This window comes from Flavobacterium johnsoniae (assembly GCF_030388325.1).
Taxonomy (GTDB): domain Bacteria; phylum Bacteroidota; class Bacteroidia; order Flavobacteriales; family Flavobacteriaceae; genus Flavobacterium; species Flavobacterium johnsoniae_C.
Map to the genome: position 1 here is coordinate 4,037,008 of NZ_CP103794.1, position 57,671 is coordinate 4,094,678.

Here is a 57,671-nt window from a genome sequence, read left to right on the forward strand (position 1 = left end):
GTAAGAGCTGAGGCTGTCATCAAAATGTCATCAAATCATCAAAATTTGCTACTTTTTTTATCTGTCATCATTTTCTTGTCATCATTTTTATTTTTGATGATAAAATGATGACAGCTTTAAGTCTTATAAATAAAGGGCTGAACTTATACTGTCATCAAATCATCATTTTTTCGACCAAAAAATTTTTTAAAATAACATAATGTCTTCCTTTAGCTTGATTTTGATAAATATCCAGGTCATTTGTGACTGTGATTTTTTGATATTTATTAGAGTTTGGAGAAGGGGATAATTTCCAATTTTCTCGTATGATTTTTTTTATTTCAATAGCATCATATTTTACCTTAAACTTATTTAAAATATTAAGTAAATCGGAGATGCTAAATTCTAATATTTCAATATCGATACTTTCCATTACGTTCAATAAGGTACTGGCTATTTCATGCTCAATCTTACTTGATTTGTGAAGCACCAACTTTTCCAAAGCTTTAGTTTTAATTTGTTTTGGAGTAAACCACATTCGAGATTGATTTTCCGTTGATAAATTTCTATTGTTTAGAAAATGTAAAAATGCCGGAATTTCTTCAATTAGTTTTTTCAATAGATCAACATCTTCTTTTTTGTAACGATTTACTTTAATTATCCAAAATCGAATTTCATCAGCATCAATTTTGATGAATGAAGTTTCATTATTGGAACATAAGATGAATTTTCCAAAAAAAGGAGCTTCCTTTTTATCCTTTCCTTTGGCTTCAGTCTTATGTGTATTACTCGTAGAAAGGTATTTTATACGTTCTGTAAGTTCGTCTGTTTTAAATAAAACTTCATCAATAAGAATCAATAATTTTGAACTCCAGTCTGAATTAAAGTTTGATGTAAAATCACTATTAGTTAAGAAAGTTGCATTATATTCAAAAATCTCTTTTAACCATTTTGGAAAAGTTGATTTTCCTGTAGATCTTTCTTTACTCACTAAGCACAGAATCGGTAAAATTTGCGTCGGTTTTAAATAAATCAATTGTAGATAATCAATCCCTAACTCTAGCTGATCTCCAAAAATATGAGTTAAAAATAAAAGTGTATTTGAAATATCTCCTTCTTTTGGAGACTTGCTTATTTGATGATAGGTATTATAATAATCCTGAACTCTTTTTTTAAAGAATTCAGGTCGGTTTTCAGGAATACAAATAAATCCATCAAACCTCTCAATTTCTGAAAGTGCATTTTTGCCATGGTCTTGTCTAATCAATTCTGCTGACCAAACAACCAAAATCTCTATAAAATCTCCTGAAGGTAAAGGGTATAGAGATTTCTTAAAATAGGTAGTTCCTATTCTTAAATACATGTTTTTCATTATACAATATGGTTTTTATTGTATCTTTGTACGACACAATACTGTTAGAACTAAAATAAAAGGCGTTACAATTCGGCGGAATTGAACGCTTTTATTTTTTATTTGAATTAGTGTAGCTAGTAGCCTCTTTCTGAATCTGAGAAATAGATTTAGACTTATTTTGTAGTAACCATTCGTCGATCTCTGATTTAGTAAAAAAGAGCGTTCTATTGTTTGGTTTTGAATAAGGGAGGATATTCATATGCACTAATTTATATACATAACTTTTTGAAAATCCAGTATAGTTTACAACATCGTCAACTGTGAAGATTTGTTTTGTAGTCCCAATTATAAGTTTTTCTAATTGAGCTAACTTTTGAAAAATTGCGTTGCTTTCCATATTTATATTTTTTTAATATTATGGTAGCAAAAGTCAGTAAAGCAAAATGCAAAAGGTTAAGGAGGTTAAGGTCCTTAACCTTTTTTATAATTTTTCAAAAATTGATTTAATTAATTCTAAATCTTTTGTTTTTATAATACTCTTGGAAACAGATGTATATATTGAATTGGCTTTTATTCTTCCATTTTTATTTTGAATGTTTCCCGAAAGCTCAATAAATGTGAGAGGGATTTTAATACTTAAAAATTGATTAAGGCATTCAATGAAGTACTTAAACTGAAGGTTATCCATTTGAAGATATATAACAGAATTATGTTCTTTCCAACCCAATTTTAAAACATCAATAAATTCAGTTAATGAAGTTTTAGTTTGATCTATATACATGAATTTTTCCAAACCGAAATATAGTTTTCTTAAAATTTCATTATCTGTAGTTATGGTATAATTTTCATTATTGGAAATAGATCCAGATAAGCCAGAAATTTTACCCTGAATTTCATCATATAATTTTAAAAGATCTTTTTCGTAATCTTCTAAAGCTGTAATTATATCCGCAAAAAAAGAGACCGTTAAGTCATTATGATGATTTTCTTCTTTTTGAAGATGATTCAGAAAGTAATACTTTATTGTATCTACTTTTTGATATATGTGTTCAAGGATTTTATCTGATAGAACTAAAAGCTTAGTTATAAGAGTTTCTTTTGGATATTCTTTTGTCGTTAAGTAATATTCTACTAAATATTTTAGATCTTTTTTAGAATTAAAAACAACATAAAAACCAGTAATGGGAATGTGTACGAAATCTTTATCATAATCCTGAAATGGCAAATAATCATCTTCATTAATAATTGTTTCCTGACTTTTAAAAAATAAGCTGATCGTATCAATAGATAAATGCTTAATCGGATGATGATACATTAATTCACTAAGCAAATGAAAAAATTGAAATTCGTTTAGCTTTTTTATTTTCTTCCCAATTGATAAACTTTTTTCCTGAGAGTTTAAGTTATCTTTTATGAAATCTAAAGTTTTATGATGCTTGTTTTTGATTCTAAAATAAGAATATACCATAAACTAAATATTAATGTTAGGAATTAAGTTAGCAGCCTCTTTCATCTTAGAATCAATGATTTTAGCATAAATTTCTGTTGTTTTTAATTCCTTGTGACCTAAGCGTTTTGAAACGGTATAAATGTCAGCGCCATTTTCTAATAGCAAAACCGCATTTGTATGTCTGGCACTATGAAATGTAATGTGTTTTGTTATACCCGCTTTCATACACCACCTTAATATTTCAGCATTAAAATGAGCTCCATATTTTAATCCCTTAAAAACCCTTTCGGTTTGATTTTCTCTTTCTCCAAGCAGACTTCTTGCTTCTTTAGAGATATATAAATATTCAACACTTTCTGTTTTTTCTTGTCTAAAGTTAACTCTGCTGACTTCGCCCTCGTCTCTTACTTCACTCCAAACCAAAGTATTGATATCAGACCATCTCAAACCCACTAAACAAGAAAAAATAAATGCTCTTTTCAAAACATCATATTTACAATGAGCTTTGTTCATTGCTACTAACTCATCGTAGGTTAAATATTCTCGTTGGCTTTCTCCTTGTTCAAATCCCCTTACTTTTTTGACAGGGTTAATTGTAAGATAACCATCCTCAAATGCTGCACGTATGGCTGCTTTGAATTTATTATAATATGAATACTTAGAATTTTGGGACAAAGGAAGATCACTTTTAGTTCTTGCATCTTTATCCAGGTAGTTACGATAGGATTTTACAAAATCTTCATCTATCTCATTGAAAGTGACATTTGGATTACAGAATCGTTTTAAATGTAGAAATGAAGCCGTCCAGTTACCATAATTCTTAGCAGAATCAATTCGATCTTCAGCCTGATTGCTGTAGTATTCCAAAAATAGTGTTTTAGATTTGGAATTGTTTTTTATATCAAATTTCCCTTGAAAATATTCAGCTTTTCTGATCGATAGTATCTGCTCAGCTAATACCTCAATTTCTTTATTTTCTTTCTTTTCAGTAGCAGTCTTAGGTTCTTGATGAGGATATAATTTTAAATACTCGAAATCTCTTAAATGTACACGCTTTCCGTCTGCGTTAACAGTTGAACCTTTGTAATATTCAAGATATAAACTATACCTACCATTTTGTAGTTTTTTCTTCTTCAGACTAATTACCATAAGATGTACATTTTTACACCCTATTTTTACAAAGGTGTACATTGAGTGTAACAAATGTACAAACTAAAGATATTATAAGAAAGCAAAAAACACGCTAAATCAATGGCAGTCAAGTAAAAGAAAACATTAGAAACTTAAAGAAACAACAATTATTTCCCGATGCAAAAGTTGGCAAATATATTCCCCAGCAATTCGTCGTTAGAAACTTGACCAGTGATAAGCCCGAATTGATATAAAGCCTCACGAATATCAAGCGCCATTAAATCACTTGAAAGTCCAGATTCTAAGCCGAATTTTACTTTCTGAATTTCATCTAAAGCTTTTAATAAAGAATCATAATGTCTTGTATTCGTAACAATTGTTTCGTTATTACGAAGCGCTCCTGTATTTACAAAAGACAATAATTCATTTTTTAAATCCTCTACTCCAATTTTTTCTTTCGCAGAAATTAAAAGCAATTTTGCATTTAAATTTTCTAACCTACTCTTAATATTCTGAACTTCATCAGCCGATAAAATATCTTTTTTATTGACAACAATCAGTAAAGGTTTGAGAGGATATTTATTTTTTATTTGTTCGATTTCTGAAACAAAATCAGAACTAGAAGCTTGAAATTTCAATCCGTCAAATAAATAAATTACTACTTGCGCTTGTTCTATTTTTTCGAAAGTTTTTTTAATTCCAATGCTTTCTACAACATCTTTTGTATCACGAATTCCGGCGGTATCAATAAATCTGAATCCGATTCCGCCAATAACTAATTCATCTTCAATTGTATCACGAGTTGTTCCCGCAATATCAGAAACAATTGCACGCTCTTCGTTTAATAAAGCATTTAAAAGTGTCGATTTTCCAACATTTGGTTCACCGACAATCGCAACCGGAATTCCATTTTTGATGACATTTCCAACTGCAAATGAATCAATTAAACGTTTTAAAACAAATTCGATTCGGTTTAATAATTCATGAAATTGTGTTCGATCAGCAAATTCCACATCTTCCTCAGCAAAATCTAATTCTAATTCAATTAAAGAAGCAAAATTTAAAAGTTCTTCTCTAAGTTTTGCAATTTCATTACTAAATCCGCCTCGCATTTGCTGCATCGCAATTTGATGAGAAGCTTCATTATCAGACGAAATCAAATCGGCAACTGCTTCTGCCTGAGACAAATCTAATTTTCCGTTTAAGAAAGCGCGAAGCGTAAATTCTCCCGCATCTGCCATTCTACAGCCTTTCCTTAACAATAATTGAATAATTTGCTGTTGAATATAAGTTGATCCGTGGCATGAAATTTCAATCGTATTTTCTCCTGTATAGGAGTTTGGACCTTTAAAAACCGAAACTAAAACTTCATCAAGAGTTTTATTTCCGTCAAAAATATGTCCTAAGTGTAAAGTATGCGTTTTCTGTTTTGTTAAATCTTTATCTTTAATAGATTTAAAAACCGAATTACCAATTGTAATAGCTTCAGCTCCAGAAATTCGAATTATGGCGATAGCTCCAGCGCCCGAAGGTGTAGCCAAAGCAACTATAGAATCTTGATTTATCATGCGGCAAAGGTACAAAAAAAGCCCAAAATCATTTCAAAGAACAAAAATCAAAATTTCCACGAAAATGGACATATTAACAAATTATTAAGTGTTAAAATACTGATAATTATCAGGTTGTTTTCCTTCTAGAATGAGTAAATTTGAGAGACAAACCTTAATTCTAAATACGATGAAAAAGATATTATTCCCTACAGATTTCTCAGATGCAGCCACAAATGCATTTATCCACGCTTTAGAATTTGCTAAAGTTGTAAAAGCCGAATTGATCTTGCTTCATACATTTGAAATCCCGGTTTACGACAGCCAATTCTTTCCTGAGAACTACGCCTCAATATACAGTTCGATTGAACTTGCTAAATTTGAAATGTTTAAAGATGAAATTCCGAAACTTCGAACAATTGCCGCCGAACGCAAATTAGATGATATTGTAATTAAACACCGATTAATGGATGGTGATTTGATTTATAACCTAAAAAATGCGGTTGAAGAAGACAAAGCCGATTTTGTTATTATGGGAACAAATAGCGTTTCTGATTGGACAAAATTCTTTACAGGTTCAAATACAGAATCTGTAATCTCAGGTGTTGAAGTTCCTGTGTTGTGTGTTCCAATTGAGGCTAAATACAAAAAAGTAAAAACAATTGGTTTTACAACACGCTATCGTGAAAAAGATAAAAAAGAGCTTAGAAAAATCTTGAAAATCGCTAAAAAGACTGATGCCAAGGTTAAAAGTTTATATGTAAAAACTTCTAATTCTGATGTTACAGACGAAGCCAGAAAAGAATTTGAAAGAGAATTTGCAGCAGAAAATGTAGAATTTTTAGTTCTGCCAAGTGACGACGTAAAAGAGACTATTCTTGATTTTGTTCTTTTTAAAGATATTGATATTCTAACCACAATTACACACAAACGTTCTTTCTTTGAAAGCATTTTCGATTCAAGCTTCAGTAAAAAAATAACAAAAGAAGTACCAATTCCGATATTGGTTATGCACGAAGATTAACGAGAATATCTATTGATTTTGTGGCGTAAAAACTATATTTGTATTTCAAGCAAATTTTAGAATGAAAGCATATCAAGACAAAATCAATATCTATTCTGATTTATATCATAAAACCAACAAAAAATACAACAGCATTAGCCTTTTGAGGTTATTAAGTATTTTCCTTTTTTTGTTTTTTATGTTTAACTACATTAAAACAGACGAAATACTTTATGTAATATTAGCTGTTTTATCTTTTGCTGGTTTTATTGTTTTAATGAAAATTCATTCCAAATTATCATTTCAAAAACTACTAGCAGAAACACTTTTAAGGATCAACAAAAATGAAATTCTATTTTTAAAAAGAGAAAAAATACCTTTTGAAAATGGAGCTGAATTTATCGATTTTCATCATCCATACGCTTACGATTTGGATATTTTTGGAGAACATTCTTTATTTCAAAATTTAAACAGAACGGCTTCTTTTATCGGAAAAAAAACACTTGCAAATTTATTATTGCATACAATTCCTCAAGATTCAATTTTAGAAAATCAAGAAGCTGTAAACGAATTAAAAAACAAAATAGATTGGAGACAAGAATTTCAAGCTTTAGCAATTATTGGCGAAGATTCTAAACAATCTTATGAAGCCATAAAACATTGGATTTCTTTTAAAAACAATACTTTATCTAAAGTTTTAGTTGCACTTTCTATAATTTTTCCTGTACTCTTCTTTGGACTATTAACTTCCTACTTTATTACTTCGAAAACCATTTTGCTTTCTTATCTGACGTACGTTTTTATTGGCAATATGATTATTTTAGGATTCGCATCAAAAAGAATTCGATCTGAAATTGCAAAGGCAGATAACATCGATACAATTATCAAGCAATATGGTTTATTGATTGAAAAAATTGAGAATGAATCTTTTCAGTCCAAAAAACTAATTCGTTTACAAGAACAATTAAATTTCAAGAACGCAAAAGCAAGTCAGCATTTAAAACAGCTTTCAGAATTGTTCTCGAGAATGGATACTATAAGTAATTTATTTACAGCTACTTTATTTAACGGAACATTTTTATTTAATCTTCATGTTTTAAGAGCACTTTTAAAATGGAAAGAAAATTATGCTTCTGAAATTGATAATTGGATTTCTATTATTGGAGAAATTGAAACCTTAAACTGTCTTGCGAATTTAGCTTACAATAACGAAGATTTTGTTTTTCCAGAAATTAATTCAGAATATAAAATTGAATTTAAAAATCTTAGTCATCCGTTATTAAATCCAGCAACAAGAGTTGGAAATGACACTCAATTTCATCCACAATCTTTCGTGATTTTGACAGGTTCAAACATGTCTGGAAAAAGCACGTTTTTACGAAGCTTAGGCATCAATATGGTATTAAGCGGAATTGGTTCAGTAGTTTGTGCTTCAGAAGCTAAAGTTCATCCACTTCCAGTATTAGTTTCAATGAGATTATCTGATTCTCTCTCAGATTCTGAATCTTATTTTTTTGCTGAAATTAAACGTTTAAAACAGATCATGGATACTCTTGAAAATGAGCCTGCTTTTGTTTTATTAGATGAGATTTTAAGAGGTACAAATTCTGATGACAAAAGAAACGGAACAATTGAAGTTGTAAAGAAAATAATTTCTAAAAAAGCAATCGGTGCAATCGCCACACATGACATTGAAGTTTGTCTTACTACAAATGAATTTCCCAAAATTCTAACTAATCAATGTTTCGAAGTTGAGATTCTAAACAACGATTTACATTTCGATTACAAACTCCGAAACGGAATTTGTAAAAATAAAAGTGCTACTTTTTTAATGCAGAAAATGAACGTAATTTAATGGTAAATTGATAATTGTTAATTGTTAATTGTTAATTACAAACCTTCTTTCATTTTTCTAATTCCTTTTTCTATAAAGGCCGTTTTATTCTGTTTTGCTTTTTCGAGCACAATTTTTCTTTCTTCTGGGATTTCGTAATATTTCTCAGCCCACAAACTGATTTCGATTAATACAGGAAAAAGTTCAATTCCTTTTTCTGTTAATTGATACAATACTTTGGCTTTGCTATCTGGATGCTCTAGCTTAGTGATCAAGTTATTTTCTTCTAAAACCAAAAGTCTGCTGGCTAAAATATTAGTTGCAATCTTTTCTTCCGATTTTAAAAAGTCGCCGTACGTACATTGTTTTTTAAACATCAAATCTCTGATAATCAAAAGTGACCATTTATCTCCCCAGATTTCTAAAGACGTATTTATTGGGCAATTTGATCTTTTTTTGGATGCTTTCATAAAATAAATTGAAAAATTACTTGCATTTTGCAAGTAATTAATATCTTTGTACTTGCAAAACGCAAGCAAATTTATTTAATATTCTTAAACAAAGCAAATTATACACTTTAAAATCAAAGAAAATGGACTTAAAAGGTAAAACAATATTGATCACTGGCGGTGCGTCAGGAATAGGTTTAGAATCTGCAAAACAGTTTTTGGCAGAAGGTGCCAAAGTAATTATTACAGGTAGAAATAAAGAAAAATTAGATGCAGCTAAAAGACTTTATCCACAAATCATAGCCATTCAAAATGATGTTGCTGATGCAGATCAAGCGCAACAGCTTTATGAACAAATTGAAATTTTAGGCGGAATTGATATTCTATACAACAATGCAGGCGTTTCTAATCCAACAAATAATTTAGCCAAAACAAACGATCAGATTACAGAAATGGCGGCTTACGAAATGAATATAAACTATTTAGCAATTATAAGATTGAATAATTTATTTCTAAAAATGCTAAAAAGCCGTCCAGAAACTGCGATTATAAATACAACATCTGTGTTGAGTTATGTTCCGTCGAATTTGGCTCCAACTTATTCTGCAACAAAAGCCGCACTTCGTTTTTATACCGCTTCTCTTAGAAGTCATTTAGAAGTGGCTAAAACCAATGTAAAAGTTTTTGAATTATTGCCCCCATTAGTCGATACAGAAATGGCAAAAGGTATTGACGCCAAAAGTATAAGCCCAGAAATACTTGTAAAAGGTTTAGTAGATGGGATTCATAAAAACAATTACACCATTCGCGTAGGCGATACAAAAGTGATTTATTTCTTAAGTCGATTTTTTCCAAAAACAGCTTACAAACTAATTAATCCATTAAAAAACAGCATCAAATTATCTGCATAAATAATTTAAATATGGAAAATAAAAGATTACAATTTCTTCAAAGTTTTATTGGAAAACATTTTACGGGAAGTCCCTCACCTTTTGCACATTGGCTAAACGGAAAAGTAATTTCTGTTGAAGAAAAAGCAGTTAAATTTGAGTTTGAAATCAGGAAAGAAATGACCAATCCAGTTGGAATGCTCCACGGTGGTGTGACGGCAGGAATGATTGACGATTGTATCGGTGTCAATTTTATGGTTTTAGGACTTGAAAAATTCTATCCAACCATCAATTTATATATTGATTATTTTAATCCTGTGTTCGAAAATCAAACCGTTATTGTTACCACAAAACTAGAAAAACTTGGTAAAACGATTATTAATATCAAAGCAGAAGTTACCAATAAAAACACGTCTAAAATTGTTGCGCAAGCAAGTGCGAATTTAGCAATAAGTGATGTGAAAATTCCGAATTAAAATGTTTAAAAAGAAAAAAGCTTTGTCAAAGTTTAGAACTTTGACAAAGCTGAATAAAGTTGAGAATTCACAGTTAACAATTAATAATTCACAATTCACAATTAAATAAATTATTCCTCATACATCTCCATCCACAAACGAGTTTCTTCCAAATCCAATTCTTTTTCGATTTTACGGAAGATTTCTTCATTTACAGAACCAAACTTGTGCATTGATTCTAATTTCGCTCTTTCAACATTCAAAAGATCAATTTGAATTTTGGTGAATTCATTAAAAATCTGTCCGCCTAAAACTTTTCCATTCCCGAAAAAGTTAGAAGGAAGTTCTGTTTTTTGCAGTCGATTAAATTTTACTTCATATTTACTTTTAATATTATGGAGTAATTCATCGTCTAGCAAAGAAAAATTATCTTCAATATGCGCAATTGTTTCAGATACAATTACATTTCGAATATTATATTCTTCGGCAAGTATCGAATAACGTTCAATTTTAAGCTTTTTTATAAGCCAAGGAAGTGTCAGACCTTGAATGACTAAAGTTGAAAGTATAACACAGAAAACCAAGTATATAATTAAATTTCGAAGCGGAAATTCTTCCGTTTTATTCAACATTAACGGAAGTGCCAAAGCTGCTGCCATAGAAACCACACCACGCATTCCTGACCAGCCAAAAATGATCATATTTCGATAATCAAATTCTTCTTTTTCGCGAATTTTTCTACTGAGCATTCTTGGGATCATCGTTGCTGGAATAACCCATAAAAAACGAACCAAAATAACCACAACACTAATCACAGCTCCCCAAATAAGTAACGAATTTCCAGAGTAATTACTGATTCCGTCTATAATTTGCCTTAATTGGAGCCCGATTAAAATAAAGATTAATCCGTTCAAAATATTATTTAAGACATCCCAAATTGTATTGGTCATAATTCGGCTTTCATGAGAAAAAATAGTTCCAGATCTTGCTGCTAGAAAAAGTCCCGTTGCTACTACAGCCAAAACTCCTGAACCTTCAAAATGCTCAGCAATTAGATAAGATGCAAATGGTGTTAATAAAGTAAGCGTGACTTCGATAATATCATCACAAACAAATCTTTTATGAATGTAGTACATTATAACGCCAACAGCCAAGCCAATTGCTGTACCCAAAACCGACATTAAAACAAAATTTAAACCTGCCTGCCATAAAACAAAATTTCCAGCCGTAATTGCCATTAGAGCATATTTGTACGCTACAAGACCGCTCGCATCGTTTACTAAACTTTCTCCTTCAAGAATAGCAATTAATCTCGGATTAAGTCCTAAACCTTTTGTTATTGCTGTTGCAGAAACTGCATCTGGCGGAGAGACAATTGCGCCTAATAAAAAAGCTAACGGCCAAGAAATATCATCTATAAGCCAATGCGCTACGACAGCAACTAAACCCGTTGTAAAAAACACTAAACCAACTGCGGCTAAAGTTATTGGTCTAACAGACTGCTTAAAGTCAGACCAGCTTGTATGCCACGCCGCATGATACAATAATGGCGGCAGAAATATAACAAATACTACTTCTGGACTTAAAGCAATTACCGGAAGTCCTTCAAAAACACTAATAATAACACCGCACAAAACCAAAACAATCGGAATTGGAAAATTATATTTTTTACTAACAAGGCTAAGAAAAGCTACGCCGAAAAGCAGCATTATAATTACGGTAATATTCTCCATTTACTGGTGGTATTTATTGATTTTGGATTGTAAATTTTGGCACTAAATTACTATTTTATGGCAATTTAATTTTCATAGATTAAAAAAATAGTTGCGAAGATTTGCTCAAATCTTTTTAAATCTGCGTGAAACCTTTTTCTGCAAATAAAAAAGCCGAATCTAAATTAAGATTCGGCTTTTGATTTTTATGATTCGCAACTGCTGCACGAAACAAGACTTGTTACTAATTCTTTAGAAACACTCTGGCTTCTTTGATAGTATAAACTTTTAACTCCTTGCTGCCAAGCTTCTATCATTAAACGGTTTACATCTTTAATCGCCAATTCTGCTGGAATATTAAGATTTAAACTTTGTCCTTGATCTACAAATTTCTGACGAATTCCAGCTTGTTGCACAATTTCTAACTGACTGATTTCTTTAAATGTTTTAAAAACATCTTTTTCTTCTTGAGTCAATTGTTCCATGTGTTGAACACTTCCTCCGTTTAGCATAATTCCTCTCCACACTTCTTCATTATCAAGACCTTTTTCTTCTAACAGCTTTTTAAGGTATTTGTTTTTACGCATAAAATTACCTTTGCTCAATCCAGCTTTGTAATAGTTACTGCTGAAAGGTTCAATTCCTGGCGAAGTTTGTCCTAAAATAGCAGAAGATGAAGTTGTCGGAGCGATTGCCATTGTTGTAGTATTACGTCTTCCGTAACCTTTAAGCAATTCTGGTTCTCCGTAAATTCTAGCCAAATCCTGACTTGCTTTATCCGCTTTGTCGCTGATATGTTTGAAAATCTCCGTTGTTTTCATTTTAGCTTCCATTCCTTCAAACGGAATCATATTTTTTTGTAGATAAGAATGCCATCCTAAAACTCCTAAACCAAGTGCACGGTGTCTTTTAGCAAATTTATTAGCCGCAGAAAGATAATAGTTTCCTTCTGTTTTTTCGATGAATTCTTGTAAAACAGCATCTAAGAAAAAGATCGCCAATTTTACCGCTTCAGTATCTTTCCATTCGTCATATAATTCTAAATTCATAGAAGAAAGACAGCAGATAAATGATTCATCGTGAGTTGACGGAAGCATAATTTCGCTACACAAATTACTAGCGTTAATTCTAAGATTCTGATCTTTATAAACTTGCGGCTTGTTTTTATTTACGTTGTCACTAAAGAAAATATATGGAAGTCCTTTTTGCTGACGGCTTTCTAAAACTTTTGCCCAAACTTGTCTTTTTTCTGCATCACCATCAATCATTTCCTGCATCCAATAATCTGGTACACAGATTCCTGTAAACAAGTTCTGAATTGGGTTTCCGATACTTTTAATTTTCAAAAATTCTTCGATATCTGGGTGATCAATATCTAAATATGCCGCAAATGCACCACGACGAACTCCACCTTGAGAAATAGTGTCCATTGCCGTGTCAAAAAGTTTCATAAAGCTAACTGCTCCACTACTCTTTCCGTTATCTGTTACAGCACTTCCGCGTTCACGCAATTCTCCAAAATAACCAGAAGTTCCTCCTCCAATTTTGGTTTGCATGATAACTTCGCCCAATTTATGTGTAATTCCTTCAATTTTATCTGGAACGTGAACATTAAAACAAGAAATTGGCAATCCTCTTTCTGTTCCCATATTTGCCCAAACTGGCGAACTGATACTCATCCAGCCTCTTTCGATCATTTCCATAAAAGACTCTTTCAATTCTGGTTTGTAAAGTCTTTTTGAAGCAGCGGTACAAATTCTATCAATTGCACCTTCTACTGTTTCACCTTTCAAAAGATAACCGCGGTTTAAAATCTGCTCACTTTCAGAATTTTTCCACCACATTTTGGTATCTATTGCTTGTTCAAAATTATTTGCTGGGTTTGTGTCTATCGTATTCATATGTATGCTGGGCTTGTATTAAAAAAGATCGTTTGCTGTGATACTTTTATCGTGTTTTGTATATTCAACTGGACGTTTAGCAAAGAAATCGTCTAAACTGTTTGCAAAAACTTCTTCTTCGAACCAAGTCATTTTTGAATATTCGTCTGGAGAAACATTAAAAATAGTTTCGATGTTGATTTGTTTCAAACTTTCATCAATTCTAAATTTCATAAAGTTTACCAAGTCTTCTTTGTTGATTGTTTCTACTGGACCATTTTCAAAAATCCAATCTAAAATATCTGCTTCAACCGTAATAGATTCTTTAACCGTTTCTCTAATTAATTCTAAAGTATCGGCATCGAAATATTCTGGAAATTCATCACGGATTTTATTGATAATGTAAATTCCGCCATTTGCATGAATTTGTTCGTCAATTGAAGTCCACGCGATAATATTGCTCACATTTTTCATATATCCTTTGAATCTTGTGAATGACAATAAAATAGCAAACTGGCTGAACAACGAAACATTTTCAATCAAAATACTGAACAAAATCAGCGACACCATATATTTTCTGTTGTCCTGAGATTTAGTGTCTTTCAATACATTAGAAAGATAATCTACACGTCTGCGAACTACAGGAACGTCTAATAATCTTTCGAATTCATCATTATATCCTAAAACTTCCAATAAACGAGAATACGCTTCAGAATGTCTAAATTCACATTCTGCAAAGGTTGTTCCCAATCCGTTGAATTCTGGTTTTGGAAAATGCTCATATATATTGCCCCAAAAACTTTTTACAGCTACTTCAATTTGTGCAATTGCCAATAAACTATTTTTAATAGCCGTTTTTTCTGCCAAATCTAAATGAGCATGAAAATCTTGCGTATCTGCAGTAAAATCAACCTCTGTATGAACCCAGTAAGCTTTATTTATTGCTTCAGTAAATTGGAGAACCTCTGGATATTCAAAAGGTTTATAATTGATTCTTTTATCGAAAATTGACATATATATAGAATTTTAAGTGACATGATTTGAATTGAAAAACCGAGCACTGAATTGTAGGTGGTATTAGCGTGTTTTTCAATTAATACAAATTTAACCTACAGTTATTCTTTTGTCCAGTTTTAGATGTTAAAAATCCCACCAATTATCAACAGTTTAAAAACTTCAAAATTGAGCCTTTTTGTAAATTTTATCAACATGAAAATAATATGTTCTAATTCGCAATGAACTAGCATTTTCCCTAAAATTAATTTGAAGTTATCAACATAAAAAAAAGGTGTTTTCTGGAAGAGAATTGAAAACAGTTATCAACAGTGTCTTTTAAAAAATTGCGATTTCTGATACAATTTAAATTTTAAAAAACGTCTTTTATTAATAATAATTCTAAATAGTGTTTTGGTAATTTTTTAAAATTTATAAGTTTAACTTTTTTAAAAACAAAACATTACGTTTTGGATGATTTTGACTTTATTTATAAATTTTATTTAAAAACACTAAATCCAACTTTTTTAAATGCTAATTTTTAAGAAAATAAATTTAGTCTTATAAAACGTCTGAAAGAGGAAAATCAAATGTTATAATTGACAATTTTTAAAACTGAAAATAAGAGAATAATCATTGATTTTAGTATTAAAAAAAATCTTTAAAAATAGCGTAGAAATACCTAAAAAATTATTTTAGGAATAATTTAACTTGCGTTTATCTTAATTAGAATTTAGCATCTAAAAACATACTAAAAATGGCAGTAAAGACAAAAAAAAATATTTCGTTTCATGTAATTAAAAATCAATACTTTAAAGCAATTACCAATTCGTAAATATTATTTTTATTAAATTTACTATACAACTTCATCTGCCAAAACAAATTTAATGTCTGCCAAAAAAATATTATTCATTATTTTATTCTGTTATTCATTTGCTGCGAATGCACAAAAACTGCAAATTAGTACTTCAAAAAACGAACTCAAGAATATTGAGTCAATTCTGCTTCAAGAAAAGAATTTTGGCACAGATACAACGGCTTTAAAAGAATATCTTAGTCCATTAAATAAAATAACCAAATATCAGAGCATATATAAAGGTTTACTCGCAAATGGCTTTAGCAATTATTATACTTCTCGAAACAAAACTTCCGAAAACTATTATCTAAATTCCATTCAAAAAGCAAAGACTTCGCATAATATTTCTTTAGAAATTTGGGCAAAACTCAACTACATTAATTATTTATATTTCTACAGAGATTACATTAAACTCACGCCTTTTCTATTAGAAATAATGGAAAATCTCGAACCGCTCCGAGCTGAACAGATTATAAATGCCGATGAAACTTATAAAAGAATTGGATGGATTCTGCACACGTTTGGCGATTATAAAAAATCATTGCATTATTTAAAACTTGCCGAAAAACAAGCTGTTAAAAACACCTCTGAATATGCTTCTATCATTAATTCTATAGGACTAAACTATCTGTATATTCAAGATTATAAAATGGCTACTTATTATTTAAATGAAACTGCAAAAATTTCTTCGCAGATTCATGATGACGTTCGCTATGCCAAAGCTCTGGGAGATTTAGCTATGGTAAGCCAGCATAAAGGCGATTTTGAGAAAGCTATTACTTATTTGAAAAAAGACATTCAAATTTCTGAACAAAATAAAAGCGATCAGAATACTATGTATGCTTCGATTTTACTGGCAGAAGTTCTTCTAAAAAATAATCAGATAGAAGAAGCTTTTGATTTTTTGAATAAAGCCGAAAATATTGCGGTTACAAAATCTTATTTTAAAAAATCAGAATTGGAGATTATTAAATTGAAACTTCAGATTTTAAAGTTAAAGAATTCAACAGAAAACGAATTGAATCTGAGACGCCGAATGGTTGCTATTGAAGAATCTCTTGAAAATGAAGACGGTGATGAAGCTATTAATCAAGCCAACTGGATTATTGAAAAAAACAATTATCAAGAGAGTATTGATGAGGCAAAAAACAAGTATGAAAAAACGCTGAAAAAGTTCTATCTTATTATTGCTACAATGGTATTTAGCATTCTTTTACTTGTATTTGTTTATTTTTTAAAAAAGTACAAAGACAGACAGCTACAATATGAAGAAAAAGTAAAAGCTCTAGAATCTGAAAAAGTAAAAATAGAGCAAAAGGCTCATGAAGATCTAGAATCTCAAATAGAATATTTAAAGGAGAAAAATATTCAAATAAAAAATCTAAAAAAAGAGATTGAAAATATTGAGAAATCTTCTTTTTATTATTTAGAAAAAAGAAAAGGAAAACTAAGCAATTTGCTGCAATCTCATTTAATGACAGAATTGGAATGGAACGCTTTTGAAAGAGAATTCGAAAAAGAATGTTCAAAATTTTACATCTTGCTCAATCAAGATTTTCCAGAAATGAGCGAGCCTGATAAAAGATTATTACTGTTGCAAAAACTTGATTTTAGCAATAATGAAATTGCCGAACTTTTAGAAATTACAAATGAAAGCGTAAAAGAATCCAAAGAAAAACTCAAGGAAACGCTCGGAGATAAATTTAAACTCCTTTTTGGTCGTTTCTACTAACAAGATTTTTCAAAGAATTTGATCTTAGATAAGGTGTTGAATTAAAAAAAAATTAAAATCAGCTTAAGGTATTCTTAAATTTTATAAAATCTACACAATAATTCTCTTTTTACGACGAATTATTCTTGATTTAAAAAGATTAATTTCTACATTTGCTTTATTTTTATTTATTCTAAATAGATAAAAATAATTTCCTCAAAAATAAATTAATCTTGTACAATTCAATAACCATAAATTATCGAAATATGAAAAAGAATCTTTTCGTTTCTTTTGCATTTGCTGCTAGCTTATTTGTAAGCGCTCAGCAAAAAAACACATTGTTAGATGCTGAATTTTGGAAAACTTCTCCAACTGTTGAAACTGTTAAGGCAGAAATCGCTAAAGGAAATAATCCATCAGAGGCAAACGCAAACGCATTTGATGTTACCACTTTAGCTATTAATAATGATGCTCCTTTTGCTACAATCAAATTTTTAGTTGAACAGCCAGGAAATTCAATTACAAAATTGACTCACGATAATCGTATTTACTTACATTGGGCTGCTTACAGAGGCAATACAGAATTAGTGCAATATTTAATTGGTAAAGGTTCTGATGTAAATTTCGAAGATAGTCACGGAACTGCTCCTGCTGATTTTGCGGCTTCAAACGGACAATCAAATCCAGCCATGTATGATGCGTTTTTTAAAGCCGGCGTAAATCCGACAAAAAAATATGCAAACGGTGCTAATCTTTTGCTTTTAGCAATCGCTTCTGATAAAGATTTAAAAGCTGCCGAATATTTCTCTACAAAAGGAATGTCTTTAAAAGATGTTGATAATGACGGAAATACTGCTTTTTCATACGCTGCTAGATCTGGAAATATTGCTCTTTTGAAAAAACTTCTTGAAAAAGGAATCAAACCAACTGACAATGCACTTTTAATTGCTGCGCAAGGAAGCCGCAGAGAAACAAATACTTTAGAAACTTATAAATATTTGGTTGAAGAAGCAAAAGTGAAAGCGACAGCTCAAAACAAAGCTGGGCAAAATGTATTGCATATTTTGGCTGGAAAACCAAATCAGAAAGAAATTATTGAATATTTCTTAGCAAAAGGAGTTGATGTAAACAAAGTTGATAAAGAAGGAAATACACCGTTAATGGCGGCTGCATCGGGGAGAGAAACTGCTGCTTTAGAATTATTTCTTCCGAAAGTAAAAAATATTAATGCTCAAAATTTAAAAGGAGAATCTGCTTTAACAAGTGCCGTTAGATACGGATCTCCAGAAGCGGTAAGTTTACTTTTATCTAAAGGTGCAGATGTAAATGTAAAAGATAAAGACGGAAATAATTTAGGAGTATATTTGGTACAATCTTATCGCCCAGCTGGAAGAGAAAAAGTAACTACAGATCCTTTTGATGCAAAAGCGAAATTACTTCAAGACAAAGGATTAAACTTAGCAACTGCTCAAAAAGACGGAAACACTTTATATCATTTAGCAATTACAAAAAATGATGTTTCTCTTCTTAAAAAAATCACAGATTTAAAGGTAGATATTAATGCTAAAAACAAAGACGGTTTAACGGCTTTGCACAGAGCAGCAATGACTTCTAAAGATGATGCAATTTTAAAATATCTTGTTTCTGCTGGAGCAAAAAAAGAAATCAGCACTGAATTTGACGAAACGGCTTATGCTTTGGCTAAAGAAAATGAACTGCTAAGCAAAAACAACGTTTCTGTTGAATTTTTAAAATAAAAAAATAATAAATGAATATTTGAAATTCCAAATTCCAAACTTATTTTTGGTCTTTGGGATTTCATGTTAAAATCCACACAAACAAATAATTTTTATGAAATCAATATTAAAAATTGCTCTTACAAGCGCTTTTATCTTTTTACTTTCTTTTCAAACTCAAGCACAATCTAGCAAATACAAATGCATGCTTCAAATGAATAATTATATGGGAGAAGGTGCCTATATCGTTGTTTCTTTAGTGAATGCAAGCGGCGAGTATGAAAAAACGCTTTATGTAATGGGCGATGATAAGAAATGGTACAAATCATTAAAAGAATGGAATAAATTTCACACTGCTCAAAAATCTGATGATATCAGTGCAAAAACAGGTGCTTCTGTTACTGGCGGAGATCGTAGTGTAACAACTATCGAAATTGAAAATTCTAAAATTAATAAAGGATATAAATTACGTTTTGAATCGGCTGTAGAAGACCAAAAATATTATGTAAGCGATCTTGAAATTCCGCTTACAACTGAAGGGCTTGCTGATAAAACAGAAGGTAAAGGTTATATCAAATACGTAAGGCTAAACAAAATATAATATTTAGTATATTATTTATTAACTTTCATAGGCATGAATTCTTTTTATTTATGCTTAAAATTGAAATCTGAGCTTTGTCAAAGTTGTAGCTTTGACAAAGCTTTAAATATTTTAATACATTTCTAGAATAAATTAAATGACTCTTTCTTTTTGGCGTTATGCACACTTGGCTTTGGCCTTATTTTCTTCTATATTTTTACTTTTGGCTTCGGTAACCGGAATTATTCTCGCTGTAGATGCGGTTCAGGAAAAAACACTTCCTTATAAAGCAGAAAATTTCAGTAAAATAACTTTAGGAGAAACACTTCCTATTCTAAAGAAAGCGTATCCTGAAATTACCGAATTGAGTGTAGATTACAACCAATTTGTGACGCTACAAGCAATCGATGCAGACGGAAATGATGTAAATGCATACATTGATCCAAAAACGGGAAAAGCATTAGGAACTCCTATAAAAAAGTCAGAATTCATTAAATGGATTACTAGTTTTCACCGTTCGCTATTTCTTCATGAAGCTGGACGTTTTTTTGTGGGCGTAATTTCTTTTTGTTTGTTATTAATATCAATATCTGGTTTTGTTCTTGTTTTAAAAAGACAACGTGGAATTCGAAATTTCTTTTCTAAAATAATCAAAGAATATTTTGCTCAATATTATCACGTGCTTTTAGGAAGATTGGCTTTGATTCCGATTTTAATTATTGCACTTACAGGAACTTATTTATCGTTAGAAAGATTCAACTTTTTTATGGGTGAAGAAAAAGCAAAACCTGTAAAAACTGAACTTTCGGCGAAAGCCAAAACCGCTTCTATTTTTAAAACGACTTTATTATCTGATGTAAAGAAAATCGAGTTTCCATTTACAGATGATCCTGAAGAATATTATATCATTGAATTGAAAGATCGCGAAGTTGAAGTAAATCAGGTTACTGGAGCTATAATTTCTGAAAAACTTTCGCCAATGACAGCGCAATATGCAGCATTGAGTCTTGATCTGCATACTGGAAGAATAAGCGGTATTTGGGCTATAATTTTAGCTATTGCTTGTCTTAATATTTTGTTTTTCATTTATTCTGGATTCTCTATCACTCTGAAAAGAAGAGCGAGCCGAATTAAAAATAAATTTAAAGCTAGCGAAAGTACAATTATACTTTTGGTTGGTTCAGAAAATGGAAGTTCTTTTAGGTTTGCAAATGCAATTCAGAAGCAATTAATTAGTCACGGACATAAAGTTTTTATTAGCGAATTGAATAAATTTACAGCTTATCCAAAAGCAGAACATATTATTGTTTTTTCTTCTACGCATGGTTTAGGAGATGCGCCTTCGAACGGAACGCAATTTAAAACTTTATTAGAAAGGCAAAATCAGAAACAAAAAATCAACTTTTCTGTAGTTGGTTTTGGTTCTAAAGCATATCCAGATTTTTGCGGATTTGCTGTTGAAATCGATCAGCTTTTACAAAATCAAAATTGGACAGAACGTTATTTAGATTTACAAACCGTAAATGATAAATCGGCGGTAGAATTTGTAGAATGGGCAAAATTGTGGAGTGCTAAAAGCGGAATTCAATTGTCAACAACTCCATCATTATACAACCATGTTCCGAAAGGTTTACAAAAATTAATGGTTTTAGATAAAACACCAATTTCTGAAACTGAACATACTTTTATTCTGACTTTAAGAGCAAATTCTAGAGCAAAATTCAGTTCGGGTGATTTATTGGCGATTTATCCCGCAAACGATTCGAGAGAGCGCCTCTACTCTATTGGAAATCATTCTGGAAATATTCAATTGGTTGTTAAACTTCATCCTGACGGATTAGGTTCTGGATATTTGAATAATCTAGAGCCAGGAAATACAATTAAAGCAAGAATTATTAAAAATCCAGCTTTTCATCTTCCTAAAAAGGCTTCAAAAGTCGCTTTCATTTCGAACGGTACAGGAATCGCGCCTTTCCTTGGAATGATTGAACAGAATAAAATCAAACAAGAATTGCATTTATACAGCGGTTTTAGAATGGTAACTCCAACTTTAATGGCTTATAAAAAATTCGCCACTATTATGATTCAAAAAGAGCATTTGGATAATTTTCATGTCGCTTTATCTCGCGAAGCTGAACATATTTATGTGATGGATTTGATTAAAAGGGATGCGCTGTTTTTTGCTAATTTATTGAAGAGAGGCGGCGTTATTATGATTTGCGGTTCGTTAGCAATGCAAAATGATGTCGAAACTATTTTGGAAGAATTACTTTTAGAAAAAGGTTTGAAAACACTCGAAGATTATAAAGCAAATAAGCAATTTTTAACGGACTGTTATTAATGGTTAATTGATAATTATGAATTATCAATTATGAATTATCAATTATCAATTATCAATTATTAATTGTTTGAATCCCGGAGGGATGACATATTTATAGATTAAATTCAATTCACGTAGAAACAAAGCCCCAACGGGGTGGCATAAATGCTCTAAAATTATATCGCTCCGCTGGAGCTTTATGAATGGTGCTTATTTTATTGCTATAAATATATTGCTCCGCTGGAGCATCATTAAATACAATAAACTGATTTTTATGTATAAATCGATTTTATATAAAATTTTATTCTTTTTTGTGATGACTTGTTGTTTTACAATGAATTCGCAAGTTTTAAGAAAAAGAACAACGCTTTTAATGGGCGGACGATTTGACATTAGCATTGTAGATAAAGATTCTCTTTCTGCAGAAAAAAATATAAATGAAGTTATTGCCGAAATTACAAGAATTGAAAATTTAATCTCCGACTGGAAACCAACTTCTCAAGTTTCTGAAGTAAATCAAAATGCGGGAATAAAACCCGTAAAAGTAGATCGTGAAGTTTTTGAATTAGCACAAAGAGCCATAAAACTTTCTGAAATAACCAATGGTGCATTTGATGTTAGTTTCGCCGCTTTAGATCGCGTTTGGAAATTCGACGGTTCTATGACCGAAATGCCTTCGGCGGAAGCCATAAAAAAATCGGTTGAAAAAGTAGGTTACAAAAATATTATTCTGGATAGTATCAATTCGACCATTTTTCTAAAACTAAAAGGAATGAAAATTGGTTTTGGCGCTTTGGGCGAAGGTTATGCGACCGATAAATGCCGTAAAATGATGCTCGAAAAAGGCATTCAAGCCGGAATTATAAACGGTTCTGGCGATATGAGCACTTGGGGAAAACAGCCCAACGGAAACGATTGGAAAATCGGAATTACAAATCCGTTTCATCCTGAAAAATTAATTGGAACTGTTCCATTAAAAGAAGGCGCTGTCACAACTTCTGGTAATTATGAAAAATTTGTTGTTTTTAATGGAAAACGCTATTCGCATATTATAAATCCCGCAACTGGATATCCTGCAACTGGTTTATGCAGTGTAACCGTTTTTGGTCCAAATGCAGAAACTGCCAACGGATTAAGTACTTCTATGATGGTTTTAGGTCAGAAAGATGGTTTGCTTTTACTTCAAAAATTCCCTGAATATAGTTGTCTAATGATTACGGATAAAGGAAAAGTTATTAAATCGAAAAACTTTGCTTATAAATTGTAAATTATTAATTGTTAATTATTAATTGTTAATTATTAATTTTCAATTGTTAATTGTGAGTTGTCTTCCTGAGCGAAGTCGAAGGATACGCGCAAAGTGATTCTTTATTTTTACACTATAATAATTTTAATCTCGCAAAGACGCAGAGGCGCAAAGCTTAAATTTCGAATTGCCTCCAGCTAAAGCTGGAAGCAATTCATTTTATCAAACCAAATTATCAAAACAAACTTTGCGACTTGGCGTCTTTACGAGATTAAAAAACAAACTTTAAAATCCGTTGCGAAAATCCTTCGACTTCGCTCAGGAAGACAATTCAGAACTCAAAATTAACAATTAACAATTCACAATTGACAATTAAAAAACACATTAAAAAAACATTAAAATAGTTCCGCGTAATTCTAATAATCTTCTAATTGCTTTATTTAGATTAAATTTAAATTATGATATAAGTTTGCAGACCAATAATCAGTAAACTAACATATGAGAATTTTTTACTCTCTTTCTCTCCTTTTAATCATAACTCTTTCAGGTTGGTCTCAAACCGGAAAAATTACAGGAAAAGTAACCCTTGGTCATACCGAAAATGCTTTCGGAGCAGCAGTTCAAATTAAAGGAACAAAAATATATGTTGTCGTAGACTCAGACGGACAATATGAAATTAAAGGACTTGCTTACGGCAGTTACAAATTAGAAACTTCCTCAATGGAAGCAAAACCTAAAATGATTGATGTTGTTGTAAATAAACCGACGCAGCAAATTAACATTGATTTAGAAAAAATTACAGATGCAAAAGCGCTTAAAGAAGTTCGTATTGAAAGAAAAAGCGTCAAACGTGATATTATAGAAAAAGGCTTTGCTGTAAATGTTATCGAAACACAAGAAGCGGCAAAAAGAAATCTTCAAACCAACGATTTACTAGACCGTTCAGGTGGTGTGAGAATCAGACAAAATGGAGGTTTAGGTTCTGCTGTTACGTACAACATCAACGGAATGTCTGGAAACGCTATTAGAATTTTTATTGACGGAGTTCCGATTTCAACCTATGGTGCTTCATTTAGTTTAAATAGTATTCCGCCTGCTTTAATTGAAAGAATTGAAGTTTTTAAAGGAGTTGTTCCTGCATATTTAGCAGATGATTCTCTTGGTGGAGCTATCAATGTTGTATTGAAAAAAGGAGCAAAAAATAGTTTAAATGCTTCGGTTTCTTACGGTTCATTCAACACCGTACAATCTAACGTAAATGCAACTTTCAGAGACAAAAACGGATTTACCATTAAAGCCAATGCTTTTCAAAATTACTCAGACAATGATTACGAAGTTTGGGGAAGATTTGTTTACAATATCGCACCAAACGGACGTTACGAATATATTAGAGCGAAAAGATTCGAAAGTATGTACCGTTCTTTTGGAGGAAGATTGGAAGCTGGTTTTACCAATGTTGATTGGGCAGATAACTTTTCTATTAGTTATAATGGTTCTCAAGATTACAATCAGATTCAGCATGGTCAATATATGACTAAACCTTATAAAGGTCGTTTTAGTGAAGCTATGGCAAATGTGATTTCATTAAATTATAATAAGAAAGATTTCATTATTAAGAATCTTGACTTTTCTGCTGTAGCGGTTTACAGCCATAGAAATGATGTGATTAATGATACTGTAAAATGGAATTATAATTGGAATGGCGAAAAAGCACTTGGTTTATACGGAACACCAATTTTAAGCAATACTGGCGCACAACAAGGAGCTCCGACGATTAATCACATGAAATCGGACATTTTTAATACTCGTGCAGGTTTAACGTATAACATTACAGAAAATCAAAGAGTAATGGTAAATGTGATGACATATTTTTTAGATCGAAATGATCTGGATGAAATGTTGCCCGAAATTACTAGAAATTTCATTGTTACAAGAGATTTAGCCAAAACAGTTTCTTCTTTTTCTTACGAAATATCTGCTTTTAAATCTCGTTTGAGAGCCAATCCTTTTGTCAAAAATTATAGTATGAAAACTGAGCAAACTACTCCAACTGTTGTAACAGAGAACGGACAGAGTGTTGTTAAAGAAAATATTCTATCAAAAAGAATTAATTATACAGGTTACGGTTTCGCTGGTTCTTATGCGCTTTTTCGTGACGTAATGTTTATGTTTTCTGCTGAAAAAGCAATCAGATTGCCAAATGAAAATGAAATTTTCGGAAGTCCTGGCGAAAACATTATAAGCAATCCTAGTTTAGGTCCGGAACAAAGCAATAATTTCAATGCAGGTTTCAGATTTGGACCTTACGATCTTAACAATCATAAAATTACTGTTTCAGGAAATGGTTTTTGGAGAAATACAAAAGGTAAAATTGTACGTCAGATTAGTGACCGTTTAAATGAAGCTATACAGGCATCTCCTTTTGTCAATTTGGGTGAAGCGCAATCTGTTGGTTTTGAAACTTCTATTCAATACACATACAACAATCGCTTTTTTGCAGGTATGAATCTTTCAAAATTCAATTCATTATACAAAGACAAATACGATTCAAACGGAAACATATTGGTTCACTACAACAAACAATTGCCAAACGAGCCTTATTTCACCATCAACGGAAATCTTCAATATAATTTTAGAAATGTAATTCAAAGTAAATCAGAACTTAATCTGTATTACTACTGTGGTTATGTAGCGCCATTTTACACTTCTTGGCTAGAAGTGGATAGAACTACAGCGCAATTTCCTCAAGATTTAGGATTAAGCTATGTTTTTCCAAACAAGCAATTCACGGTAAGTTTTGATGCCCGAAATATTCTAGACGAACAGGTTTACGACAACTTTGCCGCGCAAAAACCGGGAAGAGCTTTTTACTTGAAAGTTAATTATAACCTTAATAAATTTTAAAATCAATAAATAACTAATTTTTAAATGAAATAAAAATGAAAAAGAACACATTTAAATTATTTACCTCAAGCTTATTATTTGGTGCATTAGCGCTAAGTACAGCTTGTAGCAGTGACGATAATAAAAGTGCAGACCCAGTAAATCCAGTAACAGACGGTCGTTGGATTACTGTAGCTGGAGCTTTAATGCAGACTGATCCAGGTGATGGAAATGGTGGAACAAGAGTTTATGCTATTAGTAAAGAAAACGCTATTGACCCAAACTTTTCTGTAGATGTTTATGCAAATGGTTCTCCTGTACAATCAAGCAGAACTGCTCGTTTGCAATCTTCTGTAGACGGAAGCACACTTTTCAATATCACTTATACAGGTGCTAACGGAGGTGAATTCATGACTTACAAAGTAAACGGAGGAAACAATTTTGCAGAATCTACAGCAAAGGTTAATATTTCTCAATACGCTGGAACTTCACCAAGATGGGTAAAACTTTTCGACGGAGATAAAACAGGTGTAGCGGTAAACGTTGCGACTCCAGTTGTAAGCACTAACGAAGATAAAACATACAAAAACACAAGAGGTATTGCGACTGTTCTTTCTTTAGATATGCAACAGACTTTAATCTCAGCTTACAAACAATATCAAATTCCTTTGACAGCTGAAGAAGAAGCACTTGGACACCACATTTTCCGTTTAGATGCTCCAACATTAAACAAAGCTGGAAACAAATTAATTATCGGAACTTGGATGCGTAAATCTAATCCAGCTAATCCTGCAACAAACGAAAGTTCATTTACTCGTTTAGGATCTAAATCTGTTGTTGTTGATTATCCTTCATTAGAAAATCCAAAAGTGATTACTTCGACTGTAGGATTTGGTGATACAAGCGGATACAGAAGTTTCAACAGTTTTGTGGCTACAGATGGAAACATTTATCAAGCAACTCAAAGAGATACTCAAAAAGGTTCTTATATCTTAAAAATTAATCAAAGCAACGAATATGACAACTCTTATGTATTCAGTTTAGATTCAGCTTTAGGAATTAAAGGTTCTTACATCGATGCTTGGAGATATGTTGGAAACGGAATTGCTTATGCTGTTTATACTCACGAAGGAACTGAGCAAGGTTTCTTAGCAAGATTAGATTTGAATGCAAGAACAGCTCAAAAAGTACAAGATATTGCTTACGATGCTGATTTAAATTTCGGTCAATATCAAGGTTTTGTTGTTGATGGAAACAACTTCTACATCGCTGTTACTCCAGTTGGAAAAGACGGTAACATTTATGTAATTGATATTCCAACAGGAAAAGTTACTAAAGGTGCCAAATTGGTTAACAAACCAGGAAACCACTATATTGGTGTATTCTAAAAATTATACAGTTATGATTACAAACTGTATGTAATTCATCACTTGAGTTTTTTTTTAATTGAACATTCCGCTTCTATTTATAGTAAGCGGAATGTTTTTTTTATGATTAGAATTTTGAAGCAAATTCTTTTGCAAAATCCTCTAATTTAATTTTTCCTTCAATATTTCCATCATTACTAAGAAAATCTGCCGCAATAGTTTCATTTTTTAAACCTGCTCCCATTTCGGTATATAAACCAGCCATTTCTTCTGGAACTCCAGCTTGTGTCATTCCTTCAAAATATTGTTCATCTGTAAATTCAACCCAAGGAAGTTCTGGTTTTGAAATAGCGTTTCCAAATGCTTTTACAATTTCTGAAGGAGTTTTAACATCACTAATTATGTAACGAACATTTTGCCCTTCTTGTGATTTTTGCAATTCTTCGGCTGCAGCCCAAGCAATATCTTCTGGATGCACTAACGGAATTCGGTTTGATACTGGAAAATTAGCTCCCATAATCCCTGCTCCTTTTATCATCGGAATATCGTTAAAGAAATTAAAGTAGAAATAACCCGCTCTTAAAAACGTAATAGAAGTGTCTAATTTCTCATAAATCTTCTCGATGTTATACAAACCCGCAATTGGTCCATTTCCTGTTGGTAAATCGGCGCCAATACTGCTTAACATAACTACTCTTTTAATTTTGGCAGCTTGAATCGCTTTCGCGAAAGCGTAGCCAGCATCTGTAGTATTTTGAATGATATTTACGCCACCCATATTTGGAGGCGTCATAGCAAAAATCGCATCTGCATTTTCGAAAGTTTTAGAAAGAAAATCAGCATCACTTACTGATCCAATTGCAGCTTTTGCGCCTAAGTTTTCGATTGCCTCTTTACGATCTGCATTGCTGCTAATAACCGTTACATCGTGTCCCGATTTAACTAATTGAGCCGTTAAAGGCTTTCCGATATTTCCTAATGAACCTGAAATTATAATTTTCATCTTTAAATGTTTTTTTATTTAACATTACAAAGGTATCTTTGTACTTACTTTTATACAAGTACTTACCCTAAAGTATGTATTATGACAGCAATTAAAGAATCGTCTACTATTCAGGAAAACAAGCAATATGCTTTAGAAAAATGTCCTGTAACTTTTGTTATGGAGAAAATTGGAGGTTATTGGAAACCTATTATTCTCTATCATTTATCGACTGGAGATAAACGTTATAGCGAATTAAAAAGAGCTATTCCGGCAGTTACAGAAAAAATGCTCATTCAGCATTTAAAACAATTAGAAGCAGATGGTTTGGTTATACGTGAAGCGAAACCTGTTGTGCCACCTTTTGTAACTTATAGATTAAGCAATGCGGGAACAGGACTTTTACCCGTAATTGATGCAATGGCTTCATGGGCTTTTAAAGTAAAAGACGGTATCTATAACATTTAATAGATACCGCCTTTTTCAAACAAAACTCAACTAACTTATTTTTGACTGAAAATCACTTTGTTTTTAATTTTGTTTAATGAAAAACAAAGCATCTTCGTAATTGGCAATTTGTGTGAGTGCATTATAAATATATTTTGACACTAATGCTCCTCCATCTGAATTAATCAGATTGATATCGTCATCGGGAGTATGATATTGCGTATGCCCGCCTGTGTGAAAACCAACCGCAGAAATGGATTCTTTATAAAAAGAAACATGATCTGAACCGCCAACATCACCAGCATGAATTACTGGATTTAATCCGCTGTTTTCTTTTAATTTTTGCATCAGTTCAACTCCGTTCGGGAAAGTTCCTGCACCGCCCATATAAAGCTCTTTTTTATCATTTAGTCTTCCGACCATATCCATATTCAACATTACTTTTACAGCTTCTTTTGGAACTGGCAAATGATTGATGAAATACTTCGATCCCAATAATCCTTCTTCTTCTCCACTAAACGAAATAAAAATAATACTGCGTTTAGTTTTTATTTTTTGCTTTGAAATTTCTTCTAAAATGCAAAGCAAAGCCGAAACTCCCGAAGCATTGTCATCGGCACCGTTATGAATCGCAAACGCATCTTTCTTTTTACTTCCTGAACCTTGTCCGCCCCAACCCCAATGATCGTAATGTGCTCCGATTACGATATATTCATTTTTCAGTTTTGGATCTAAACCTTCTACAAAACCTAAAACATTTTGAGTCGAAACGCTATCGGATTTCATCTTATTGATTCCTTCTTTTACAAAAATTTTGAAAGGCTGATAATAGGAATTGCTGAATTCTTTTAAACCATATTTTTTAAAGTACTTCTGAATATAAGCCGCCGCTTCATTATTTCCTTTTGTTCCAGGAAAACGACCTTCTAATTTATCTGAAGACAAATATTTATCGTGTTTGTAAAAGGTCTTCGCCTTTTGTGCATTCACGAAAGTGCAATAAAAAAATACTGTTGCAAAAAGAAGTTTTAATTTCATAATTGTATTCTAGAAATGAGACACGGATGAAACGGATTTGCTTTGCAAAGACGCGGATGAACACGGATTTTTTTTTAAAAAAAATAGAATAAAAAAATCCGTAAAAATCAGCGTTTTCATGAAGTGAATCCGTTTTATCAGCGTACTATTATCTTATAAATCAAAAGAAGTATGTTTAATATATTTTCTATCGTAAGTATATAAAACATGTATTCTTTTGTCTGTTGTTTGGATAATGGCAGGATAACTAAATTCGCCTTTTTCTTCTTTTTCTAAATCAAATAATTTAGACCAGTTTAAACCATCTTTAGAGTATTCAACATCTAAAATATTTCGTCCGTTAAACCAGTCTTTTCCAATTGGAAGCGGATTGTTTACTAATAAAAATAAGTTCTTATTGATTGTTAAGGCATCGATTCCTGAATTGGAATTGACAACGTTTATTTTGCTGGTTCTAATCCAGCTTTTTCCGTTATCTCCAGACCAGCTCGAAACTACTCTATTGTGTTTGCTGCGTGATAACATTTGAATATCGCTCGTACCATGAATTAGAAATGTTGGCTGAATAATATCAAAGTTTTGATTGTTTTCTACTTTAATTTTTTTCCAAGAATCAGTTGCTTCGGTATATTCTTCAACATGTACGCGCCATTCGTCTGTATTGACACTTTCTGTGCTACTTCCGCATAAAATTACGCCTGGAGTAGTTTCGATTGGTTTGTTTCTAATTGGACCTAAAATGCCATCCGGAAGATATTTAGGTTCTCCCCAGGTTGTTCCATTATCTTTTGAAACAATCATAGCGCCAAACCATTCTCTCGGATTTTTTCCAATTTTATAAAACAAATACAAATTCTGACTTTTACTTTTGAATAATACAGGATTCCAACACGGCAAAGTATCTCCGTTTTTAATTAAAGGTTGAATCAATTCTTTTGGTGCAGACCATTTTTTTTCTTTATAAGCTGAAATGTAAATTCCGACATCTTTTGCACCTTCATATTTTCCGCCAAACCAAGCTGCTAAAATTTCGTTTGGTTTGTATTCTACTAAAGTTGAAGCGTGGCTATTAGTCGTTACTGGCGGATCTGCGATATAACTGCTTTCTATATTAACCGCTTTTTGAGCTTTAATTGCATTCGAAAAAAGAAAAACAACTATTAAAACTGCTTTAGTATATTTTGTTTTTAAAATCATTTTATTGTCCTGAAAATTAATATTGTTTTGTTATGAATTAAAGTTGGGGCAAAAATTCACTGACTTCTATATAAAACAAAAGGAGAGTTACCTCTCCTTCTGCTCAAGTAATAAATCTATTGATCTTTTACTTTACCAAATTAATTATTTTGTGTCCCACCAAAGTCTAGTTCCACCTGAATCTGCACCGCCTAATTTCACGATACCGTCATCAACTGCCTCTTTGTTTGATGAGTACTCATTTGTTGTGTAAATAATTCTTTTCATTAAAGACTTACCAACTCCAGCATCCGTATTATCTGTATTTAAAACTGGGTAGATAACTTTAGCATCACTTCTACGTAAATCAGCCCAAGCTTCCCAAGATTCTGGGAAAATTGCTAGGTATTTCTGAACCGCAATCTGCGTACGTTGGTTAGCAACTGAAGCAGACCAAGCAACTGGCAATTTAACTGGGATATCTCTTAAATCTAATGTTGGGTAAACTGTTAAAATGTTTGGTAATGTTGGTAATGTAGATCCGTTGATATAAGCGTTAACTACAGCAACATCAGTAATTCCCCATTGTGCAAGAGATAATCTAATACCTGTTTCGTATAAAGTTTTAGCATCTCCGCCCATGTTCCATCCATTTAAAGCTCCTTCTGCTCTACTCAAGTAGTTTTCAGAAGCCATAAAGATTTCGATGTTTTTAGTTTCACTAACTGTATTAGCAGAACCATTACCCATAATCTCATTATTGAATTTAGAGAATTCTGTAGTTCCAAACTGATCTTCTAAACCTCCAACTGGATTACCTCTATAAACTCCAGTAGCAATTGGCGCAAACCATTTTGATAAACGTGGATCTTGGTATCCAACTAAAATACTTTCCATAGAAGAAGTCATTACATAACCCCAGCTATTCACAATCATATTTAAATTGTTTGGAGTAATGTTACTTGCTTTAAAGAATGCACTTTGATCATTTGTTTGCATAACTCCTGCAGCTACAGCAGCTTCTGCTTGAGTTTTAGCTTTAGCTGGATCTTTATCAGAAATTCTTAAAGCTAGACGTAATCTTAAACTGTTTCCGAAAACTCTCCATTTGTCAACACTTCCAGCATAAACTCTATCGTTTGGAGAAAGAGAAGCTACAGTAGCTGTTGAAGAAGAAGATAATGTAGCATTTGCTTCATCTAACAATTTGAAGAAATCTTCGTAAATAAATTCTACGCTATCGTAAGGAACTTTTTCTTTTCCGTTTCCTGCTTCTGTGTAAGGAATTGGTCCGTAAGCATCAACCATTTGGTTGTACATAAAAACTTTCCAGATTTTAAGAACAGCCGTAGCTTCCGCATTTCCTTCAGATGCTACTAAAGCATTTTTCAAAGCTGGTACAGCAACTGTATAAAATCTTAACCATCCTCTACCTTCGTAACCATTCACAAAAGCATTTCTTTCTGTTCCGTATCCACAGTTTAAGTAGTGAATAAAAGTTGAAGACAAAATACCTGTAGCAATACCCCAAGTACCTTGATCATCTACACCTGGAGAAGAATAAGATCCGTTGTGAATACCTGCATACAATGCAGATGCAAATGAAGGACCAGCCAATGTAGCATCTAACTGATCTTCAGTCAATGAATTAGGATCTTTGTTTATTTCATCAAAATCGCCAGTACAGCTTGATAAAATCGAAACTGCCATTAATGCAACTCCTAATGTTTTTATTTTAAAACTATATTTCATGATGTCTCTTTTTTAATTAAAATCCAAATTTAACATTAACTCCGTAATCTCTTGTTGAAGGAATGTTGAAAGATTCAATACCTTGTAAGTTACCTGTACCTGCTCCTGCTTCTGGATCAAAGTGTTCAGCTTTGTTTAAGAAGAAGAATAAGTTTCTACCAACTAAAGAGAAGTCAATACTTGTAAAACCTGAATTATTTAACATACGTTTTGGCAATGAATAACCAAAAACAAGTTCTCTTAATCTGATGTTTGTAGCATCATAAATAAATGGCTCTGCAATTGGAGTTCTTTGTCCGATAGCTGTCCAATATTGTTCTGCGTTAATGCTTACTGTATTTGGAGAGTAAGTACCATTTCCGTTAGAAACAACACCATCAACAATTATTCCACCTTGTCTTCCTGCTAAAGTAATATCGCTTACCCCTAAACCTGCTTGTCTAGCTTGAGTGTATGAAATAACTTCACCACCAATTCTGAAATCAACTAAGAAGCTTAAAGAGAAATCTTTGTATTTGAAATTGTTTTTAAAACCTGCTGTCCAGTCTGGGTTAAAGTTACCAGCACGAACATCAAATCCGTTTGTTGCTAATGGAATACCGGCGCTACTTACGATAATATTACCATTTGGATCTCTTTGGAAACCTTTAGTATATAAGTCACCATATTCTCCACCTTGAACAACTTTACTTCTAACTAAACGTCCTTCACCTAAAACTAACTCATCTCTTCCATCATAAATAGATTTTACTTTAGATTTATAAGAAGCGTAGTTTGCTGTAATATCCCAAGTAAAGTTTTCTGTTTGAATTGGAGTTGCTGTTAAAGTAAGCTCGATACCTTTATTTTGAATATCACCACCATTTACAACTGCTCTTGAATACCCAGAAGACTCAGGTGTATTGATGTAGAAAATTTGGTTTTTAGTTAATGAATTGAAATACGTGAAATCTAATCCTAAACGGTTGTTGAAGAATCTAATATCAGCACCAAACTCTGTAGAAGAAGAAATCTCTGGTTTTAAGTTTGGATTTGCTTTTGTGCTTTGTCCATATAACATACCACCGTTTCCTCCAATGTAAGAGAATCTTTGTTGTGTTTGATAAGGATCTGTATCGTTACCAACTTCAGCGTAAGAAGCTCTAACTTTTGCAAAACTGATTACTTCTGGCAATGTAAACATATCTGAAAGAACTCCAGAAAGACCAAAAGATGGGTAGAAATAATCTGTTGGTAAAGTAGAAGACCAGTCATTTCTAGCTGTTACATCTAAGAATAAATAGTTTCTGAAACCAAGTTGACCAAATCCGTAAACTGAATTGATTCTTTTATTTGAAGCTGTAGAACTAGCCGTAATTGTCTGAACATTTGATAATGCGAAGTAGTTTCTTTTACTTAACACACCACCAGAACCTAAAGCTGAACTATTTTGTTGCAATGCATTCGCACCAGCATTAAGTCCAACAGAAAAATCTCCAAATTTCTCGTTATAAGAAAGTAAAGCATCAACGTTTAATTCGCTAACAGTTTCGTAAGATTCGCTATAAGAACCCATGTTACTGTTGAATGCATTTGTAGCGTATCTGTTTCTTACGTTTCTGTTTGTCATTTGGTCTAAACCAGCTCTACCTTGTAAGCTTAATGTTTTTGTGATCTCATATTTAAGAGACGCTAAACCAATAAATCTGTTTCTTTTGTCTGTACGAGCATCATCTCTTAAAGCAGACCAGAATGGGTTTCCACCAGGAGCTCCAGTTTCATCAAGGAAATAGTTTACTTGTCTTTGTCCAGCAGCATCAAAATATTCGAAGTTTTTATAATCGTTATATGCAATACTACGAGGTAATAAATATGCAGATGTTCCGATAGACTCTTCACCAGTTCTCAATAAGTTATCTATATCTTGAACGATGTAGTTTGTTTTTACATCTAAAGATAATTTATCAGAGATTTTGCTTGTCAATCTTAAGTTAAGATTGTGTCTATCCATTTTGTTTCCTCCAACAATACCTTCAGCACGAGTGTTAGTATATGAGAAATAACCTTGTGCTTTTTCGTTACCAGCAGTAACTGTTAAAGTGTTTGCTAAGTTATAACCTGTTTTGTAGAAATCAATAACGTTGTTTGGCTGTGGAGAATAGCTTTGTGTAGCTGGTCCAGCGTAATTTGGATTACGAACCAACTGCCAGTTAGAAACTTGACTTCCGTCTAATCTACCTCCCCAACTTGAAGAAGAGTTTGCAACATAAGCTCCGTTTGTTCCTTGTCCGTATTCGTTTTGTAAATTCATCAAGTTATAAGCTGAAGAAGCCATAAAGTTAGATGATAACGAAACTGAAGTTTTTCCAGCTTTACCAGATTTAGTTGTAATAACGATTACACCATTTGATGCTCTAGATCCGTAAAGAGCCGCAGCAGATGGTCCTTTAAGAACTGTCATCGAAGCAATATCTTCAGGGTTAATGTTAGAAATACCATCTGGCTGTGTAGTACCTCCTGTATCAATATCAGGATTAGATGTTGTTGTTCCGTTACTAATTGGCACACCATCTACTACATATAAAGGTTGGTTGTTTCCGTTAAGAGATCTATTACCTCTTAAAGTAATTCTAGAAGAAGAACCAACACCATTTGAAGTTGTAGAGAAGTTAAGACCTGCCACTTTACCAGAAAGTGAGTTGGCAACGTTTAATGATCTTGCTTCTGACAATTCGTCTACTGAAACGTTTTGTGCAGAATAAGTAATTGCTTTTTTCTCTCTTTTAATACCAAGAGCAGTAACAACTACCTCTCCTAATTGTTGTGTGTCTGCACCTAAAGACACGTTGATTGTAGTTTGAGATCCAACAGCAACTTCTTTTGTAGCAGATCCTACATAAGTAAATACTAAAACTGAAGATTGATTTGGAACACTGATGCTGTATTTTCCATCAAAATCTGACGAAGCACTTGTTTTAGTTCCTTTAACAATAATATTTGCTCCAGGAATCGGAATTCCACTTTGAGCATCTGTTATCGTTCCTTTTACTGTTGTCTGCGCTTCCAGGCTTTGGAACCCGAAAAGGCAAATGACAAACAGTAACTTTAGTACGTTTTTAATCATATTAGTTGTTTTTTTAGAGTTAATAACATGTTAAATTTAAGAATACGTTTTGTTAACAATACATTATTTCGACAAATGACAATTTTGAAAAGGTGTTGGTGAAAGTTTGGTCGAAAATTGAAAGAAAACGTTTTCATTTGTAATCCAACTCTGCCTTATTTTAAAGACCAAAACTCTATTTATCTAATAGATTTTGACCTTTTATAATTGTATTCATTTTTTTAAAGCAAAAACGCCGAAAAATCTTCGGCGTTTTTGGGTTTTTAGTTCAAAACCTTGAATTTAGTTTTAAGTAAATCGGTCGAATTTCCTCCTACCATAACTTCAAAATCTCCAGGCTCTACAACGCGCTTCATTTCTCTGTTCCAAAGAGATAGCTCATCTTTTGTAAGTGTAAATTCAACATTTTTAGTTTCGCCTTTTTTGATATTTAATCTTTTGAATCCTTTTAATGTTTTTTCTGGCGTAGTTGTGCTGCTGTAAACATCATTAATGTATAATTGTACCACTTCATCCCCATCTCTGTCACCAACATTTTTAACATCAACAGAAACTTTTACTTCTCCGTTTGGTTTAATTTCAGTAGTATTCAGTTTTAAATTAGAATATTCAAACTTCGTATAACTTAATCCGTAACCGAACGAATATAAAGGATGCTCGCTTTCTGCTACATATTTATGAATAGCTGATGGTTTTTGATTATAATATATAGGTAACTGTCCAACTGATTTTGGAACTGTAATTGGCAATCTTCCAGCCGGATTGTAATCTCCAAATAAAACATCAGCCACTGCTCTTCCTCCAAATTCCCCTGGGAACCATCCTTCTAGAACCGCAGGAATATTTTCAGCAATCCAGTTAGTAGAAAGCGGACGACCGTTTAATAATACGCAAACTACTGGAGTTCCTGTTTTCTTGATCTCTTCAATCAATTGCTGCTGGATTCCGAATAAGTCTAAAGAAGCAACATCTCTATTTTCTTCTACCAATTCGTTAGATTCTCCTAAAACTACAATCGCAACATCTGCTTTTTTAGCTGCTTCTATTGCTGGCTGTAAGTTTACTTTTTCTAAGTTCCAACGGAAATGAGCTCTGGCTCCCCAGCCTCCTTCCCACATTTCAATGCGGACTTTGTATTTCTTCCCTTTTTCGATGTTTTTTGGAACTGTCACCATACTTGTCGCTCCTTTTGTCCAGTTATCAATAACCAATTGGTCATCAATATACATTCTGATTCCGTCATCAGAACTTAAACCTAACCATCCGTCAAGTGCTTGATCTGATTTTAAGAATCCTGTCCATCTGATAGAAAAATCATCTACGTTAACACCATCACCAGGAGCCCAAGGCCAGTCAAACTCTAATTGACTGTCGATACGAGTCAACGCTGGAGTTCCTTCTAATTCTCTATTATTGAAATATTCTCCTTTTAATCCGTTTTGAGATTCGTCTGGAGTAAATAAATATTTAGATGGAATAATTTGTCCTTTTACAATTAATGGAACACCTTCCTCATAAACTACATTAGCTGTTTTTCCAACCAATTCTTTAACTCCCTCAAAAACAGTTACTCCAACACTATTTTTAGGAGCATAACCTCCCATTCTTGAAGCATTTGCATTTGGTCCGATAACCGCAATATTTTTCAAGTTTTTGCTTAAAGGCAAAGTGTTGTTTTCATTTTTCAATAAAACCATCGATTTCTGAGCAGCCTCTAAAGCAACTGCTTGATTTTCTTTAGTATGAAAACGCTCTTTAATTAGATTTTTATCTGTGTACGGATTTTCAAATAATCCTAATAAGAATTTCAAACGTAAAACTGCTCCCGCCGCACGGTCAATATTTTCCATTGTCAATTTCTTTTCATTAACTAATTCAATAACTGTACTTTGCCAGAATTCGTTTGAAAAATCATAAAACTGCATATCAACACCAGCCGAAACCGCTTCTCTAATAGCATCTTTTGGGGAATCTGCCACTTTGTGAGTTGTTTGAATGTATTTAATAGCTCCCAAATCTGAAACTACAAGACCTTTAAAACCCCATTCGTTTCTCAAAACATCAGTCAATAACCAATGATTTGCTGCACAAGGAATTCCGTCTAACTCAGAATAAGCACACATTGTTCCTAAAGCACCGCCTTTTGTAAATGCTTTTTCGAAAGATGGCAAATGATCTTCTCTTGCAGAACGTTCTCCAACCAAAATCGGAGAAGAATTTCCTCCCGCTTGTGGAATACCATGAACTGCAAAGTGTTTTGGTTCTGCAATAATAGAACGATCTGATTTTAAATCGTCTCCTTGTAATCCTTTAATGAAAGCCAAACCAATTTCGCTATTCAGGAAAGCATCTTCACCAAAAGTTTCAGCAACACGTCCCCATCTTGGCTCGCGTCCTAAATCTAGGTTTGGTCCAAAACCAAAATGAACGCCATGAGCACGGGCTTCCATACCAATTACTTTACCCACTTTGTCCATCGTAGCAATATCCCAAGTTGCTCCAAGTCCAATATTCATTGGAAAAGCGGTACTTCCTTCGTCTAAATAGCCGTGAAGCATTTCACACATAATCAGCGCCGGAATTCCCCAACGGTTTCCTTTAATTACATTCGTTTGTAAATCATTGATCATTTTCGCTGAACGTGGATAAAGATCATGAATTGCTCCAATTCCTAACTTCCCGATTTTTTCTGCCGATTTAGATTTTGCAAAATCTTCTTTATCTTTAAAAAAATCTCCTCTGTACATATCCATCTGACGCACTTTTTCTTCAAGCGTCATACGGCTTAGCAAGTCTTGAACTCTCTCTTCTACTGGTAATTTCGCATCCTGATACGGATACTTTTTCTGGGCGTGGGTTTGGTTTAAAAAACCAACAGCCATTACAAAAATAATGGCCGTTTTCCTCATTCTTAATTGTAACATTGTTGTGTGTGTTTAGTTTTGAATCACTTTAAGTTTAGTTCCATTCACAAAAGCATCGTGCGAAATAAAAAAAGTATTAAGTGATTTTTCGTTTAGCTCAATCGAATTGATTTTTCCACCATTATTTTCTTGTCTTTCAATGATGATGCTTTCTTTTTTATAATATCTTGGATCTAATTTGATTGTCACTCTATGAAACATTGGCGTTGTAATGGTATAAATTGGATCCCCCGGCGATATTGGATAAATTCCCATCATCGAATACACCAACCAGGCCGACATGGTTCCGGTATCATCATTTCCTGGCAATCCTTTTGGTTCATTTTTGAAATATTCGCGAACCAATTTCTTTACCATATCCTGCGCTTTATATTCTTCGCCTTTCACATAATTAAATAAATACGGATTGGCAATGTCTGGTTCGTTTGCCATATCAAATTGTTTACTATCGAAGATTTTCTGCAATTGTGCCGAAAATGGTATATCACCGCCCATTAATTTTTTCAATCCGATAATGTCGTGAGGAACCATAAAAGCATATTGACATGCATTTCCTTCGATAAAACCAACATTTTCTTCAAAATTAGCTCCTGAATTTGGATCAAAAGGCTCGTACCATTTTCCGTCTGGCGTTCTTGGACGAAGTAAATTCAGATTTTTATCAAATAATTTTCTGTAGGATAAAGAACGTTCTTTAAAACGTTTTACATTGTCTTTATCCCCAAATTCGTTGGCCATAAGCGAAATAGAATAATCTGAAATATTGTATTCCTGAGTTGTAGAAACTGGGCCTTTGTTGTCGGTTGTTAAATATCCTTTTTTTATGTAATCTTTCAATCCAGGACGAAGCGGGTTATTTTCAATATTATCTGCGCCTTTCAACATCGCATAATAGGCTTTATTAACATCATAATCACGAATTCCTCTCATATAAGTATCTGTAATTACAATACTTGCAGGATCTCCAACCATAGTAAAAGTTTCAGTCGAATTCAGTTCCCATTTGGGTAACCAGCCGTTTTCATCAAACATATCCAACATACTTTTTACCATATCCGATTGCTGTTTTGGATAAACCAAAGACATTAACGGATGGACATTTCTATACGTGTCCCACAAAGAAAATACGGTATAACGAGTATCTTTGGTTTTAGCAATTTTAGTTCTTTTGATTACTGGATATTCTCCGTTAATATCATTTAAAGTGTTTGGGTGAATTAAAGTATGATACAAAGCCGTGTAGAAAATAGTGTTATCCTCTTTTGAACCGCCTTCAACCAAAATTTTAGAAAGTTCTTCGTTCCATTCGTTGTATGTTTCTTTGTAAATTGCGTCAAAAGATCTGTTACCCACTTCTTTTGCTAAGTTTTCTCGAGCATTTTCGATACTTACGTACGAAATTCCAATCTTCACTTCAACCGTTTCTTGTTTGTCGAATTTATATGTAAAATAACTTCCAATACTATCACCTACTACGGTTTTAATGGTATTTTCCATTATTCTCGCTTTTCCGTTGTAGCCCATCCATTGTGCTTCGACACCGTTGTATTTCGCAGGTTTTTTCCAAACCCCGAATTTATCGGCAGGTTTAGAAAATTGAGCCACAAAATAAACTGGGTAAGCATCTTCTGGACTGTTGTAACAAAATGAACCAACTGAACGCATTCCTTCAATTTCTGTAGAAGAAACGACTTTTACCATCGCGCCTTCTTCATTCGTTAATCCTAAACCAAGATTTAGCAAAATATTAGATTGCCCTTTCGGGAAAGTGAACCTGCTAATCCCAACTCGTTTTGAAGCAGTGAATTCTCCTTTTACTTTGTACTTGTCGATGTTTACGCTATAATAAGCAGCTTTTGCAACTTCATTCGAATAACTAGAACCGTATTTTAAATGATCGATTTCTACTGCTCCAGTCGTTGGCATCAATAAAATAACGCCTAATTCCGGACAGCCAACACCGCTTAAATTCACCTGACTAAATCCAGTCAAGAAAGTATTCTCATTCACATACGGATTCGAAAGCCATTGACTGTCTTTTTCCATTGGAGTATTTTTTACTCCAGCCACATTAAACGGACTAATACTTGCCATTCCGCGCGGTGCAATTGGACCCGGATATGCTGCCCCATAATTGGAAGTTCCAATAAACGGATTAACGAAATCGGCAGGTTCCTGCGCAAAAATCGTAATGCTAAAAAACAGCATGTATAGAATACATGCTGTTTTCATTTTATTTTTAATATTTAAAACCATAGGCTTCATTTTTATCTGTTGATCGCTTCGATTTTTAAAGCCCACGCTTCTTTTGCAGGAAGATTATTTCTTAAACTTTCCGGAATAATTACTTTAAATCCGTTTCCTTCTTTAGTCCATTTTAAAGAAGTTTTAGAACCTAACATCGTAATTTTTGTTCCTTTTTTAGGACTGATAGCTTTTACCGTAACTTCAGCAGGAATTTTATCTTCTCCTTCTTTAGCTAAATAAAATGCAAATACATTTCCAGCTTTATTTTGTGTAAAACAAATATTTTCTTCTTTATAAGGTTCGATTGGTTTTGTGTTGTAAATCGCTGTGCTGTTTACTTTCATCCAGTCACCGTAAGCTTGCAATAAATCGTAAGCTCCCTTATCCCATTCTCCTTCTGGACTTGGAGCAACGTTTAATAATAAGTTTCCACCTTTAGCCACAATATCAATCAATAAATGAATTCCTTGTCTTCCTGTCATGTACTGAGCCCCTGGAGAATAAGACCATCCGCCGCCAGCTGGAATACAAGATTCCCAAGGATAAGGCAAAGTTTTAGCAGGAACACGTCCTTCTGGAGTTAAATAGTTTTGGTTTTTACCGTGAACAGCTCTATCTACAACAATTAAACCTGGTTGTTTTTGACGCGCTTTAATTACCAATTCATCCATTTTTGGATCTTGATCTACCACTCTGTGTTTGATAAAACCATTTTTAGATTCGTTTTCAGTAAACTTCTCGTCGTAGTTTTCTTTGATGTTCACTTGGTCTCTTTTTCTAACCCATCCACCATCTAACCATAAAATATCAACTTTACCGTAGTTTGTTAAGATTTCTAAGATTTGGTTATGAGTGAAATCTACATATTTCTGCCATTTTTCTGGGTATAATGACGGATCGTAATTTACGTTTCTGTCGAATGGAGGAAAATAAGGATCCCAGTAGTTTTCGTTGTGCCAGTCTGGTTTAGAGAAATAAGCTCCTGTTGAAATACCTTCTCCTCTAAATGAGTTGAAAATTTCTTTTAAAACGTCAGCTTTAGGGTTGGTATGAAAAGGAACATCGTTACTAGTAATCTTGTAATCAGAATATTTAGTATCATACATATTGAATCCGTCATGGTGTTTTGTAGTGAAAACCATGTATTTCATTCCAGCATATTTAGCCGCTTTAGCCCATTTTGCAGGATCAAATTTCACAGGATTAAAAGTCTTTCTTAAACCTTCGTAATCTTTAATATAATCATTATAATTAGATGGATTACTTCCTTTTTTACGTTCACACCATCCGTAATCTTCAGGGCAGATAGACCAAGATTCTACAATTCCCCATTGGCTGTAAGTTCCCCAGTGCATTAGCAAACCAAATTTTTTGCCTTGCCATTCGTCTAAGTTTTTTAACACCAACGGATCTGTTTCTGGTACGTATCTTTCATCTTCATAAATCGCCTGAGCGAATATCTGAGCTGAAAATAAAAGGGCGATTATGAATATTCCTTTTTTCATCTTTAATCTAATTTATAATTTATTATTCTTTGTTTTTTAGTTTAGTTTATCCAATATCGGTTGATCTGTAAAAGTTAATTCTTTTGGAGTGTTTTCGTTAAGTTGCTCCAATACAACAAACTTATTTTCACCTTTGTTCAACCAACAGCCTGGTACATAAAGTGTTTGTTGTGGTCCCACTTTCCAGTAACGACCAAGATTGTGTCCGTTAACAAATACAATTCCTTTTCCCCAATTGGTCATATCTAGAAAAGTATCGGCTGGCTTGTCAATGTTTACTGTAGCTTCATGTAAAACTGGGCGTCCAGGTTTTACCGTTTCAGTTTTAAGAACTGGAACTTCACTCATCGGCATTTTATACATTTCCCATCCACCACTAATTTCATATTCATTAATGAATACTGGAGAAATAATTCCTTTCGTATTATGTACAATTTCAGCTCCGTAATTGATACGTCCCATGTTTTCAACCAGAATTTCTAAAATACCGTTAAAAGGAATAGAAACGGTCAACTCGTAATTTTTGAAAACTCTATTCAATTCTCCCGCCTTAACTCCATTTACATAAACGGTAGCAAAGTCTCTTAATCCTTGTATTTTTAATTGACCTGAAATGGGTTGAGTAAATCGTTTACGATACAAAACATATCCATGTCCCTGACCTAACTTTTCAAAAGTTAAAGGTTGATCATTTACAACTGCTTTTTCTTTTTTAATCCAACTTAAAACATCCATGCTTGATTTTACAGGCTGATTAGGATATTTTGCAACTGGTATTTTCTCAGGAATCGGTGCTAATTTTGTTTTAGAATACTTTTGCATTACTTCGCGAATAGCCATGAATTTTGGTGTTGCCCAACCTGCTTCGCTAATAGGCGCATCATAGTCATAACTTGTAATATCAGGCTGAATATCACTTTCTTCGTTGTAATTTGCTCCAGAGGTAAATCCAAAATTAGTACCACCGTGTACCATATAATAATTAAAAGAAACACCTGCATCAAGATACTTTTTAGTCTGACTTGCAATCTCTTCAGATCCAATTTTAATAAATGGTTCTGCCCAATGATCTAACCAGCCAGAATAAAACTCTGCCACCATGTAAGGTCCTTGTCCTTTATGGAATTTATCAACCTGTTTTTTTAAATTTTCTATATTTGATTCTCCATTTGCGGTTGGTAACACGCCTTCAACAGCACCACCTTCAAACAACCAAGTACCATCAGAAGTGAAAAAAGGCTCTGGAAACCCAGTTTCTTTAAGCATATTATAAATGGCAGTTTTGTATGCTTTATGATCTTCAGCACTAATATCGGTTCTTTGAGAAACATAAGAACCAAATTCATTTTCAGCCTGAACCATAATAATAGGTCCACCCTGATTTGCAAAATTTCCCTTTACCACTGCATACAAATGTTCCAAATATGTTTTACAAGCTTCCAAAAATGCTTTGTTATTGGTACGAATTACCAAATCTTTATTATTCTGTAACCACCAAGGATAACCTCCAAATTCCCATTCACCACAGGCATAAGGACCTGGTCTAAGAATTACATATAATCCTTCACTTTTAGCAATTCTTAAAAACTCTGCTAAATCTTTATTTCCTGTTTTAAAATCCCATACACCCGGCTCAATTTCATGATAATTCCAAAACACATAAGTAGCCACGGTATTCAATCCCATCGCTTTAAGCATTTGCAATCGATGTCTCCAATACTCTTTAGGAATACGCTCATAGTGCATTTCTCCCGAATGTATTTTTATAGTTTTTCCATCTTTTTGAAATTCTCCATTAGCTATAGAAAATCCTTTTGTTTGAGCGTTTGTAAAAAACGGCATCAAACAAATCAATAATACTCCGAGATTAAATAATATCTTATTCATTTTTTAAAACATTTAATTCACCAAAATCTCATCCACAAACAACCAAGAGCTTTCTCCTTTCGGGCTTTTCTTTAAGTTGCCTCCAATTACTTTCACAAAACGTGCATTTTGTTTTTGGAAATTGATTTTGAAATCTTTCAACTCCGGAACTGGATTTGCTGCATATGGACGTGTTATTTTTCCAACTTGCGTGTATTTAACTCCATCATTAGAAATCAATACTTTCACCTGAATTGGGAAATTAACTCCTGCGCCTTGACTTTCTAAAGCTCCAACTGTAACTTGCTCAATACTTTCTACTTTTTCAAGATCAATTACCAATTCCATATCGTTAACCAGCCAAGCCTGCCATTGTCCGTCATGGAAATTTTTGCTTCCGCGAATGGCATTTACCATAGTATTAGCATCTCCTTTATAATTATCATTAAAAGGCGTTAAGTATTTCACTTTTTTCGCAAATCCCTTATGGAAAACAATAGTATCTGTAAATGTTTTTCCAACTGGTTTTTCATCCTGAAATAAAGAAGATTTTAAAACTGTTGTTTCTTTGATTTCAATTGGACTAGTATATTTTATCGCATGATGTTCAATGTTTTGATTTCCTAAAACATATCGGATATCCGGATTTGGAAACTCATTTTTCAATTCTACTTTGATTTGTTTATTCCCCAAATCGGCTGTAGAAGAAGCCGTTACCAAATAAGCGCTTTTCGCATAATTTAATCCCTGATAATCGTAACGCTTGAACATTGAGAATAATCTGGATGTAAAATCGTTCCAGTTACGTTTCTCTTTCGGGCTCCATAATGTTTCAGATAAAGCCGCTAATCTTGGGAAAATCATATATTCAGAATCTTTTGGACCAGCGATATGTTCTGCCCATAAATTGGCTTGTCCTCCTAAAATATGTGAAGCATCTTCTGGTGTCATTCCCTGCACAACCGGATCAAACTGATATACTTTATTTAACGGATTATAAGCATCAAAAGCCAAAGGTTCTTCATTTTGAGGTCCTTGATAGAAGTTAAAATAGCAAGGAGATTCTGGAGACATAATTACATCGTGGCCTTGTTTAGCCGCTTCCGCACCTATTTTCTCTCCTCTCCAGCACATAATTGTTGCACTAGGATTTAGTCCGCCTTCTAATACTTCGTCCCAGCCAATTAGCTTTTTACCTTTAGAATTCACATATTTTTCAATGCGTTTTACGAAATAGCTTTGTAATTGTTCTACACTTTTTAAGCGCTCGTCTTTAATTCTTTTTTGACAGTGCGGACATTTTGCCCAATTGGTTTTAGTTGCTTCATCACCTCCAATATGAACATATTTAGAAGGGAAAATTGCCATTACTTCATCCAAAACATTTTGTAAAAACTCAAACGTAGTTTCTTTTCCAGCACAGTAAATATCTGTTAAAGGCCAAACGCCTCCAGAAGGAACTCCAATTCTCTGATCAAAACAAGCCAATTCTGGATAAGATGCAATCGCACTGCTTACGTGAGCTGGCATCTCGATTTCTGGAATAATTTCAACTCCTTTTGTTGCTGCGTATTTTACGATTTCTTTTAATTCTTCTTGCGTGAAGAATCCGCCGTAAGTTCCTTTTTCGTCAGGATTTGTAGTCAATCTGGCATTCCAGCTTCTATTTTCCTGATCTACTCTCCAAGCACCAACTTCAGTTAGCTTTGGATATTTTTTAATTTCAATTCTCCAACCTTGATCGTCAACTAAATGCATATGCAAAACATTCATTTTATGCGCTGCTAAACGATCGATTGTTGCTAAAACATAATTTTTATCAAAAAAATGACGTGAAAAATCTAGCATTAAACCTCTCCATTTAAAACGAGGTTCATCATTTATTGTCAAACTTGGAATCTCCCATTTTGCAGAAGTTACCGCAAACTTGCTTTCAATTGCTTCAGGAAGTAATTGTCTGATACTCTCCAAAGCATATAAAAATCCATTATTTCCTTTTGCAGAAATAACAATATTAGTCGGATTTACATCTAAAACGTAAGCTTCGTTTTTTAAGTTTGAATCTGTTTTCAATAAAACATAATTACTTGCAGGAGCTTTTGTAGTAACTTCTGGTTTCCATCCTGCCGCAGTTTCAAATTTAGAAGCCAAAGCATTTGCAGCACTTTTCTGAAAATCTCCGTTTACTACAAATTTTGTGTCTTTTGTAAATTCAAAAACACCTGTTTTAATCAGAGTCTGACTCGGTTTTGGAATAATACGAATATCATTTTCCGTATATATTTTCTGTGCGTTAGCTGAGAAAATTGAAGTGATTACGGTTAATAGAAATAATAATTTTTTCATTCTTTATTTTTTGGTTTCTTTAATTGTTTGTTCAAACATTTAAAGATGTAGTTTTTAGGTTTCGTTTGTCATTTCGACTGAAAGGAGAAATCACACTAGAGACTCCTCACAGAATGTCGCCAATCTTTGTCGAATCCCGAGTGTGATTTCTCGTTCCTCGAAATGACAAACTGTTATGTAAAACTTTGTCAAAGTTTCAAACTTTGACAAAGTTGTAAACGTGATAATTATTTATCCCAAGACATTTTAAACTTCGCGTCTTCCATTCTGTGGCCTTTTGCATCATCAGAAACGGCAAAATTAAATCCAGATCTTAGACTGTAACCTGCATATTCGCCGTTTTTATTTAAAGCAATAAAACCAACTTGGAGATATTCCATGTCTTTGTGGTTTTTATGTTTGTTGTAAATACGTTCCGTAATTTCTTTACAAGCATCATAAGGAGATTTTCCCTGACGCATTAACTCGACAACCATGGCGCTTCCAGCTGTTCTAATAACCGCTTCACCCAAACCAGTTGCTGCGGCTGCTCCCACTTCGTTGTCCAAGAAAAGACCCGCGCCGATTATTGGGGAGTCACCGACGCGTCCGTGCATTTTCCAAGCCGCACCGCTCGTGGTACATCCGCCCGAAAGATTGCCATCTTGGTCTAACATTAGCATGCTTATGGTATCGTGATTTTCTATATTAATAACTGGTTTGTATTTTGAATCTTCCAGCCATTTTTTCCAGTCTTTTTCAGATTCTGGAGTCAATAAATTTTCTTCTTTAAAACCTTCAGATAAAGCAAACTGCAATGCGCCTTGTCCCGCTAACATAACATGCGGTGTATTTTGCAACACTCTTTTTGCAACAGAAATTGGATGCATAATTCCTTGTAAAAAACAAACAGAACCGCAATTACTGTTGTGATCCATTATACAGGCATCAAGCGTAACTTTTCCCTCGCGATCTGGATAACCTCCATAACCCACACTACGAACAGTTGGATCGGCTTCAGGTATTTTCATTCCGGCTTCGATAGCATCTAAAGCCGATTTTCCTTCTTTTAAATTCTTCCAAGATTCTTTATTCGCAGGCAGACCATGATTCCATGTCGAAATAATAACTGGTTTCTGCTGCTTTTTCTCTTTTGGTTGCACAGCCGTTTCTTCATTTTCAGGAGTAGCAGCAAATCCGCTTACGCCCAAAACAGAACTTATGACTAAGGTGCCTAAAGTGGTTTTCTTAATAAAATCTCTTCTATTTGACATGTCTTTTGGTTTTAATTCAACATTCAAAAACAAAATGTTCTTAATGTTGCTAAATTAATCAGTAATAATTTTTAATCCGAGTAAAATCGACTACAAAGCTGATTTTACCTCCTTAATTGTTTTCAAATTACTATCTGATAAGGCATTTCCGTCAAAAAATGAAACTCCTGTTGCGCCATTTTTCTTCGCTTGCAAAATCGCTTCTTTTAATTCTGCATCCGATTTTAATCCTGGAATATAAATTCCTGTATTTACTTTCGTTGGCTTTCCTTCCAAATCGGCTACACCTTGTTTCGTTGCGTAACCTACCCAGTCAATTTCTTCATCATAAAAACTATGATAAATCATTGGATATACTTCGTCAATATTCCATTTATCCCAACGCTGACGTACCATGTGGTCTGCCATTTCCGGATAAGGAAATACTGCTGCCGTTAATTTTTTGTTGTGTTTATGAGCAATTTTATAAGCATCGTCAACCACAGCTTTTACTGCATTTAATCTGAAAATTTTCCATTCCATATCAATTGAAGTATTGTGGCTTTGTTTTGGATTTTTGTGATGTTCTTTCTCGAATTTGCTTACGCAGGCATCGCAATAACAGAAATCAAATTGTGGTAATTCTACATCCTGAACCAAATTGTATTTTGGTAACAAACTGATTGGCAGGAAGATATCTGGAAAACGAATATAATCTAAATGTACACTTTCGATTCCTTCTACTTTTGCCAATCCTTCAACTAAACCTAAAACGTGATTTCTAGATTCTTCTTTAGTTGGGCAAAGCCATTGGTAATAATCTACATACGGACGGTTATCAAAACAAGATTTTCCTTCTTTACTTACTTGGTACCAATCTGGATGCTGTAAAGCAACTGAATCATTCGGACGGTTCATTGCCATAATCCAAGCGTGCACTTTCAGACCTTCTTTTTTGGCAAGAGGTACTAATCTTGCTAATAGTTTTGGGTCGGTTTGCGTGTTAATTAAAACTTCGTCAATTCCGCCGTCTTTATATTTTTTGAATTCTTTCGAATAATCTGCATCCGATTTTTTAGCATCAGCAGTTGTCCAGACTCCAAAAGTGAATTTTCCATTTTCTTGATCTTTATTTTCTTTTTGTCCGCAAGAGAATAAACTCAGCGAAAGCGCAAGAATTAAAATCCTTGAAAAGTTCTGTAATTTATTCGTTCGTAATAATTTTACCATCTTCTTTAATTATTAAGGTTTTGTTTGAAAAAGGACTCTTTACCAAGATATTAAATCCTGATGAATGATTTTCTAAAACTGGTTTCAAAGTCTTTCCGTCCACAACTATATTTTTTTTACTGATACTTTGCAGTGATTTTGCCCAAGATTTATTCTTTTCGAAATATCTTTTTTGAGCGCGATACAACGTATACAGTTCCCATTTTACTTTTTCTTCCTGTGGAATTGTAAATTTATCATCGCTTTCTTTTGAAGAAAAGTATACATAAGCCCATTTTTCGGGCTCATGCATATTGATGACTCCCATAGGCGACCAAACCCAATTGTATTCTGGGAGAAACTTTCCTTCTGAATCTTTTTTTCGTTCGTACTTTCCGTCGATAACAGAATGCTGCCAATTTACCCGAGAGAAATTAACCTTCCAAAATTTATCTTTCGGAACAATATTATCGTGATAAGATGTTTTATAAACCGACCACGGAATGGCAATTTCTAATGTCCAGCCTTTATCAATATCTGAAGCATTATTTAAAGTTCCATCCACTTTTACCGCCGATTTTAATCCGTCAATATTCCAGTCGTTTAAAACTGTATTTTTTTCTCGGTACGGTTTATTGATAAATAAATCCCAAGCAGTATTCAGCGCATTAATTTCTAATTCATAATAATTATGAGTATCATTATCTGGATCGATAAAAACTTCAAAATCATTATTATAGAAAATAATAGTGTCACGCTGTTTTAGATTTGCCCAAACATGAGGCTCCTCCATTTTTGCCAGAATATAGTAGTATTTATCGTCCCAAAGCATTTTTACCCGAGTCTTGTATTTTGGAGTTTCAACGCCTTCTATGTCGACAAAAGGCGTTGTCCAAGATGCTTTTTCCCAAGCTTTATCTGCTCCGTCTCCGTCAATAACAATTTCGCTTGACGTTTTATAGGCAATATAACTTTTCGGTGTAACCGGTTTTTCAGATTGCGCATAACTCATCAATCCAACAAAAAAAACGGCAAGGGACAATAAATTACTTCTACTATGCATCTTTATATTATAAACTATTATTTTTTGTAAACTCAATTACCTCGCTCAGTTTTCCGAAAGCGATAGCTACGTGAGTATCTGCAGCACCATAATAAACCGCCAATTTATCTTCTTCAATATCGTGTAAAGCCGCACATGGGAAAACTACGTTTGGTACATCTCCAACCATTTCATAAGTCTCAGCTGGTCCTAATAAATAAGGCTGTGTTCTGTATTTTACCTGATCTGGCGAATCAACATCTAAAAGTGCTGAACCCATTGCATAACGGAAACCGTTGCAAGTATTGATAACTCCGTGGTAAATCATTAACCATCCTTCGTCTGTCAAGATTGGAATTGGTCCTGCACCCACTTTTGTACATTGCCAAGCACTTTGCTCAAACGGACTTGGTTTCATCACCAATCTGTGTTCTCCCCAATATTTCATATCTGGACTATAGCTAATCCAAATATCTCCGAATGGTGTGTGTCCGTTATCACTTGGACGGCTTAACATTGCATATTTACCGTTGATTTTTTGTGGGAATAAAACTCCGTTTCTGTTGAATGGCAAGAAGGCATTTTCGCATTGGAAAAATTCTTTAAAATCGAAAGTATAACCAATACCAATTGTTGGTCCGTTGTAACCGTTACACCAAGTAATCCAGTAACGGTCTTCGATCCAAACCACGCGCGGATCATATTTATAAGCAGATTCGATCATTTCTGTATTTCCAGATTTCATCTCAATTGGTTCATGGTTAATATCCCAGTTGATACCATCTTTACTGAAACCAGCAAAAATATTCATTTGAACTGCTTTATTATCACATCTGAAAACCCCAGCATATCCGTCTCCAAAAGGTACAACTGCACTATTGAATATACTGTTTGATGAAGGAATCGAATATCTGTCGATAATTGGATTCTCAGAATATCTCCACATTACATCTTTACTGTTTTCGGGTCTGTCTTGCCAAGGAATAGTACTCATTTTTTGTTTTTTTTATTTATTAGTTTTTTTATTCTTTTATTCTAAAGCTTCGTTTTGTCATCCTGACGAAGGAAGGATCACACTAGAAGCTCCGCAATCTATATTGCCAATCTTTGTAGATTTCCTATGCGTTCCCATAGTTGAAACTATGGGCTATGTTGCAATCTTTGTCGCCAATCTTTGTAGAGTTTCGAGTGTGATTCCTCGTTCCTCGGAATGACAAACTCTGGAGAAAATCTTGCTTCTTTAATCTTGCTTCTACAAAATCTTTCTACTCTTCAATCTTACGAACTCGATCCAGCCAAGTAAACTTCAAAATCGTAGTCGTCACTAAGAAAACTACCAAAGCCACACCCGCTTTTGGATAATCTCTAATGATGAAATAAATTGGAAGCAGAATCATGCTTGATTGCCAAATAATTCCGATTACGCAATTCATCATATCTAAATAGAAATCATTATTTTTTTGGAAAGACTGATCTTCTGCTTTTAATTGTTTGTAAACTGGATTCCAGAATCCCCAAGGCCTTACATTTGAGTAGAACGATTTTAAAACCTCCATATCGGTTGGTTTACTTAGGTAAGTTCCTAAAAGGCACCCTAAAATTGACATTCCGAAAATTAATGGGAATAAATAAATTGATGGCACTTGCGAAAGATCATGCAAGAACGTTCCTGCTTCTAAACTTCCTTTACTTTGATCTAAAATGAATTGAAGAGAAGCAGCGATTAATCCGCCGACCATTCCCCAGAAATAACCCCATCCGTTAAAACGCCACCAAATCCATTTTAAGAAGTTCGCCGCAACATAACCTCCGTATAAAGCACTTGTGATCCAAAGTGTTAGTGAGTTGATCGAATCTGCGAAGAATCCCATAAAAACTCCCAAACCTACTACTAAGAAAGATGAAATCTGACTTACTTTGATATAGTGTTGATTCGAAGCAACTGGTTTAAAGTATTTTTTATAAATATCATTTACAATATAAGCTGGTCCTGCATTTACGAAAGCTGAGAATCCAGACATGAAAGCCGCTAATAATCCTGCTAGAAGAATTCCTTTAATTCCAACCGGGATATAAAGATTAACCACTTTTGGCATTAATAATTCTAAATCTGCGCCCGTTAAATTTACGTTTGCGTTTAATTCAGGAGCTAAATTCACTAAAGCAATAACCACAATTCCTGTGATTAATAAATATCTAGGAATGAATAAAATCAAATTGGTAAAACCACTCATATAAGCTGCTTCTTTTACCGATTTTGTAGAAAGAACACGCTGTAAATCGTAACTTGGAGTTGGACCTGCCACACTCGCGAAGAAACCTTTAAACAAAGTCATTCCGATGAAAGCGCCAAACATTTTATAACCTTCCGTATCAATTAATCTGTTGAAAGTTTCGAATTTATCGCTCCATTGTGTTTCAAATTCCCATCCGAAGAAAACATTTTTCCATTCTGGCGTAATTACCGAATTGATCTGAATATCAGTATAATTAATGAATGCATAACCAGCGATTAAAACTCCGGCAACAATCATGATAATATATTGTACAACTTCTGTAGCAACTACAGAAAACATTCCACCTTTTACGGTATAAATCGTAGTTAAGAAAATGATTAACAATGCATAAGCTTGTTCTGAAGTTAAGAAAACTCCGCCATTCATGTGAACTGTCAAATCCCAAGGAAGAATAATCGTTACAAATTTTCCGATTCCGACGAAGAAATACGCGATGAAACCAATTGTAGAAATAATAGCAAAAATGGCAACAATAATATGCGATGCTTTTCCTGCTTTGTCGCTTCCAAAACGAGTCAGAATCCATTCGGAACCCGTCATTACTTTTGATCTTCTAATCCAGACCGCGAGGAACATCATGACAAAAATCTGATTCCAAATTGGCCAAAGCCACATAAACATGAAGCTTTTTACTCCATATAAAAATAAAACGCCAATCATCCAGGAAGTTCCCGAAACATCAAACATTCCAGAGCCGTTACTTAAACCTAGAAAATACCATTTAATAGATTTTCCTCCCAAGAAATAGTCATCTAAACCTTTGGATGCTTTTCTTGAAATCCAGATTCCTATACCGACCGACATTACGATATAGATTAAAATGATTGATACGTCAATAATGTTCATTAAATTATTTATTTTGAATTAGTTAGTTTAGACCCCAATTTTTGTTTGGCTGTGCTCCCATTACAAAATGAAGTACACCGCCATTTAGCATTTCTTGGTGAGAGATTGCTGTTTTATTAAATGCTTTTCCGTTTAAAGTAGCCGATTGGATGTAGAAATTTTGCTTAGAAACATTTTCAGCTTCTATCACAAAAGTTTTTCCGTTTGGAAGATTTAAAGTCGATTTCTCAAAAATCGGACTTCCAATTTCGTATTCTCCAGAAGCTGGATTCATTGGGTATAATCCCATTGAGCTAAATACATACCAAGCTGACATTTGTCCGCAATCTTCGTTTCCGCTCAAACCATTTGCTGTTGTATTGTATTGCGTATCTAAAATATGACGTACCCAATATTGCGTTCTCCAAGGCTGTTTTGCATGGTTAAACATGTAAGCAATATGGTGGCTTGGCTCGTTTCCGTGTGCATATTGTCCGATCAAACCAGAAATATCTGCAGAAACGTTGTTTCCTGTAATTTCAGAACTCTCTGTAAATAATTGCTCTAAACGTTTTGTAAAAATGTCATTTCCTCCGTGAAGTGAAATAAAATTATCTACATTATGAGGTACAAACCAACTGTGCTGCCAAGCATTTCCTTCTGTGTAATCTGTATGTTCTCTGTGGTTTGAATGTTTTGGGTCGAAAGGTTCGTTCCACGATTTTCCATCTTCCGATTTTCCTCTCATGAAACCAGATTTGGCATCAAATAAATATTCGTAAGCTTTTGCACGTTTTGAGAAAAACTCATAATCAGCTGTTTTTCCTAAAGCTTTGGCCATTTGTGCTACACACCAGTCGTCGTAAGCATATTCTAAAGTAATCGTAACTGATTCATCTAATAAGTTGTACGGAATGTAACCGTATTTTTTGTAGAAATTCAATCCGCGTTCGTCCTGCATCATTGTTGCTTTCATGGCTTCGAAAGCTTTTTCTGCATCAAAACCTTTAATGCCTTTCATATAAGCATCCACAATAACCGGAATCGAATGATATCCTGTCATTGTATTGGTTTCATTTGCGTATAAAGTCCAAACCGGAAGTATTTTTTTAGTTTCATAATACGCTAACATCGAGTTTACTAAGTCTGAAACTTTTGTTGGTTCTAATATCGTCAACAATGGGTTCTCTGCTCTAAACGTATCCCAAAGTGACAATGTAGAATAAGCTGTATAATCTTTAGCGGTAATAATTTTATCGTCTTCTCTTCTAAACTGACCATTTTTATCACTGTAGGTTACAGGCGCCACTTGTGCGTGATATAAAGCGGTGTAGAAAATTGTTTTTAAAGAATCAATCGGAGTTTCAACTGTAATTTTACTTAAAGCTTTATTCCATTCTAAAGTAGCATCAGCTTTTGTTTTTTCAAAACTCTGACTTTCAGCATCTAAATTACCTTTTGCATTTTCAACACTTACAGAAGAAAGCGCTACTTTTACTCTTAATTCTTTGGAGTTTTTAGAATCGAAAAACAATTGTAAAGCTGTATTTTCTCCTTCGGCACTTTTGCCAGAAACTACTTTTTTATCAGCAGTAATAATAGATTCCGTTATTGGCTTAGAAAATTTGGCAACAAAAAATACTTTCTGATTTTTTGCCCAACCTGTACTATAACGGTAACCGCTGATAGTATTGGCATCTTCAATTTTGATAGACGTTTTTAGCTCCTTATCCCAGTTAATCGCAAAACCAAGATCTACAACAACCGACTGAACGTCGTTATTATTATAGGTATATTTATGGTATGCGGTTCTTTGCGTAGAAGTTAATTCTACATTGATCTTAGGATCTTCAAGAAAAACTTGGTAAGAACCCGGTGTTGCTTTTTCGTTAACATGATTATATTTTGATTTATACGGAAGGAAATCGCGTGAAGCGGCTTTGGCGGTTAAGTCTAATTTTTTGTTTGTCGGCATAAATAAAATATCTGCCAAATCACCGATTCCTGTCCCGCTTAAGTGTAAGTGACTAAATCCAGAAACTATGGAGTCAGAATAATGATAACCAGAACACCAATCCCAGCTTGAAATTCCATTATCCGGACTCACTTGCAGCATCCCAAACGGAACTGTTGCGCCAGGATACGTATGTCCGTGACCTCCAGTACCAATAAATGGATCTACATAATTTGTTGCAAAATTTTTGTGATCTGTATTTTTATCTACTTTTATTTTGCAACTTGCAATAAAAATTACCGTTAAAGAGAGCAGAGTAATTTTCTTCATATCAAAACAATATTAATTTAACTTTAAATTTAGATAAATTCAACTTTTACCAAAATAATTTTAGACGGACGACATTTAAACGGCTCTAAACATCAAAAAATACTAACAAACGACATTCTAAATTATCCATATGATTTTTAATTCAAGCAAGCTTTATAGGTTACCAATTCGCTATCATGTTTACTTCTGGCTGACGTATTTTGTATTCAATACATTCCGCTGGGGAAGTTATTTTAACGATTATGTTTACTCTTTAAAAACAACTTTGCTCGGTTTCCCAATTCACATGGCTTTATGTTATCTTAATATTTTGGTATTGATGCCGCATTTGGTTTATCGCAAAAAATACTTCCTATATATTATAAGTGTACTTTCTGCCATTTTTGTCATGGTCGTCATAAAATTCAATTTGACTTATTTGCTGATTACGCACAATGTCTGGCCAGAAGGTCCGCAAACTATTAATACGCTTACGCTAAATTATACAATTGATATGATGATGGGCGAATTATATGTTATGACTTTTGTTACGGCTATTAAAATTACCCTAGATTTATTGCAAGAACAAAAACGTGTAACCGACTTAGAAAAATCGCAATTGGAAACTGAATTATTGTTTTTAAAATCTCAGATTTCACCGCACTTTTTCTTTAACACCTTAAATAATATTTATTCGCTTTCTGTAGAGAAATCAAATAAAACGCCAAAAATAGTTTTAAAGCTTTCCGAATTAATGCGTTATATGCTTTATGAAACAAAAGAAAAGAAACAGTCTCTGGAAAATGAAATTCTTTGCATTCAGAATTATCTTGATTTGGAAAGAATTAGAAACGGAGAACGCTTAGAAGTCAATATGTATATTTCTGGAGATATTCATGATAAAGAAATTTCCCCCGTTCTACTTCTGACTTTCGTCGAAAATGCCTTTAAACATGGAGTAAACAAAAACACAGGAAATGTTGTTATTGATATTAATTTCAAAGTAAAAGGAGATTATCTCTATTTTATTATTTCAAACCCAATGCCTGAAATTACCGTACATAAAGATAATTTTAACAAGTCAAGTGGTATAGGTATTGAAAACGTGAAAAAAAGACTTGAATTAGGATATAATAAAAGTGACTATAAGCTTTCATTTAAAAATAAAAAGAATATTTTTGTCGTTAAACTAGTTATAAAAGTCACATAGCCCACACTTTTAGAAGTTTAGAAAACTATACCTACAAAAAACCACATATAGGCCTAAATAATATTTTGCAAATGAAAATAAAGTGTTTAATTATCGATGATGAGCCATTGGCAATAAACGTTATTAAGAATTATATTGAACAAATTGAAGATTTAGAATTAATAAACACCTTCAGTAATTCTATTGAAGGATTAAATTTTTTAAAGAACAATACTATTGATGTAATTTTTCTAGACATAAACATGCCAGTTTTAGACGGTATAAATTTTATTAAAAGTTTAGAAAATCCGCCTTTACTTATTATTACCAGCGCTTACGATCAATTTGCAATTGAAACGTACGAACTTGACGTGCTAGATTATCTGGTAAAACCAATCGAGTTTCCGAGATTAATGAAAGCCGTTAATAAAATAAACAAACGTCTTAACAATACGAGTAAACTTCCGCAGGAAAATAGCAAAGAAAATCCTTTTATCTTCGTAAAAATCGACAAGAAAAAAATGAAGAAGATTTTCTTGAACGAAATTTTAGTAATAGAAAGTTTAAAAGATTACCTAAAAATCAGCACAACTTCAGGAAAATTTATCATTCACAGCACTTTATCAGATTTTACAAGTTTACTGCCTGAAAGAGATTTCATCAGAATTCACAGATCATATACAATTGCAATTGATAAAATTGATGCAGTTGAAGGAAACAGCATTGAAATTGAAGGACTTAGATATGTTATCGGAAGATCTTATATCGACGAAGTAAAACAGAAAATCTTGAATTCTTCTATTTAGATTATTAAAATTTAAACGCAAAGGCGCAAAGAATTACGCAAAGTTC

General features: G+C 33.2%; 39 protein-coding genes. 14 read left to right on the forward strand and 25 right to left on the reverse strand.

Going from position 1 to position 57,671, the window contains the following annotated elements:
• Positions 1-154 precede the first annotated feature (154 nt).
• From NYQ10_RS17475 to mnmE, 5 genes are all read right to left on the reverse strand, one after another.
• A complete protein-coding gene (locus NYQ10_RS17475; RefSeq protein WP_289877508.1) occupies positions 155-1,342 on the reverse strand; it encodes a primase-helicase family protein in 1,188 nt (395 codons plus the stop codon).
• A 100-nt stretch (positions 1,343-1,442) separates the two neighbouring features.
• Positions 1,443-1,730: a helix-turn-helix transcriptional regulator gene (locus NYQ10_RS17480; protein WP_289877509.1), complete on the reverse strand. Its 288-nt coding sequence runs from the start codon at positions 1,728-1,730 to the stop codon at positions 1,443-1,445.
• A gap of 84 nt (positions 1,731-1,814) precedes the next feature.
• Positions 1,815-2,801: a hypothetical protein gene (locus NYQ10_RS17485; RefSeq protein ID WP_289877510.1), complete on the reverse strand. Its 987-nt coding sequence runs from the start codon at positions 2,799-2,801 to the stop codon at positions 1,815-1,817.
• Between the two features lie 3 nt (positions 2,802-2,804).
• Positions 2,805-3,932 (reverse strand): site-specific integrase, encoded by a 1,128-nt coding sequence (locus NYQ10_RS17490; RefSeq protein ID WP_289877511.1) that lies wholly within the window; start codon positions 3,930-3,932, stop codon positions 2,805-2,807.
• Positions 3,933-4,081: 149 nt separating this feature from the next.
• Positions 4,082-5,482 carry a tRNA uridine-5-carboxymethylaminomethyl(34) synthesis GTPase MnmE gene (gene mnmE / locus NYQ10_RS17495; RefSeq protein ID WP_289877512.1) on the reverse strand — a complete coding sequence of 467 codons (1,401 nt, stop codon included), beginning with the start codon at positions 5,480-5,482 and terminating at the stop codon, positions 4,082-4,084.
• Between the two features lie 169 nt (positions 5,483-5,651).
• Between mnmE and NYQ10_RS17500 the strand changes: the two genes are divergently transcribed.
• Positions 5,652-6,485: a universal stress protein gene (locus NYQ10_RS17500; protein WP_289877513.1), complete on the forward strand. Its 834-nt coding sequence runs from the start codon at positions 5,652-5,654 to the stop codon at positions 6,483-6,485.
• A 61-nt stretch (positions 6,486-6,546) separates the two neighbouring features.
• On the forward strand, positions 6,547-8,319 hold the full coding sequence (locus NYQ10_RS17505; protein WP_289877514.1) for a MutS-related protein: 1,773 nt from the start codon (positions 6,547-6,549) through the stop codon (positions 8,317-8,319).
• Positions 8,320-8,354: 35 nt separating this feature from the next.
• On the opposite strand, the gene NYQ10_RS17510 is transcribed toward NYQ10_RS17505, so the two are convergent.
• Positions 8,355-8,768 carry a winged helix-turn-helix transcriptional regulator gene (locus NYQ10_RS17510; protein ID WP_289877515.1) on the reverse strand — a complete coding sequence of 138 codons (414 nt, stop codon included), beginning with the start codon at positions 8,766-8,768 and terminating at the stop codon, positions 8,355-8,357.
• Between the two features lie 122 nt (positions 8,769-8,890).
• On the opposite strand from NYQ10_RS17510, the gene NYQ10_RS17515 reads away from it, so the two are divergent.
• Complete coding sequence (locus NYQ10_RS17515) at positions 8,891-9,658, forward strand: SDR family oxidoreductase (RefSeq protein ID WP_289877516.1); 768 nt, start codon at positions 8,891-8,893, stop codon at positions 9,656-9,658.
• Between the two features lie 11 nt (positions 9,659-9,669).
• Positions 9,670-10,113, forward strand: a complete 444-nt coding sequence (locus NYQ10_RS17520; protein ID WP_289877517.1) for a PaaI family thioesterase — start codon at positions 9,670-9,672, stop codon at positions 10,111-10,113.
• A 110-nt stretch (positions 10,114-10,223) separates the two neighbouring features.
• Here NYQ10_RS17520 and NYQ10_RS17525 read toward each other — a convergent pair whose 3' ends face one another.
• The 3 genes from NYQ10_RS17525 to NYQ10_RS17535 form a co-directional block, all read right to left on the reverse strand.
• Positions 10,224-11,825, reverse strand: a complete 1,602-nt coding sequence (locus NYQ10_RS17525) for a Na+/H+ antiporter (RefSeq protein WP_289877518.1) — start codon at positions 11,823-11,825, stop codon at positions 10,224-10,226.
• A gap of 185 nt (positions 11,826-12,010) precedes the next feature.
• The gene (locus NYQ10_RS17530) at positions 12,011-13,705 is read right to left on the reverse strand and encodes a ribonucleoside-diphosphate reductase subunit alpha (RefSeq protein WP_289877519.1); all 1,695 of its coding nucleotides are present in this window, start codon (positions 13,703-13,705) and stop codon (positions 12,011-12,013) included.
• Positions 13,706-13,723: 18 nt separating this feature from the next.
• The gene (locus NYQ10_RS17535) at positions 13,724-14,698 is read right to left on the reverse strand and encodes a ribonucleotide-diphosphate reductase subunit beta (protein ID WP_289877520.1); all 975 of its coding nucleotides are present in this window, start codon (positions 14,696-14,698) and stop codon (positions 13,724-13,726) included.
• An 866-nt stretch (positions 14,699-15,564) separates the two neighbouring features.
• On the opposite strand from NYQ10_RS17535, the gene NYQ10_RS17540 reads away from it, so the two are divergent.
• The 7 genes from NYQ10_RS17540 to NYQ10_RS17570 all read left to right on the forward strand — a co-directional run bounded on the left by NYQ10_RS17540 (position 15,565) and on the right by NYQ10_RS17570 (position 27,397).
• A complete protein-coding gene (locus tag NYQ10_RS17540; RefSeq protein WP_289877521.1) occupies positions 15,565-17,265 on the forward strand; it encodes a tetratricopeptide repeat protein in 1,701 nt (566 codons plus the stop codon).
• 245 nt (positions 17,266-17,510) lie between these two features.
• Positions 17,511-19,001 carry an ankyrin repeat domain-containing protein gene (locus NYQ10_RS17545; protein ID WP_289877522.1) on the forward strand — a complete coding sequence of 497 codons (1,491 nt, stop codon included), beginning with the start codon at positions 17,511-17,513 and terminating at the stop codon, positions 18,999-19,001.
• A gap of 94 nt (positions 19,002-19,095) precedes the next feature.
• Entirely contained in the window at positions 19,096-19,581 is a 486-nt protein-coding gene (locus NYQ10_RS17550) for a DUF2271 domain-containing protein (protein ID WP_289877523.1), read from the forward strand.
• A gap of 136 nt (positions 19,582-19,717) precedes the next feature.
• Positions 19,718-21,901, forward strand: coding sequence for a PepSY domain-containing protein (locus tag NYQ10_RS17555; protein WP_289877524.1), 2,184 nt, complete (start codon positions 19,718-19,720; stop codon positions 21,899-21,901).
• A 313-nt stretch (positions 21,902-22,214) separates the two neighbouring features.
• Entirely contained in the window at positions 22,215-23,147 is a 933-nt protein-coding gene (locus NYQ10_RS17560) for an FAD:protein FMN transferase (protein WP_289877525.1), read from the forward strand.
• A 477-nt stretch (positions 23,148-23,624) separates the two neighbouring features.
• Positions 23,625-26,030 (forward strand): TonB-dependent receptor, encoded by a 2,406-nt coding sequence (locus NYQ10_RS17565; RefSeq protein WP_289877526.1) that lies wholly within the window; start codon positions 23,625-23,627, stop codon positions 26,028-26,030.
• A gap of 35 nt (positions 26,031-26,065) precedes the next feature.
• Entirely contained in the window at positions 26,066-27,397 is a 1,332-nt protein-coding gene (locus tag NYQ10_RS17570; protein ID WP_289877527.1) for a hypothetical protein, read from the forward strand.
• 106 nt (positions 27,398-27,503) lie between these two features.
• On the opposite strand, the gene NYQ10_RS17575 is transcribed toward NYQ10_RS17570, so the two are convergent.
• On the reverse strand, positions 27,504-28,379 hold the full coding sequence (locus tag NYQ10_RS17575) for an NmrA family NAD(P)-binding protein (RefSeq protein ID WP_289877528.1): 876 nt from the start codon (positions 28,377-28,379) through the stop codon (positions 27,504-27,506).
• Positions 28,380-28,460: 81 nt separating this feature from the next.
• On the opposite strand from NYQ10_RS17575, the gene NYQ10_RS17580 reads away from it, so the two are divergent.
• Positions 28,461-28,826, forward strand: coding sequence for a winged helix-turn-helix transcriptional regulator (locus tag NYQ10_RS17580; protein WP_289877529.1), 366 nt, complete (start codon positions 28,461-28,463; stop codon positions 28,824-28,826).
• 63 nt (positions 28,827-28,889) lie between these two features.
• Here the strand turns inward: NYQ10_RS17580 and NYQ10_RS17585 are convergent, their stop codons facing one another.
• The 15 genes from NYQ10_RS17585 to NYQ10_RS17655 all read right to left on the reverse strand — a co-directional run bounded on the left by NYQ10_RS17585 (position 28,890) and on the right by NYQ10_RS17655 (position 55,651).
• A complete protein-coding gene (locus tag NYQ10_RS17585; protein ID WP_289877530.1) occupies positions 28,890-29,843 on the reverse strand; it encodes a M20/M25/M40 family metallo-hydrolase in 954 nt (317 codons plus the stop codon).
• Positions 29,844-29,996: 153 nt separating this feature from the next.
• Positions 29,997-31,040, reverse strand: a complete 1,044-nt coding sequence (locus NYQ10_RS17590; RefSeq protein WP_289877531.1) for a sialidase family protein — start codon at positions 31,038-31,040, stop codon at positions 29,997-29,999.
• A gap of 144 nt (positions 31,041-31,184) precedes the next feature.
• Entirely contained in the window at positions 31,185-32,771 is a 1,587-nt protein-coding gene (locus tag NYQ10_RS17595) for a SusD/RagB family nutrient-binding outer membrane lipoprotein (RefSeq protein ID WP_289877532.1), read from the reverse strand.
• Positions 32,772-32,787: 16 nt separating this feature from the next.
• A complete protein-coding gene (locus NYQ10_RS17600; protein ID WP_289877533.1) occupies positions 32,788-35,874 on the reverse strand; it encodes a SusC/RagA family TonB-linked outer membrane protein in 3,087 nt (1,028 codons plus the stop codon).
• A 263-nt stretch (positions 35,875-36,137) separates the two neighbouring features.
• Positions 36,138-38,798, reverse strand: a complete 2,661-nt coding sequence (locus NYQ10_RS17605) for a glycoside hydrolase family 3 protein (RefSeq protein ID WP_289877534.1) — start codon at positions 38,796-38,798, stop codon at positions 36,138-36,140.
• 12 nt (positions 38,799-38,810) lie between these two features.
• A complete protein-coding gene (locus tag NYQ10_RS17610; protein ID WP_436836294.1) occupies positions 38,811-41,030 on the reverse strand; it encodes a GH92 family glycosyl hydrolase in 2,220 nt (739 codons plus the stop codon).
• Between the two features lie 35 nt (positions 41,031-41,065).
• Positions 41,066-42,550 carry an alpha-L-fucosidase gene (locus NYQ10_RS17615; RefSeq protein WP_289877536.1) on the reverse strand — a complete coding sequence of 495 codons (1,485 nt, stop codon included), beginning with the start codon at positions 42,548-42,550 and terminating at the stop codon, positions 41,066-41,068.
• Positions 42,551-42,586: 36 nt separating this feature from the next.
• Positions 42,587-44,437 carry a glycoside hydrolase family 35 protein gene (locus NYQ10_RS17620; RefSeq protein ID WP_289877537.1) on the reverse strand — a complete coding sequence of 617 codons (1,851 nt, stop codon included), beginning with the start codon at positions 44,435-44,437 and terminating at the stop codon, positions 42,587-42,589.
• A gap of 12 nt (positions 44,438-44,449) precedes the next feature.
• Positions 44,450-46,762, reverse strand: a complete 2,313-nt coding sequence (locus NYQ10_RS17625; RefSeq protein WP_289877538.1) for a glycoside hydrolase family 20 protein — start codon at positions 46,760-46,762, stop codon at positions 44,450-44,452.
• Between the two features lie 227 nt (positions 46,763-46,989).
• Positions 46,990-48,015 carry an isoaspartyl peptidase/L-asparaginase family protein gene (locus NYQ10_RS17630; RefSeq protein WP_289877539.1) on the reverse strand — a complete coding sequence of 342 codons (1,026 nt, stop codon included), beginning with the start codon at positions 48,013-48,015 and terminating at the stop codon, positions 46,990-46,992.
• 90 nt (positions 48,016-48,105) lie between these two features.
• Positions 48,106-49,224, reverse strand: a complete 1,119-nt coding sequence (locus tag NYQ10_RS17635; RefSeq protein ID WP_289877540.1) for a putative glycoside hydrolase — start codon at positions 49,222-49,224, stop codon at positions 48,106-48,108.
• Complete coding sequence (locus tag NYQ10_RS17640) at positions 49,199-50,266, reverse strand: carbohydrate-binding family 9-like protein (protein ID WP_289877541.1); 1,068 nt, start codon at positions 50,264-50,266, stop codon at positions 49,199-49,201. Before NYQ10_RS17640 ends, NYQ10_RS17635 begins: the two co-directional genes overlap by 26 nt.
• A gap of 7 nt (positions 50,267-50,273) precedes the next feature.
• A complete protein-coding gene (locus tag NYQ10_RS17645) occupies positions 50,274-51,239 on the reverse strand; it encodes a glycoside hydrolase family 130 protein (RefSeq protein ID WP_008467432.1) in 966 nt (321 codons plus the stop codon).
• A gap of 271 nt (positions 51,240-51,510) precedes the next feature.
• The gene (locus NYQ10_RS17650) at positions 51,511-53,388 is read right to left on the reverse strand and encodes a sodium:solute symporter family protein (protein ID WP_289877542.1); all 1,878 of its coding nucleotides are present in this window, start codon (positions 53,386-53,388) and stop codon (positions 51,511-51,513) included.
• 22 nt (positions 53,389-53,410) lie between these two features.
• The gene (locus NYQ10_RS17655; protein WP_289877543.1) at positions 53,411-55,651 is read right to left on the reverse strand and encodes a GH92 family glycosyl hydrolase; all 2,241 of its coding nucleotides are present in this window, start codon (positions 55,649-55,651) and stop codon (positions 53,411-53,413) included.
• 130 nt (positions 55,652-55,781) lie between these two features.
• Here NYQ10_RS17655 and NYQ10_RS17660 point away from each other — a divergent pair, with 130 nt between their 5' ends.
• Positions 55,782-56,840, forward strand: coding sequence for a sensor histidine kinase (locus NYQ10_RS17660; RefSeq protein ID WP_289877544.1), 1,059 nt, complete (start codon positions 55,782-55,784; stop codon positions 56,838-56,840).
• Between the two features lie 71 nt (positions 56,841-56,911).
• Positions 56,912-57,625, forward strand: coding sequence for a LytR/AlgR family response regulator transcription factor (locus NYQ10_RS17665; RefSeq protein ID WP_144219592.1), 714 nt, complete (start codon positions 56,912-56,914; stop codon positions 57,623-57,625).
• The last annotated feature ends 46 nt before the right edge of the window (positions 57,626-57,671 follow it).

What these genes read in the sequence shown, in the direction of transcription:
- NYQ10_RS17625 (WP_289877538.1), bottom strand. Translation starts at nt 46,762, where the DNA reads ATGAAAAAATTATTATTTCTATTAACCGTAATCACTTCAATTTTCTCA.
- NYQ10_RS17585 (WP_289877530.1), bottom strand. Translation starts at nt 29,843, where the DNA reads ATGAAATTAAAACTTCTTTTTGCAACAGTATTTTTTTATTGCACTTTC.
- NYQ10_RS17630 (WP_289877539.1), bottom strand. Translation starts at nt 48,015, where the DNA reads ATGTCAAATAGAAGAGATTTTATTAAGAAAACCACTTTAGGCACCTTA.
- NYQ10_RS17575 (WP_289877528.1), bottom strand. Translation starts at nt 28,379, where the DNA reads ATGAAAATTATAATTTCAGGTTCATTAGGAAATATCGGAAAGCCTTTA.
- NYQ10_RS17660 (WP_289877544.1), top strand. Translation starts at nt 55,782, where the DNA reads ATGATTTTTAATTCAAGCAAGCTTTATAGGTTACCAATTCGCTATCAT.
- NYQ10_RS17540 (WP_289877521.1), top strand. Translation starts at nt 15,565, where the DNA reads ATGTCTGCCAAAAAAATATTATTCATTATTTTATTCTGTTATTCATTT.
- NYQ10_RS17555 (WP_289877524.1), top strand. Translation starts at nt 19,718, where the DNA reads ATGACTCTTTCTTTTTGGCGTTATGCACACTTGGCTTTGGCCTTATTT.
- NYQ10_RS17650 (WP_289877542.1), bottom strand. Translation starts at nt 53,388, where the DNA reads ATGAACATTATTGACGTATCAATCATTTTAATCTATATCGTAATGTCG.
- NYQ10_RS17580 (WP_289877529.1), top strand. Translation starts at nt 28,461, where the DNA reads ATGACAGCAATTAAAGAATCGTCTACTATTCAGGAAAACAAGCAATAT.
- NYQ10_RS17615 (WP_289877536.1), bottom strand. Translation starts at nt 42,550, where the DNA reads ATGAAAAAAGGAATATTCATAATCGCCCTTTTATTTTCAGCTCAGATA.
- NYQ10_RS17480 (WP_289877509.1), bottom strand. Translation starts at nt 1,730, where the DNA reads ATGGAAAGCAACGCAATTTTTCAAAAGTTAGCTCAATTAGAAAAACTT.
- NYQ10_RS17610 (WP_436836294.1), bottom strand. Translation starts at nt 41,030, where the DNA reads ATGAAAACAGCATGTATTCTATACATGCTGTTTTTTAGCATTACGATT.
- NYQ10_RS17525 (WP_289877518.1), bottom strand. Translation starts at nt 11,825, where the DNA reads ATGGAGAATATTACCGTAATTATAATGCTGCTTTTCGGCGTAGCTTTT.
- NYQ10_RS17605 (WP_289877534.1), bottom strand. Translation starts at nt 38,798, where the DNA reads ATGTTACAATTAAGAATGAGGAAAACGGCCATTATTTTTGTAATGGCT.
- NYQ10_RS17570 (WP_289877527.1), top strand. Translation starts at nt 26,066, where the DNA reads ATGAAAAAGAACACATTTAAATTATTTACCTCAAGCTTATTATTTGGT.
- NYQ10_RS17515 (WP_289877516.1), top strand. Translation starts at nt 8,891, where the DNA reads ATGGACTTAAAAGGTAAAACAATATTGATCACTGGCGGTGCGTCAGGA.
- NYQ10_RS17560 (WP_289877525.1), top strand. Translation starts at nt 22,215, where the DNA reads ATGAATTCGCAAGTTTTAAGAAAAAGAACAACGCTTTTAATGGGCGGA.
- NYQ10_RS17535 (WP_289877520.1), bottom strand. Translation starts at nt 14,698, where the DNA reads ATGTCAATTTTCGATAAAAGAATCAATTATAAACCTTTTGAATATCCA.
- NYQ10_RS17665 (WP_144219592.1), top strand. Translation starts at nt 56,912, where the DNA reads ATGAAAATAAAGTGTTTAATTATCGATGATGAGCCATTGGCAATAAAC.
- NYQ10_RS17655 (WP_289877543.1), bottom strand. Translation starts at nt 55,651, where the DNA reads ATGAAGAAAATTACTCTGCTCTCTTTAACGGTAATTTTTATTGCAAGT.
- NYQ10_RS17510 (WP_289877515.1), bottom strand. Translation starts at nt 8,768, where the DNA reads ATGAAAGCATCCAAAAAAAGATCAAATTGCCCAATAAATACGTCTTTA.
- NYQ10_RS17595 (WP_289877532.1), bottom strand. Translation starts at nt 32,771, where the DNA reads ATGAAATATAGTTTTAAAATAAAAACATTAGGAGTTGCATTAATGGCA.
- NYQ10_RS17640 (WP_289877541.1), bottom strand. Translation starts at nt 50,266, where the DNA reads ATGCATAGTAGAAGTAATTTATTGTCCCTTGCCGTTTTTTTTGTTGGA.
- NYQ10_RS17645 (WP_008467432.1), bottom strand. Translation starts at nt 51,239, where the DNA reads ATGAGTACTATTCCTTGGCAAGACAGACCCGAAAACAGTAAAGATGTA.
- NYQ10_RS17550 (WP_289877523.1), top strand. Translation starts at nt 19,096, where the DNA reads ATGAAATCAATATTAAAAATTGCTCTTACAAGCGCTTTTATCTTTTTA.
- NYQ10_RS17565 (WP_289877526.1), top strand. Translation starts at nt 23,625, where the DNA reads ATGAGAATTTTTTACTCTCTTTCTCTCCTTTTAATCATAACTCTTTCA.
- NYQ10_RS17545 (WP_289877522.1), top strand. Translation starts at nt 17,511, where the DNA reads ATGAAAAAGAATCTTTTCGTTTCTTTTGCATTTGCTGCTAGCTTATTT.
- NYQ10_RS17500 (WP_289877513.1), top strand. Translation starts at nt 5,652, where the DNA reads ATGAAAAAGATATTATTCCCTACAGATTTCTCAGATGCAGCCACAAAT.
- NYQ10_RS17490 (WP_289877511.1), bottom strand. Translation starts at nt 3,932, where the DNA reads ATGGTAATTAGTCTGAAGAAGAAAAAACTACAAAATGGTAGGTATAGT.
- NYQ10_RS17530 (WP_289877519.1), bottom strand. Translation starts at nt 13,705, where the DNA reads ATGAATACGATAGACACAAACCCAGCAAATAATTTTGAACAAGCAATA.
- NYQ10_RS17590 (WP_289877531.1), bottom strand. Translation starts at nt 31,040, where the DNA reads ATGATTTTAAAAACAAAATATACTAAAGCAGTTTTAATAGTTGTTTTT.
- NYQ10_RS17505 (WP_289877514.1), top strand. Translation starts at nt 6,547, where the DNA reads ATGAAAGCATATCAAGACAAAATCAATATCTATTCTGATTTATATCAT.
- NYQ10_RS17635 (WP_289877540.1), bottom strand. Translation starts at nt 49,224, where the DNA reads ATGGTAAAATTATTACGAACGAATAAATTACAGAACTTTTCAAGGATT.
- NYQ10_RS17600 (WP_289877533.1), bottom strand. Translation starts at nt 35,874, where the DNA reads ATGATTAAAAACGTACTAAAGTTACTGTTTGTCATTTGCCTTTTCGGG.
- NYQ10_RS17485 (WP_289877510.1), bottom strand. Translation starts at nt 2,801, where the DNA reads ATGGTATATTCTTATTTTAGAATCAAAAACAAGCATCATAAAACTTTA.
- NYQ10_RS17475 (WP_289877508.1), bottom strand. Translation starts at nt 1,342, where the DNA reads ATGTATTTAAGAATAGGAACTACCTATTTTAAGAAATCTCTATACCCT.
- NYQ10_RS17520 (WP_289877517.1), top strand. Translation starts at nt 9,670, where the DNA reads ATGGAAAATAAAAGATTACAATTTCTTCAAAGTTTTATTGGAAAACAT.
- NYQ10_RS17620 (WP_289877537.1), bottom strand. Translation starts at nt 44,437, where the DNA reads ATGAATAAGATATTATTTAATCTCGGAGTATTATTGATTTGTTTGATG.
- mnmE (WP_289877512.1), bottom strand. Translation starts at nt 5,482, where the DNA reads ATGATAAATCAAGATTCTATAGTTGCTTTGGCTACACCTTCGGGCGCT.